Source organism: Hymenobacter psoromatis, assembly GCF_020012125.1.
GTDB classification, from domain to species: Bacteria; Bacteroidota; Bacteroidia; order Cytophagales; family Hymenobacteraceae; genus Hymenobacter; species Hymenobacter psoromatis.
The window spans coordinates 287,346-345,016 of sequence record NZ_JAIFAG010000001.1 but is presented as its reverse complement, the minus strand read 5'-3'; the positions used below and the strand labels follow the sequence as shown (position 1 = coordinate 345,016).

The 57,671-nt window shown below is 62.7% G+C and carries 46 protein-coding genes (2 of these 46 cut by a window edge); 22 read left to right on the top strand and 24 right to left on the bottom strand.

The genetic code is table 11. The annotated features are described in order from the left end of the window. Positions 1–734: the 5' portion of an amidase gene (locus LC531_RS01430; protein ID WP_223648546.1), read on the bottom strand. 901 nt of this gene lie to the left of the window's left edge; the window shows 734 of its 1,635 coding nt (coding positions 1–734); it begins with the start codon at positions 732–734; its stop codon lies off the left edge, out of view. Between the two features lie 191 nt (positions 735–925). Between LC531_RS01430 and LC531_RS01425 the strand changes: the two genes are divergently transcribed. Continuing rightward, positions 926–2,221 (top strand): hypothetical protein, encoded by a 1,296-nt coding sequence (locus LC531_RS01425; protein WP_223648545.1) that lies wholly within the window; start codon positions 926–928, stop codon positions 2,219–2,221. Positions 2,222–2,361: 140 nt separating this feature from the next. On the opposite strand, the gene LC531_RS01420 is transcribed toward LC531_RS01425, so the two are convergent. Next, positions 2,362–3,360: a hypothetical protein gene (locus LC531_RS01420; protein WP_223648544.1), complete on the bottom strand. Its 999-nt coding sequence runs from the start codon at positions 3,358–3,360 to the stop codon at positions 2,362–2,364. 101 nt (positions 3,361–3,461) lie between these two features. Between LC531_RS01420 and LC531_RS01415 the strand changes: the two genes are divergently transcribed. Further along, positions 3,462–4,046: a DinB family protein gene (locus tag LC531_RS01415; protein ID WP_223648543.1), complete on the top strand. Its 585-nt coding sequence runs from the start codon at positions 3,462–3,464 to the stop codon at positions 4,044–4,046. Positions 4,047–4,198: 152 nt separating this feature from the next. Here the strand turns inward: LC531_RS01415 and LC531_RS01410 are convergent, their stop codons facing one another. The 3 genes from LC531_RS01410 to LC531_RS01400 all read right to left on the bottom strand — a co-directional run bounded on the left by LC531_RS01410 (position 4,199) and on the right by LC531_RS01400 (position 8,179). Continuing rightward, positions 4,199–5,224 (bottom strand): M28 family peptidase, encoded by a 1,026-nt coding sequence (locus tag LC531_RS01410; RefSeq protein ID WP_223648542.1) that lies wholly within the window; start codon positions 5,222–5,224, stop codon positions 4,199–4,201. 44 nt (positions 5,225–5,268) lie between these two features. Next, positions 5,269–6,777: a cysteine--tRNA ligase gene (gene cysS / locus LC531_RS01405; RefSeq protein ID WP_223648541.1), complete on the bottom strand. Its 1,509-nt coding sequence runs from the start codon at positions 6,775–6,777 to the stop codon at positions 5,269–5,271. A 181-nt stretch (positions 6,778–6,958) separates the two neighbouring features. Further along, complete coding sequence (locus tag LC531_RS01400; RefSeq protein ID WP_223648540.1) at positions 6,959–8,179, bottom strand: endonuclease/exonuclease/phosphatase family protein; 1,221 nt, start codon at positions 8,177–8,179, stop codon at positions 6,959–6,961. A gap of 134 nt (positions 8,180–8,313) precedes the next feature. On the opposite strand from LC531_RS01400, the gene LC531_RS01395 reads away from it, so the two are divergent. After that, positions 8,314–12,009: a DUF7948 domain-containing protein gene (locus tag LC531_RS01395; RefSeq protein WP_223648539.1), complete on the top strand. Its 3,696-nt coding sequence runs from the start codon at positions 8,314–8,316 to the stop codon at positions 12,007–12,009. A gap of 109 nt (positions 12,010–12,118) precedes the next feature. Beyond that, complete coding sequence (locus LC531_RS01390; RefSeq protein WP_223648538.1) at positions 12,119–12,553, top strand: nucleoside deaminase; 435 nt, start codon at positions 12,119–12,121, stop codon at positions 12,551–12,553. A gap of 44 nt (positions 12,554–12,597) precedes the next feature. Here the strand turns inward: LC531_RS01390 and LC531_RS01385 are convergent, their stop codons facing one another. Continuing rightward, on the bottom strand, positions 12,598–14,148 hold the full coding sequence (locus LC531_RS01385; protein ID WP_223648537.1) for a murein hydrolase activator EnvC family protein: 1,551 nt from the start codon (positions 14,146–14,148) through the stop codon (positions 12,598–12,600). 406 nt (positions 14,149–14,554) lie between these two features. On the opposite strand from LC531_RS01385, the gene LC531_RS01380 reads away from it, so the two are divergent. Both LC531_RS01380 and LC531_RS01375 read left to right on the top strand, forming a co-directional pair. Next, a complete protein-coding gene (locus LC531_RS01380) occupies positions 14,555–15,127 on the top strand; it encodes a Riean_0653 family protein (RefSeq protein WP_223648536.1) in 573 nt (190 codons plus the stop codon). Between the two features lie 112 nt (positions 15,128–15,239). Further along, on the top strand, positions 15,240–15,815 hold the full coding sequence (locus tag LC531_RS01375) for a Riean_0653 family protein (protein WP_223648535.1): 576 nt from the start codon (positions 15,240–15,242) through the stop codon (positions 15,813–15,815). A gap of 59 nt (positions 15,816–15,874) precedes the next feature. On the opposite strand, the gene lolB1 is transcribed toward LC531_RS01375, so the two are convergent. The 4 genes from lolB1 to LC531_RS01355 form a co-directional block, all read right to left on the bottom strand. After that, positions 15,875–16,669 carry a lipoprotein insertase outer membrane protein LolB1 gene (lolB1, locus tag LC531_RS01370; RefSeq protein WP_223648534.1) on the bottom strand — a complete coding sequence of 265 codons (795 nt, stop codon included), beginning with the start codon at positions 16,667–16,669 and terminating at the stop codon, positions 15,875–15,877. After that, the gene (locus tag LC531_RS01365) at positions 16,662–18,479 is read right to left on the bottom strand and encodes a tetratricopeptide repeat protein (RefSeq protein WP_223648533.1); all 1,818 of its coding nucleotides are present in this window, start codon (positions 18,477–18,479) and stop codon (positions 16,662–16,664) included. The genes lolB1 and LC531_RS01365 overlap by 8 nt, the downstream gene beginning before the upstream one ends. A gap of 131 nt (positions 18,480–18,610) precedes the next feature. After that, positions 18,611–19,621 carry a sugar nucleotidyltransferase gene (locus tag LC531_RS01360; RefSeq protein WP_223648532.1) on the bottom strand — a complete coding sequence of 337 codons (1,011 nt, stop codon included), beginning with the start codon at positions 19,619–19,621 and terminating at the stop codon, positions 18,611–18,613. 140 nt (positions 19,622–19,761) lie between these two features. Next, positions 19,762–20,736 carry a threonine ammonia-lyase gene (locus tag LC531_RS01355; protein WP_223648531.1) on the bottom strand — a complete coding sequence of 325 codons (975 nt, stop codon included), beginning with the start codon at positions 20,734–20,736 and terminating at the stop codon, positions 19,762–19,764. A 163-nt stretch (positions 20,737–20,899) separates the two neighbouring features. Here LC531_RS01355 and LC531_RS01350 point away from each other — a divergent pair, with 163 nt between their 5' ends. After that, complete coding sequence (locus tag LC531_RS01350; protein WP_223648530.1) at positions 20,900–21,280, top strand: hypothetical protein; 381 nt, start codon at positions 20,900–20,902, stop codon at positions 21,278–21,280. A gap of 82 nt (positions 21,281–21,362) precedes the next feature. Here the strand turns inward: LC531_RS01350 and dut are convergent, their stop codons facing one another. The 3 genes from dut to LC531_RS01335 form a co-directional block, all read right to left on the bottom strand. Further along, entirely contained in the window at positions 21,363–21,800 is a 438-nt protein-coding gene (gene dut / locus LC531_RS01345; RefSeq protein WP_223648529.1) for a dUTP diphosphatase, read from the bottom strand. 66 nt (positions 21,801–21,866) lie between these two features. After that, positions 21,867–23,615 carry a M3 family oligoendopeptidase gene (locus tag LC531_RS01340; protein WP_223648528.1) on the bottom strand — a complete coding sequence of 583 codons (1,749 nt, stop codon included), beginning with the start codon at positions 23,613–23,615 and terminating at the stop codon, positions 21,867–21,869. 95 nt (positions 23,616–23,710) lie between these two features. Next, positions 23,711–24,808, bottom strand: coding sequence for a ferredoxin--NADP reductase (locus tag LC531_RS01335; RefSeq protein WP_223648527.1), 1,098 nt, complete (start codon positions 24,806–24,808; stop codon positions 23,711–23,713). Positions 24,809–24,921: 113 nt separating this feature from the next. Between LC531_RS01335 and LC531_RS01330 the strand changes: the two genes are divergently transcribed. Continuing rightward, complete coding sequence (locus LC531_RS01330) at positions 24,922–25,602, top strand: peptidoglycan DD-metalloendopeptidase family protein (protein ID WP_223648526.1); 681 nt, start codon at positions 24,922–24,924, stop codon at positions 25,600–25,602. Positions 25,603–25,757: 155 nt separating this feature from the next. On the opposite strand, the gene LC531_RS01325 is transcribed toward LC531_RS01330, so the two are convergent. Continuing rightward, entirely contained in the window at positions 25,758–26,747 is a 990-nt protein-coding gene (locus LC531_RS01325; RefSeq protein WP_223648525.1) for a polyprenyl synthetase family protein, read from the bottom strand. 58 nt (positions 26,748–26,805) lie between these two features. On the opposite strand from LC531_RS01325, the gene LC531_RS01320 reads away from it, so the two are divergent. Together LC531_RS01320 and folK are read left to right on the top strand one after the other, a co-directional pair. Next, entirely contained in the window at positions 26,806–27,666 is an 861-nt protein-coding gene (locus tag LC531_RS01320; protein ID WP_223648524.1) for an alpha/beta hydrolase family protein, read from the top strand. A 45-nt stretch (positions 27,667–27,711) separates the two neighbouring features. Further along, entirely contained in the window at positions 27,712–28,203 is a 492-nt protein-coding gene (gene folK, locus LC531_RS01315; RefSeq protein WP_223648523.1) for a 2-amino-4-hydroxy-6-hydroxymethyldihydropteridine diphosphokinase, read from the top strand. A 19-nt stretch (positions 28,204–28,222) separates the two neighbouring features. On the opposite strand, the gene fabD is transcribed toward folK, so the two are convergent. Both fabD and LC531_RS01305 read right to left on the bottom strand, forming a co-directional pair. Beyond that, positions 28,223–29,098, bottom strand: coding sequence for an ACP S-malonyltransferase (fabD, locus tag LC531_RS01310; RefSeq protein WP_223653828.1), 876 nt, complete (start codon positions 29,096–29,098; stop codon positions 28,223–28,225). 185 nt (positions 29,099–29,283) lie between these two features. Continuing rightward, positions 29,284–32,196, bottom strand: coding sequence for a T9SS type B sorting domain-containing protein (locus tag LC531_RS01305; protein ID WP_223648522.1), 2,913 nt, complete (start codon positions 32,194–32,196; stop codon positions 29,284–29,286). A 284-nt stretch (positions 32,197–32,480) separates the two neighbouring features. On the opposite strand from LC531_RS01305, the gene LC531_RS01300 reads away from it, so the two are divergent. The 3 genes from LC531_RS01300 (at position 32,481) to LC531_RS01290 (ending at position 36,168) form a co-directional block, all read left to right on the top strand. After that, positions 32,481–33,218 (top strand): succinate dehydrogenase cytochrome b subunit, encoded by a 738-nt coding sequence (locus tag LC531_RS01300; protein WP_223648521.1) that lies wholly within the window; start codon positions 32,481–32,483, stop codon positions 33,216–33,218. A gap of 147 nt (positions 33,219–33,365) precedes the next feature. Further along, positions 33,366–35,300 (top strand): fumarate reductase/succinate dehydrogenase flavoprotein subunit, encoded by a 1,935-nt coding sequence (locus LC531_RS01295; RefSeq protein WP_223648520.1) that lies wholly within the window; start codon positions 33,366–33,368, stop codon positions 35,298–35,300. 112 nt (positions 35,301–35,412) lie between these two features. Next, a complete protein-coding gene (locus tag LC531_RS01290) occupies positions 35,413–36,168 on the top strand; it encodes a succinate dehydrogenase/fumarate reductase iron-sulfur subunit (protein WP_223648519.1) in 756 nt (251 codons plus the stop codon). 126 nt (positions 36,169–36,294) lie between these two features. Here LC531_RS01290 and LC531_RS01285 read toward each other — a convergent pair whose 3' ends face one another. Together LC531_RS01285 and LC531_RS01280 are read right to left on the bottom strand one after the other, a co-directional pair. Continuing rightward, the gene (locus LC531_RS01285; RefSeq protein WP_223648518.1) at positions 36,295–37,527 is read right to left on the bottom strand and encodes an NADP-dependent isocitrate dehydrogenase; all 1,233 of its coding nucleotides are present in this window, start codon (positions 37,525–37,527) and stop codon (positions 36,295–36,297) included. A 195-nt stretch (positions 37,528–37,722) separates the two neighbouring features. Further along, complete coding sequence (locus tag LC531_RS01280) at positions 37,723–38,664, bottom strand: cation diffusion facilitator family transporter (protein WP_223648517.1); 942 nt, start codon at positions 38,662–38,664, stop codon at positions 37,723–37,725. Between the two features lie 92 nt (positions 38,665–38,756). On the opposite strand from LC531_RS01280, the gene LC531_RS01275 reads away from it, so the two are divergent. Beyond that, positions 38,757–39,788 (top strand): glycosyl hydrolase, encoded by a 1,032-nt coding sequence (locus LC531_RS01275; protein WP_223648516.1) that lies wholly within the window; start codon positions 38,757–38,759, stop codon positions 39,786–39,788. Positions 39,789–39,813: 25 nt separating this feature from the next. On the opposite strand, the gene LC531_RS01270 is transcribed toward LC531_RS01275, so the two are convergent. Next, positions 39,814–42,303, bottom strand: coding sequence for a glycoside hydrolase family 31 protein (locus tag LC531_RS01270; protein WP_223648515.1), 2,490 nt, complete (start codon positions 42,301–42,303; stop codon positions 39,814–39,816). Positions 42,304–42,538: 235 nt separating this feature from the next. Here LC531_RS01270 and LC531_RS01265 point away from each other — a divergent pair, with 235 nt between their 5' ends. The 3 genes from LC531_RS01265 to LC531_RS01255 all read left to right on the top strand — a co-directional run bounded on the left by LC531_RS01265 (position 42,539) and on the right by LC531_RS01255 (position 45,233). After that, positions 42,539–43,801, top strand: coding sequence for a glycosyltransferase family 4 protein (locus LC531_RS01265; protein ID WP_223648514.1), 1,263 nt, complete (start codon positions 42,539–42,541; stop codon positions 43,799–43,801). Between the two features lie 11 nt (positions 43,802–43,812). After that, positions 43,813–44,286, top strand: a complete 474-nt coding sequence (locus LC531_RS01260) for a YdeI/OmpD-associated family protein (protein WP_223648513.1) — start codon at positions 43,813–43,815, stop codon at positions 44,284–44,286. 209 nt (positions 44,287–44,495) lie between these two features. Then, on the top strand, positions 44,496–45,233 hold the full coding sequence (locus tag LC531_RS01255) for an SDR family oxidoreductase (protein ID WP_223648512.1): 738 nt from the start codon (positions 44,496–44,498) through the stop codon (positions 45,231–45,233). A gap of 63 nt (positions 45,234–45,296) precedes the next feature. Here LC531_RS01255 and LC531_RS01250 read toward each other — a convergent pair whose 3' ends face one another. After that, the gene (locus LC531_RS01250) at positions 45,297–47,360 is read right to left on the bottom strand and encodes an alpha amylase C-terminal domain-containing protein (RefSeq protein ID WP_223648511.1); all 2,064 of its coding nucleotides are present in this window, start codon (positions 47,358–47,360) and stop codon (positions 45,297–45,299) included. A gap of 77 nt (positions 47,361–47,437) precedes the next feature. Between LC531_RS01250 and ggt the strand changes: the two genes are divergently transcribed. Beyond that, positions 47,438–49,201 (top strand): gamma-glutamyltransferase, encoded by a 1,764-nt coding sequence (ggt, locus tag LC531_RS01245; RefSeq protein WP_223648510.1) that lies wholly within the window; start codon positions 47,438–47,440, stop codon positions 49,199–49,201. 122 nt (positions 49,202–49,323) lie between these two features. Here ggt and LC531_RS01240 read toward each other — a convergent pair whose 3' ends face one another. Together LC531_RS01240 and LC531_RS01235 are read right to left on the bottom strand one after the other, a co-directional pair. Continuing rightward, positions 49,324–51,360, bottom strand: coding sequence for an RICIN domain-containing protein (locus tag LC531_RS01240; protein ID WP_223648509.1), 2,037 nt, complete (start codon positions 51,358–51,360; stop codon positions 49,324–49,326). A 77-nt stretch (positions 51,361–51,437) separates the two neighbouring features. Further along, entirely contained in the window at positions 51,438–52,091 is a 654-nt protein-coding gene (locus LC531_RS01235; protein ID WP_223648508.1) for a hypothetical protein, read from the bottom strand. A 144-nt stretch (positions 52,092–52,235) separates the two neighbouring features. Here LC531_RS01235 and LC531_RS01230 point away from each other — a divergent pair, with 144 nt between their 5' ends. Further along, entirely contained in the window at positions 52,236–52,442 is a 207-nt protein-coding gene (locus LC531_RS01230) for a hypervirulence associated TUDOR domain-containing protein (RefSeq protein WP_223648507.1), read from the top strand. Between the two features lie 8 nt (positions 52,443–52,450). On the opposite strand, the gene LC531_RS01225 is transcribed toward LC531_RS01230, so the two are convergent. Both LC531_RS01225 and LC531_RS01220 read right to left on the bottom strand, forming a co-directional pair. Continuing rightward, positions 52,451–53,887 carry a glycosyl hydrolase family 79 C-terminal domain-containing protein gene (locus LC531_RS01225; protein ID WP_223648506.1) on the bottom strand — a complete coding sequence of 479 codons (1,437 nt, stop codon included), beginning with the start codon at positions 53,885–53,887 and terminating at the stop codon, positions 52,451–52,453. A 146-nt stretch (positions 53,888–54,033) separates the two neighbouring features. Further along, the gene (locus LC531_RS01220; RefSeq protein ID WP_223648505.1) at positions 54,034–55,614 is read right to left on the bottom strand and encodes an amino acid permease; all 1,581 of its coding nucleotides are present in this window, start codon (positions 55,612–55,614) and stop codon (positions 54,034–54,036) included. 233 nt (positions 55,615–55,847) lie between these two features. Between LC531_RS01220 and LC531_RS01215 the strand changes: the two genes are divergently transcribed. From LC531_RS01215 to LC531_RS01205, 3 genes are all read left to right on the top strand, one after another. Beyond that, the gene (locus LC531_RS01215; RefSeq protein WP_223648504.1) at positions 55,848–56,234 is read left to right on the top strand and encodes a hypothetical protein; all 387 of its coding nucleotides are present in this window, start codon (positions 55,848–55,850) and stop codon (positions 56,232–56,234) included. A 244-nt stretch (positions 56,235–56,478) separates the two neighbouring features. Continuing rightward, positions 56,479–56,907: a hypothetical protein gene (locus LC531_RS01210; protein ID WP_223648503.1), complete on the top strand. Its 429-nt coding sequence runs from the start codon at positions 56,479–56,481 to the stop codon at positions 56,905–56,907. A 185-nt stretch (positions 56,908–57,092) separates the two neighbouring features. Next, positions 57,093–57,671, top strand: partial view of an MBL fold metallo-hydrolase gene (locus LC531_RS01205; protein ID WP_223648502.1) — the start only. Its footprint extends 789 nt past the window's final position; 579 of the gene's 1,368 nt are visible here — the first part of the coding sequence; it begins with the start codon at positions 57,093–57,095; its stop codon lies off the right edge, out of view.

Below are 57,671 nucleotides of genomic sequence, written 5' to 3'. Positions count from 1 at the left end.
AGGCCCACCAGGCCGTTGCACGAGCTGGGCGATACAATGGAGCCGTTGGTTTCGGTGCCGACGGCCGCCGCGCACAGGCTGGCCGCCGCCGCTGCGCCCGAGCCGGCGCTGCTGCCGCTGGGCGTGCGGTCGATGACGTGCGGATTGTGCGTCTGGCCGCCGCGGCTGCTCCAGCCACTCACCGAGTGCGTGGAGCGGAAGTTGGCCCACTCGCTCAGATTCGTTTTACCCAGAATAATGGCCCCGGCCTGGCGCAGCTGCTTGGCCACGAAGGCATCCTGAGCGGCGTGATGGCCAGCCATCGCCAGCGCGCCAGCGGTGGTCTGCATCTTATCGCCGGTATCAATATTATCCTTAATTAAGACCGGAATGCCGTGCAGCGGACCGCGCAGCTTGCCGGCCTTGCGCTCCTTGTCCAGGCCGTCGGCGATAGTGAGCGCGTCGGGGTTCAGCTCGATGATGGCATTCAGACCGGGGCCACCTTTGTCAATGGCCGCGATGCGGGCCAGGTACTGCTGGCACAGGCTGCGGCTGGTGGCCTTGCCGCTGGCTAGCTGCGCTTGCAAGTCGCTGATGGTCAGTTCGCTCAGCGCGAAAGGACTAGGCGCGGGCGTGGCATCGGGCGTGGCGGGGGGGGTAGGGCTGGCCGGGGCGGCGGCAGAAGCAGCAAGCGGCAGCAGGGCCGAGGCCAAAGCAGCCTGCGTGCCATGCTGAAGGAATTGGCGGCGTTGCATCAAAGAAAGGTAAAGTTGACCGATAGGCAGAACGTGAACTGCGCCAAATGTAAGCCCGGCCCCGGCTCAGCCAAGGGGGGTAGGCCGCATTTTTTATCAGAAGCTGGGCCAGCCGAACACCAGCCGCGCCGGGGCGTATACTTAAGTCCTGCGCTTCTTTTCCCACCCTCCACCCTTTTAGCCCCCGCTCCATGCCTACCCTCAACGACCAGCCCAACGACATCGCCGGCAACCAGCCCAACCTGCCCGCCGACGAAACGACCAAGATGGGGGCCGACGCCCGCAATACCAACGCCAACAGCTCGTTGCAGCCCGCCACCCCGGCCATGCAGTCGGGCGAGTCGGTGCCTACCCCCCCGCCCGCCGCCGAAACCCTGGCCGCCAGCGCTGCCAAAGGCCCCGCCCTGCGCCCCGCCGACCCCAGCGTGGGCCCCGCCCCCACTGACCCTAAACAGCCCGACGCCTACGGCGGCAACTTCGGCAACGACGTGCAGAATGTGCTCAACGACCCGGCGCGGGCCAGCAACCAGCGCGCCGATGCTAACCGGGGCGAGCTGGGCGCGCAGGGCACGCTAGGTGGCACCCACGGCGGTTTTGGCAATCAGTACCGGGAGTTTGACACGGCCGCCGAGCGTCCCGCCGCCGAGGCCACTGAGGAAAAATACTACGGCCAGGGCGCGTCGGAACCCGGCTTGCAGCACAACGCCTACCGCGACTATGATGGCCGCGACGAGCGCTCCAGTCAGCAGGGCCACGCCGTGCGCGACACGCCCAAGCCGCCCACCATGGATTTTGGCGATAACATCACTGACCGCCTACCCCTCACCGATGGGCGCGGCAACACCCAGGATAACCGCAACCTGCCCGGCAAGTCGGGCGAAGTAGCAGCGTTCCAGAACGATAACGGCGCCCCCACCGTGGGCACGGCCTATGCCCCCGACTACGGCCACACCTCGGGGGTAGGGCTGCCTGCCGGCACGCCCGATAACCACGTGCCGGGCGGCCCCGGCGGCCGCAACCAGCAGGAAGACCAGCACTCCTCGCGTGGGGGCTACGACAACCAGGGTAGCCAGGGCGGCCGCAGCCACGACCAGCAGCCGGGTGGCCCCGCCCCCGCCGGCCAGGGTGCGCCCGCGCCCGTCAACGCCCCCGATGCGCCCCAAAACCCTGGCTATGGCTACGGCTACGCCCGCAGTGAGGAAGCCAAGCCCGGCAATCCTGCTACTGGCGACGCGCGCAATGGCTTCGGCCCCGGCGGCTCTAAAGAAGGTAATACCAGCCAGGGCTACGGCTCGAAGGGCGGCTCTTACGACGACCAGAACCCCGGCGCACGCGACCCCGAGTTTGACGAATATACCAAACAAGATAACGCCAAAAACTACGGCGACGAAGCCCAGGACAACTATCGCCCCACCGACGGCGACCAGCCCAAAGACGGTGACTACGGCCCCGCCCCCCGCCGCAACGAGGGTAGGGACAAAGAGTAATAACCAAGGAGTGAAAGAACGTCAGGCTGACGAAAGAAGCATCCCCACCGCGTTGCTAACCTCAAACGTTGGGAGTACTTGCGCGAGCAAGATGCTTCCTCCGTCAGCCTGACGTTCTTTCACTCCTTTTTTACTATTAATTACTTATGTATTTTCATATCAATGTCATACTGATAGCGGGGCGGACCACCGAGGGGCACGGCGAAGAAGGGTAGGGCCGTGTCGTACTGGTCCGTGACGTAAAACACCACGTCGTTGAAAGTCGTAGCCTTGCTCACTAGCCGAAAGTCTAACGACAAGCCGTATTCCCTGGTATCGATGGGCAGCACGCTGCTTACCCACTGGCCATCGCCGCTCACTGGGGCCTCGTGGCCATTTTTAGCAATGCTGAAAACCGTTAGCTTGGCCAGGTTATCGAGGTCGAAGTTACTCTGCTTAATACTTACAACATGCTCATTGGCAAAGGGATAGAGATGCACTGTGACGGGCCGCCCCGAGGGCGGCGCGGCCGGAATGCGGAAGCAGTACTCATAGGTAAATGCGTTACCGCCGGGGATTGGTACGTTCAGGTTGGGGCTACTGCTGAGGAAGAAGCGGTAGAGGTTACCATCGTTGCCGCTGAGCCCGCGCACCACTACTTTATAGACGTAGCCCTGGAACTGCGGCACCATTTCGCCTTCGAGCGGATTAAGTGGCCCAAAATTGAAATATTTCCCGTCATAGGTCGGCTCATCAGCAAAAATCTGTTGCTTGAGCAGGCGGCCGCTGGGCGGCACGGCCGGGTTGGCCGGGCGCGGGTCGGTAGCTCCTTTGCCCGAGTGGGTCCCTACCCCCCCGTAGAGGCTGAATTCGGTTCGGGTGTTGAACTGCCCCACTTTCGCATCGAGCTGGCCGCCACAATCGGGGTCAAATACCCTGATATAGAGGGGCCTACGCTCCTCAGCAGGTACCAGAAAGAAAAAAGTCTGCGTAAAGTCGTCGTCGCCGTTGCTGGTCGGGGCCTGCGCCCCGAACGTAACCAGGCTCTCGATTTTCTCGCCGGGGTTGGGCACGGCCTGCGCGGCCCCGCGCGAGGCGGCGCTCAACAGCAGCAAGAGCAGGCTCAGCAAACGAGTTTGGGCGTAAGCATGATTTTGCATAAATACAAGAAGAAAGTCGGCCCGACGTTTGGAATGTATGGTAGCCTGCGCCGTAATATTACAACCCAAACCTCCCGTGCTGTTTGCTGTTTTTTTCTTTTATGAGCACTTCTGCCCGCGACACCGACGAGTTTTTCGACCAGCTCACCAACGAGGTGTTGGCCTTGCGCGTGCTGTCGCACCGGCACCTGCGGCCCCTCTCCTCCGAGCAGCTCAACCGCCGCCCGGCCTACGATAAGTGGAGCGCGGCCCAGTGCCTGGAACACCTCAACATCGTGGGCGGCTACTATTTACCCAACCTTAAAACCACCCTGCGCCTGGCCCAGGCCAAAGGCTCGGCAGCCGGCAAGCAGGTACGCAGCGGCTGGTTGGGCCGCTATTTTACGAAAACCACCCGGCGCAAAAATGGCTTGGGCGAAGAGCTGCTGCGCCGCCCCAAAGAATTTGCCCCCACCGGCGTGCGCCTCACCGGCACGGTAGTCGAAGCCTTCAACCGTCAGCTCGATGAGCTACTACGCCTGCTGCTGCTGGCCCGCCAGGTCGATGCCGGCGAGGTGCGCATCCCCAATCCTCTTCACCCCTGGCTCCGCCTGCGCCTCACCGATGTGCTCGAAGCCCTCGTCACCCATATCCAGCGCTACGTGAAGCAGGCCGAGCAAGTGGCCGTAGCTACGGCCGGTAAATGAGTACTGGGTAATGGGGCAATAAGCAATAGCAGAACGTCAGCATGACGAAGGAAGCATTTCTACCGCGTAAGTAATTCCAACGTCAGGAGTTACTTACGCAGTAAAGATGCTTCTCTCGTCATGCTGACGTTCTGCTATTGCCCCATTACTTACTACTCCTCATACAACACCTGCAACACGGTCTGGCCCACGGCTTTGAGCGTTTTACGGTCGATGATACTCATGTTATCGGCAGTAGTATGGTGGTAGGGCGGAAAGAACTGGTCGCCGAAGGGCGGGTGGTCGTAGATGTCTACGGTGGGCACGCCTGCCTGGGTCGTGTACACGTGGTCGTCCAGAATAGCGCTGGTATCCTTGAACAGGAAGTAGTCGGAATAGCCCAGCTTAGCAGCCGTATTCCAGATTTTATCTACCACTGAGCGGGCGTTGTTCAGCGAGGTACCCTCGCGGGTGAAACGGCCATCTTTGGCCCCTACCATGTCGAAAAGGATACCGTACTCGGCCTTGTAGCCGGCGGGTACGAGGTGCTTGGCCCAATACTGCGAGCCCAGGCACCAAGAAGAATTTCCATCGGCCTCGCTGAGCTGGTCTTTTTTTTCAGTTTGGGTATCAGCCTCATAGCCCCAGTCCTCGGCATCCATCAGCATAATGTCTACCCCCACGTTGGGGGCCAGGCTGTCGGGTTGCAGGCTGAGGACGCGGGCGATTTCGAGGGCCGTAGCTACGGCACTGGCCCCGTCGCTGGCCCCGTCCATCGGCTTGTTTTTCTTGGCTCCCTTGTCGGCATCGGCGAAGGGCCGGGTGTCCCAGTGCGCAAACAGCGCCACGCGCCGCGCCGCCGTGGGCTGGTACTGCGCAATGATGTTGCGGCCCGAAATCTGGGTGCCGTCAAAGGTCATGGCTTGAAATGGCTGCTCGCGCACCGTCAGTCCGAAGCGCTTGAGGGTAGCCACCAGGTAATTGCCGCAGGCCACGTGCGCCTTTGAGTTAGGCACCCGCGGGCCGAACGCCACTTGCCGGGCCGTGTAGGCGTAGGCCGAGTCGGCATTGAAACTCGGCACTTTGAGCGCGTGGGCTGCGGGGATGCTGGTGGTTTCGGCGGGCTTTTCGGAGGGGCAGGCCGTGAGCAAGGTGAGCGCGGCGGCCAAGAGGCTCAGGCGGGGAAAGAGGTTTTTCACGCGGTAGCTGACAAGATTAAAACGCAGATTTTCAACAAACAACGCTACTCTTCACTGTACGCCCACTCGACGCCGGTCTTGGTGTCTTTAATCACGATGCCCTGCGTTTTGAGGGCGCTCCGAATCTGGTCTACCTTATCGTAGGCTTTTTCCAACTTGGCTTCCTGGTAAAAACCCAGAGCCAGGGTCAATAATTCTTCGGCGCTGGCGCGGGGCTCGTCGCGCAAGCCCAGGATGTCCACCACAACCGTGCGGTAGGTGGCGGCGGCGGCGGCCACGGCTTCGGGGCTCACTTCGGCCAGCGCGGCGGGGGTAGCAGCCAGCGTGTTGAAGCGCTTGAGCAGGTCGAACAACGCTGCCAGTGCCCGCGGCGTATTCAAGTCATCATCCAGAAATTCGAAGGGCTTAGCAGCCAAAGCATTTAGCTGCTGGCTGTTAGCTACTAGCTTCTGCTCGTCAATTTCTGCTTCTTCACTCTTCACTTTTAATTTTTCACTATCCAGCAGCCGCAGGCCGTTCATGAGCTTACGGTAGCCCTTGCGGGCAGCTTGCAGGGCGTCGTCGCTGAGGTCGATGGGCGAGCGATACTGGGCTTGCAGGAAGAAGAAGCGCAGCGTCATGGGCGAGTAGGCTTGCGAGAGCGCGTCGCTGCTACCCTGAAAGAACTCGTTGAGGGTGATGAAGTTGCCCAGCGACTTGCTCATCTTCTGGCCGTTCACGGTCAGCATATTATTGTGCAGCCAGAAGCGCGCGCCGGTGCCGGGCGTGGCACTGGCCTCGTTCTGCGCGATTTCGCATTCGTGATGCGGAAACATCAAATCCAGCCCGCCGCCGTGAATGTCGAACTCCGCCCCGAGGTACTTGCGGCTCATGGCCGAGCACTCCAGGTGCCAGCCGGGGAAGCCCTCGCCCCAGGGCGAAGGCCAGCGCATGAGGTGCTCGGGGGCCGCGCTTTTCCAGAGTGCGAAGTCGGTAGGGGCGCGCTTTTCCGCCTGCCCGGCCAGCTCGGCGCGGGTATTGGCCAATAATTCCTCCACCACCCGGCCCGAGAGGCGGCCATACTCGCCGCCCTCGGCGTTGTATTTCGGCACGTCGAAATATACCGAGCCGTTGACCTCATAGGCCAGGCCGCGCTGAATAATTTCCTCAATCAAAGCGATTTGCTCCGTGATGTGGCCGCTAGCCTGGGGCTCAATATCGGGGGGTAGGCAGCCCAGGGCGGCCATCGCCTGGCGGTAGCGCACGGTGTAGTGCTGGGCCACCTGCATGGGCTCCAGCTTTTGGGCGCGGGCGGCGCGGGCCAGCTTGTCTTCGCCCTCGTCGCCGTCGCCCACCAGGTGGCCCACGTCGGTGATATTGCGCACGTAGCGCACCTGAAAGCCCCGGTAGCGCAAATAGCGCGTGAGCACGTCAAACACAATGGGCCCGCGGGCGTTACCCAGGTGGGCATCGTTATACACAGTGGGCCCGCAGAGGTAGAGGCCCACTAGCGGCGGGTGCAGGGGCGCGAAAGATTCCTTTTTACGGGTCAGCGTGTTGTAAAGCGTCAGCATTTTTTCAAGTATCAGTCATCAATTATCAGGTATCAGGCTGGCTGATGGGTGATAAGCGGGCGGGGCCGGTAGGCAAAGGTCCGGCAAAGTTGGGCAAGTAGCGCGAAGTAGCGTGGACGCTGTGAGTCCGCGCGTGAGAACATTGTTCAATGCTACCATGCGCAGACTCGCAGCGTCCACGCTACTTCAATTGATACAGCCCTTCCACCGGAAAATGGTCAGAGTACGGAATCTCCTCATAAATGCGGCAGGCCAGCACTCGCCAGCGCGGGCCGGCAAATTGCTGGTCGATGCGCAACAGGGGGGGTAGGCGGCCGTGGTAGGTGTTGCCGGGCCCGCAGCCCACCGTGGCCCAGGCGTTTTGGAGTGGGCCGGCCAGGGCGTTGTAGGCGTAGGAATAGGGCAGGTCGTTGAGGTCGCCGGCCAGCAGCACGGGATAGGGCGAGCGGGCGATGTGGGCCAGCAGCGTATCGGCCTGCCAGGCGCGGGCGGCCGCGCCGCGCACGAAGCGCCCCAGCAGGCCCCTACCCTTGCGCTCCAGACCGGCCCGGCTGGAGCCGGCCGTCACAATGTCTTTTTCATCGAGGCTCATACTTTGAAGGTGGGCGTTGAAGACGCGCACCGTATCGTGCGGGCCGGGGCCGGCCACGTCCACCCACATGGCGTGGTTCTGGCTGAGCCGACCGAAGGCGATTTCACCCCGCCCCACGATAGGCAGCCGCGAGAAAATTGCCAACCCAAACTCGGCCCCGATGCTGTTGGTCAGGCTTTTAGAAACAAATACCTGCCGGCCGGCCTCTACCCCCAGCTTATCGGCCACCCGAAACAGGTTGCCGTCGGCCGCGCTGCCGGCGGGCTCCTGGTAAAATTCCTGGAGGCACAGCACGTCGGCGGGACTAGCCGCCAGCCAAGCCATAAACCGGGCCGGCGCAGCCGGGTCGGCCCGCCGCAGGTGCGCGTACACGTTGAAAATGCGCACGTTAGCGGAGAGCAGGCGGAGCGTTTGGATTGCTGGTTCCTGGTTACTGATTGCTGGTTTTTGGCGGTTGGCTGCCGGCGGTTGGTTGGTGCCGACCGGTAGTTGATTGTTACTTGTTACTTGCTGACTACTACTTGATAATAGATACTTATTAACTGATAACTGACCAAAGTGCAGGGGTAAGCCGCGCTGTACCTGAGGCCAGGCCAGGGCCAGGGCAGCCAGCGGCAGCAGCGCAATGCGGCGCTTTCGCAGCGCCCAGAACAGCGCTACTACAGCCGTGAGGGCCAGCCACAACGGCACCGTGAGGGCCAGCAACGGGGCCAGCGCCAGCTGCCCGCCCGGTACCCGCTCGGCCAGCGTGCTCAGCAGCAGGCCCAGCAGCACCAACCAGGTAAAACGATACGAAAACAAGCGACCCACGGCAGCCCGGCGGCGCGCCAACTGGCCCCCGGCCCCGCAAAACTACGGCCGCCCGCCCCGGCCGCGGCCGCCGGGTTGCGGCGCGGGCCGCCCCGGCTTAGCTTTACCAAAGTATTGTCCTGGTTCTGGCTTTTATGAAAATAATCTTTTACACTATCTGTTGCCTGCTCACGCTGCGCACCCAGGGTCAGCACCTGCCGGCGGGCCACCCCGCCGCCCCGCTGGGCCTTCCCGAAGCCCCGCCCAGCCTGGAGTTTGTTTCCAATAAAGGCCAGTGGCCCAGCGCCGTGCGCTACGCGGCAGCCGTGCCGGGCGGCCACCTGTGCCTGGAGCCGGGCGGCCTGCGCTACGTATTTATTGAGCCCATTGAGCACCCGCACATGGGGCCCGCCAACCACGCCCCGGCCGGCGCGCAAGCTAGCCGCGCGGCCCAGCCGGCGGCCGTGGCCCCGGCCCCCCTACCCCCCCCTACCGGCGCGGAGGCCGCCGCGCCCGTGCGCGGCCACCAGCTGCGAGTGCGCTTCGTGGGGGCCGATGAGGCTACCCCCCTGCTACCCGACCAACCCACCGGCGAGGTGCGCAACTACCTGCACGGCAACGACCCCGCCCAGTGGGCCCGCGCCGTGCCCGGCTACCGGCAGGTGCGCTACCAAGCACCCTGGCCGGGGGTAGCCGCCCGCTTTTATGAGAACGCGACCCAGCACTTGGAGTACGATTTTGAGGTGGCGGCCGGGGCCAATGCCGGGCGGGTGCAGCTGCGCTACGAGGGCGCTACCGGTCTCACCCTCAGCGGGGATGGCCTGCTGCACGTAGGCACATCGGTGGGCGAGCTAACGGAGCTGGCCCCGCACGCTTACCAGCTCGACCCGGCCACCGGGGCGCGCCAAGCGGTGGCCTGCCGCTACCGCCTGGCGGCGGCCGAGGGGCGGGTATCATTCGAGCTGGGGGCCTACGACCACGGCCGGCCGCTGGTGATTGACCCCACGGTGCTGTTCTCGACTTACTCCGGGGCGCGGGGTAGCAACTGGGGCTTCACGGCGACCTACGACGCGGCGGGCAACCTGTACTCGGGCGGCATTGTGCTGGATGATATGCTGGCCGTGGTGAGCTTTCCGAACACGACGGGTGCGTTTCAGACCACGTTTGGTGGGCTGATTGACATCGCGCTTATTAAGTATAACCCGGCCGTGAATGGCGCGGCTTCGCGGGTGTGGGCGACGTACCTGGGCGGCAACCGGGCCGATTTTCCGAGCAGTCTGGTGGTGAACGCGCAGAATGAGTTGCTGGTGCTGGGCAGCACGGCTTCCACCAATTTTCCGACCACCGACGGGGCGTTGCAGCGTGGCTTCGCGGGGGGAATTCCAGTGCAGCCTTTCGGCTATACACAACAGGATTTCTATACGGTTCCGGGCACCGACCTCGTGATTTCGCGCCTGAGCGCCGACGGTAGCTCACTGCGGGCCTCGACCTACCTGGGCGGCAGCGGCAACGACGGCATGGCGGCCTACGACCCCACTTCCAGCACCCGGCAGTTGCCCCAGAACTACGGCGACGCATTGCGCGGCGACATCCTGACCGATGCCCAGGGCAACGTGTACGTGGCCTCGGTGAGCGGCTCTGTCAATTTTCCGGTGACGAGCGGCAGCTTCGGCCCTAGTTCCCGTGGCGGCACCTGCGACGCGGTGGTGGTGAAGCTGCCGCCCGCGCTGGACCGCCTCACCTGGAGCGGCTACCTGGGCGGTACCGCCGCCGATGCCGCCTACTCGGTGCAGCTGGGCGCGGGCGGCGCGGTGTACGTGGCGGGCGGCACGCTCAGCAAAAACATGCCGGGCACAGTGGGCGGCTACCAGCCCAGCAACCAGGGCAGCGTGGATGGCTTCGTAGCCCGTATCGCGGCCGATGGCCACACCGTGGAGCGCGCTACCTACTTGGGAACCAGCGACTACGACCAGGCTTTTTTTGTGCAGCTAGGCTCCGATGGTGGAGTATACGTGCTGGGCCAGTCGCTGGGCGCGTGGCCGGTATCGGCGGGCGTGTACAGCAATGCGGGCAGCCGGCAGTTTATTCAAAAGCTGAGCTCCGATTTGGATAAGTCCTTAATCAGCACGGTGTTCGGCAGTGGGCGCGCTACGCTCGACATCTCGCCCACGGCCTTTTTGGTGGACCAGTGCGACCGGGTGTACGCCTGCGGCTGGGGTGGAGCGGTTAACCAGAATGTTTACGCCTACCGGGGCTTTAATGACCGCAACGGCTCGACCGACGGGATGCCCACCACCCCCAACGCCGTGCGCACCACGCCCGATACGCCCGGCTTCGGCTCCGATTTCTACCTGGCGCAGTTTGCGCCCGGTCTCACGGGCCTGAGCTACGCCACCTACTACGGTGACCCTACCCCCTATTCGGAGGGCGACCACGTGGACGGCGGCACCTCGCGCTTCGACCCGCGGGGCATCGTGTACGCGGCCGCCTGCTCGTGCTTTAACCATAACGGCTTTCCGGTGCCGCAAGGCGCGTTTTCGTTCTCCACCGTCAATGGCTCGAAGCCCATTCCGGGCTACGACGCACTCTGCAACAACGCGGCTTTCAAGCTGAATTTTGAACCTACCGTGGCTTCGGTGGGCCCCAGCCAGGCGCTGTGCGCCACCTCGCCCCCGCTGAAGCTGGGCGGCACGCCGGCCGGCGGCATTTGGGCCGGGCCGGGCGTATCGGGCTCGGTGGCAACGGGATTTCTCTTCACCCCTACCCTGGCCCTGGCTGGCAGCCAAGTGCTCACCTACACCGTGCCGGGGGCCACGCTGGCCTGCACCGCCACCGCCCAGCTGACCATAACGGTGGGTACCCAGCAGCAGGCCGTGGCCGCCGCCCTACCCACCGTGTGCGCCAACAACGGCCCGGTGCCGCTCACCGGCGGCTCGCCAGCGGGCGGTGTCTGGACCGGGCCGGGCGTGAGCAGCCCCGGCGCGGGCACCTACGTATTTACCCCTACCCCCGCCCTAGCCGGCTCCCAGGTGCTCACCTACACCCTGCCCGCGAGCCTGGCGTGCGGCACCCCCGGTAGCCAGGCCCGCGCCACCATTGAGGTGCTAGGCATTGCTACGCTGGCCGTAGCCCCCGACACGGTGCTTTGCCCCGGCAGCGCGCAGGCATTTCGGCTGCGGGCCACGCCGGCGGGCGGCACCTGGAGCGGACCGGGCGTGACGGCGGCGGGCCTATTTACACCGCCCGCCACGCCCGGCACGGCGGTACTCACTTACACTGTGAACGCGGGCACCGCCTGCCCGGTGGTGGCCACGCGCCGCGTGACGCTGCTGGCCGCGCCGGTGCTGGCCCCGGCGCTGGTAGCGGGCCCCTGCGTGCCCAGCGCGGTAGCCCCGGTGGTAGTACACTTTCGCCAGGATGCCGCCACCCTACCCCCCGACGCGGTGCTGACCTGGAGCTTCGGCGACGATAGTACGGCCGTGACCACGGGCCTCGACGTGACGCACACCTACCTCAAAGCCGGCACCTACCGGCCGCGCGTACGGCTGAACTTCAACCTGGGCCGCTGCGGGCAAGCGCTGGCCCTACCCCCGGTGGAAGTACAGGCGATGTTGATTCCTAACGTTTTCACCCCCAATGGCGACGGGCAGAACGACCGTTTCGCACCGCGCCTGGGCGGCTGCCCGCCCCGCTTGCAGGTATTTTCGCGCTGGGGCCAGCTGGTGTACGAAAACGCCGCCTACCAAAACATCTGGGACGCCGCGGGCGTGGCCGTTGGCGTTTACTACTACCTGCTCTCCCCGCCCGACGGCGCGGCCCCGATGAAGGGCTGGGTAGAGGTGGTGAGGTAAGTGGGTGATTTTACGTTTGTCCTTGCCGCGCTCCACTTCGTTGCGCTTGCAAGGACAAACGATTAATAATCAGCAAAAAACAACAATCAATCCCCAATAATTAAAAAATATGGACTATTTCATGCAGGCCGCCATTGACGAGGCGCGGCAGGGCCGCCGCGAGGGCGGCATTCCGATTGGCTCGGTGCTGCGGCGCGGCGAACAGATAGTGAGCCGGGGCCACAACCGGCGCGTGCAAGCGCAAGACCCCATCGCCCACGGCGAAATGGATGCCCTGCGCAACGCCGGTCGCCAGCGCACCTACCGCGACACCGTGCTCTACACCACCCTGATGCCCTGCTACATGTGCGCCGGCACTATCGTGCAGTTCAAAATTCCGAAAATAGTGGTGGGCGAGGCCCAGACCTTCGGCGAGTCGCTGGACTTTCTGCAAGCCCACGGCGTGGAGGTCGAAATCCTGAATTCGCCTGAGTGCGTGGAAATGATGCGCGAGTTTATCGCAGCCGAGCCGGCGCTGTGGAACGAGGATATTATGGAGCTGTAATAATAGTTTGTCCTTGCGAGCGCAGCGCGGCAAGGACAAATGGCTTACTTCCTCCCTAGCCAACTCTCCGGGTTGAGATTAGCCGAGTTGCGCCACACTTGGAACTGCACTTGCGAGGTGCCATCGGTGTCGAGCGCGGCCGTGCCGATGGCCTCGCGGGCGCTCACCTGCTGGCCCTCGTGCACGGTCACGCCGTGCAGCTTGGCATACACGGTGAAGTACTCGCCGTGCTGAATCATGACGATGGTGTTCATGCCCGGTACCTGAGCCACGGTCAGCACCCGGCCCGCGAATACGGCTCGCACCGCCTCACCCTCGTTGGTCTGAATGTCCACGCCCCGGTTATCGACCATAACGTGGCGCAGCACCGGGTGCGGGTGCCGCCCGAAGTGCTGGGCCACGAAGCCGCGGGCCACCGGCCAGGGCAACCGCCCCCGGTTGCCGGCAAAGTTGGACGAGAGCACGGCCGTTTCGGGCGTGAGGGCCACCCGACTGGCACGGCGGTCGGCGCGGGTTTCTTCGGGCGCGTCGCTTTCGGGGCTGGCGGTATCGTCGTCCTCTCTGGCGGCTGGCGGCGGGTTGTTGGCGGCTGGCCTTTCGCTGGCGCGGCGGGCAGCGGCGGCCGAGCGGGCGGCGCGGCGAGCCGCGGCGAGGCGGGCAGCCCGTGCGGCGCGGGCTATTTCCTCGCGCACGCGCTGGGCAATCAGCTCATCGAGGCGGGCCACGGCCTGCTGGCGCTGGGCCAGCTCCTGGCGCAGGCCCTGCTCCTGCTGGCTGAGCTGCTGCACCACCTCATCCTGCTCTACTTTGAGGCCTTGCAGGTTACGGCTTTCTACCAACTGGGTAGTGAGCAGGCTTTTTTGCTGTTTCCGTTGCTTGGTAAGGCCGTTCAACTCCTGGCCCAACTGCTGCTGGGTGCCCACGATGCGCCGGGCCTGCTGCTGGCGCTCCTCGGTGTACTGGCGCACGTAGCGCAGCCGCCGCACAAACTGGTTGAACGACTCCGAGGCGAACAAAAATAGCAGCTGGTTGTAGCCGCTGCTCGTTTTGGAGGCCAGGTACAGCAGCCGGCCGTACTCGGCCTTGAGGCGAGCCAGCTGCTCCTGGGTGCTCAGCACCTGCCGCACGGTTTGGTGCACGTTGGTTTCGATGCCGTGCAGCTGAGTCGAGATGTGCTGAATCTGGCCCTGCTTCACCGTCAGCTTCTCCTTGATGACGTTGAGCTGACCCAGCGTAGCCTGCTTTTTCTGGGTGGTCTGGGTCAATACCTTCCCAGCCTCCTGAATGCGGGCCAGGTTGGCCTGCCGCTCGCCCTCCAGCTGCGCCTTGCTCTTGCCGTGCGGGCGGGGGGTAGGGCGCGCCGACTTGTGCGCGACCCGCGACGGCTTAGCCGCGCGGGATGTTTTGGCCGCATGGCCCGCTTTCCTGGCCGGGCGATGCTGCGCCAGCGCCGGCCCCGCCAGCAGCCCCAGCAGCAGCCAGACCAGCCCCACGCGCCGCAGCAGAAAAGACAGAAAAAAGGTTACCACCAAAGACAGGATGCAGCGGGCAAGCCGCCGCCCCGCAAAATAACGCACGAATGCGGGGTAGACCATTGAACGACGCTCTGGCAAGGCCGTCAACCAACGGTTTTGCCGGTGGCTCGCCGCTCCCTTTTTACGGTAGACCCAACGTCCTTCAGCAGCGACCCGTCTTTCGGCCTCAGTGGGTTGCCAGAGCTATATTTTAGGTTTTCCACGGCCAAGGAAATCCGGTTTCTACTATCAGGTCCAGCACATTTAGGGTTGCGCTGGCTAAGAAGCCATTCCTACGTTTGCCGCTGCCAGTCATCTACCCGGCCGGGCATACTACGTGGCCTTTACTGCTTGGCTACCAGCCCGTGGCAACCGAGCCACTAAAATCAGCTGCGATTGAGGACATAAAAATTAAATACCTGGAATCAGTAGGAATTTTATTTTATTTTTTATACATTTCTTAAACTTTCAATCGCTCCCCTCAGCCATGCGCTTATTCCCTACCCCCCTGCTGCTAGCCGCCCTGCTGGGCCTGAGCCAGTGCAAGCATAAAAGTCCCGACCCTACCCCGCCGCCGCCGCCCGACCCGCTCACTGTCCTACCGCCCGAAACCCAGACCGGGGCCGGCACCTTTGGCTGCCTTATTAATGGCAAAGCTTTTACAGCTCCTTTCACAACATCTGCGCGAGGGGATTGGCAATCTACTATTCGTTTCGTTATAGGTAGCGACACAAACTTAAACGGACAATCAGCAGCAGAAAAGCTTACTGCACATATTATTTTAGAAGGGCAGTTGCAGAATAATCAAACGTTTGCACTTATTCCTTCCGCTAATCCACATACAATTTTCTCACCAGGCTATAATCAGTTTACAGGAGATGCAGTCGGTAAGATACAATGCTACTATTCTGGCAATTTCATTAAAACGGGTCAAGTAGAGCTAGTAAAATTCGACGGGGTAGCGCGCATTGTGGCGGGCAGCTTTGCCTTTACGCTATACGAGCCGGGTGGCTGCGATACGTTGCGCGTCACCAACGGGCGCTTTGATGTCAGGTTCTGATTCCCTTTCTCTTTTCACCCTTTTTATCTCCTCTTTTTTGAGCTTATGAATTACTAGCTACTTTTTTGTTTCATCTCAATCTATTTCGCCAACTCTGACATTCTTTTTTGCCATGCGCTTATTCCCTACCCCCCTGCTGCTGGCCGCCCTGCTGGGCCTAAGCCAGTGCAAGCATAAAAGTCCCGACCCAACCCCGCCGCCGCCGCCCGACCCGCTCGCCACCCTGCCGCCCGAAACCCAGACCGGAGCCGGCACTTTTGGCTGCTTGGTTGATGGAAAGCCTTATACTATAACAAACGCAATATCTACTTCTGGTGAGTGGATATTACCTACTAGACTATCTGTGGGTGCCAGCCTCTACCCAAATGGCGATAGAAGTGGTGATTTCCGCTCGATTACGATGGTACTGAATGGGCAATTATTAGCTCCACCCACGTTCATGTTTGCTATAGTACCTGCCACTAATCCTTCGATGGCCTTTACTACTGGGTCTAATCAATTTTATACATTTTCTGGTGGGCCTAGTTGTATATATGACGGTAATTTCATTAAAACGGGCCAAGTAGAATTGGTCAAGTTTGATGGGGTAGCGCGCATTGCGGCGGGTCGCTTTGCCTTTACGCTGTATGAGCCGGGTGGCTGCAATACGTTGCGCGTCACCAACGGGCGCTTTGACGTTAAGTTTTAATTCTTTATATCAGAGCAAGTTAACTCAAATAAAATTCGCACTAGTCCACAAGCCCTACCCTACTTCTTAATCTTGGTCTGCTTGGTATACCCCTTCGGCACGCTGAACGGGAAATCCAGATGGCCGGAGCCGACTTCTACTTTCTGGTAATTGAGGGTGGCCGAGGTGCTGGCTACCCCCTCCTGCTGGCCCAGCACGGTGGTGGTGAAGGCGAAGGGCAACTCCGTGCCAGTGGGCTTCTGGAAGTCGGAATAGCCCACGGTGAGGCTGCGCTTGGCGGCGGTTTCGCTCACTTTCAGCTGCTGAAGGCGGCCGTCGCCGCCGCTCACCAGCTGCTCCAGAATGAGGGCGGCCACTGGGTAGGTGACCGACTGGTTCTCACCTTCCTTTTTTACTATGGGCAGCGCGCCCTTAGGGGCTTCCTGGTAGTCGCCGAGCAGGATGTCCTGCATCTGCTGGTAGGTCACGGGCACCTTCAGCAGCTGGCTGAGGTAGGCATAGTCGCCGGCGAAGTACTCTTTCTTGAGGCGATTCACCACCCGCACCGAGTCGGGCGTGAGCAGGGCCCTTACCCCCTCAAAACCCAGCAACGAGCCCGAGAGCCAGATGGCCGAATCGCGCCGCACGCGCAGAGCAAAGTTGGCCGATTGCTCCGCGTCTTTAGTTTTGAGATGCACTTTGCCGCGGCCGCTCAGGTACTGAAAGTTGGTATTGGTGGCCTTCACGCCCGACGGCGTGGCAAGGGTGGCCGCCGCGGTAGAGGTGCCAGCCGTGAGCGAGCCCGACTTGGTGGAAACGGCGCGGTGGCAGCCCGCCAGGGCTAGCCCGGCCAGAAGCAGCGCAGATTTATTCATACAATTTTTGGTCTTTGAGTTTGCGGTCGAGCAGCGGCGAGGCCCCGGCCCCGGCTTTGCGGGCCCGCTGCCAGGCCGCTACGGCCCCGGCGTGGTCGCCGAGCTGCCACAGTACGTCGCCATAGTGCTCCAGGATACTTGCGTCCTTGCTGGTCTTGGCAGCTTTTTCCAGACTTGGGCGCGCGCCGGCGTAGTCTTTCTGCTTGTAGAGCACCCAGGCGTAGGTATCGAGGTAGGTATCGTTGTCGGGAAATTTAGCCACCGTGCGGCCCGCCATCTCCTTAGCCTTGTCGAGCTTTTCGCCCCGTAGGCTCAGGTAGTAGCTGTAGTTATTGAGCACGCCGTAGTTGTTGGGGTCAGCGGTGAGGGCCGCGTCGTAGGCGGCATCCGACTTGGCATACTCTTTCAATTCCTGGTAGGCATCGCCGAGCTGCGCGTCGAACTGGCTTTGCTGCTCCAGGTTGCCGGCGGCCAGGCGGCGGCCGTGCTCCAGGGCCTGCACGGCCTGCTGGGGCTGCTTGTTGAGCAGGCGCCCTACCCCATTGTAAAACCACAGCGGGGCCTGGTTGGGAAATAATTCGAGGGCCCGGTCGCTGTGCACGAGCAGCGAGTCGGTCTGGCTCAGCTCGGCATCGAGTAGCACCACCTGCTGCCAGGTTTGAAACTTCGACTTATCAAATTGCAGGGCTTTGAGGTAGGTGTTGCGGGCTTCCTTTTTGTGGCCGGTTTGCAGTTGCACGTCGGCGGCCACGTTGTAGGCCTTGGCCTCGCGGGGATGGTTGCGGATGGTCGCAATGGCCAGGTCGTGGGCGAGAGGCGCGATTTTGGGGTCGGGCAGCTGCTTGAGGTAGCCCACCAGAATACGCACCTCCTGGTCCACGTCGAGCGCCGGGCTGTCGAAGGCCAGGCGCAGCTGCTTTTCTACCTCAGCGGGCTGGTTTTGCTGGCGATACACGTCGGCCAGTATCAGGCGGGCCTGGGGGTTGCCGGGGTCGAGGTGCAACGCCTGCTCGGCCACCCGAATGGCATCGGACAGGCGGTTATTGGCGGCATACATCTCGGCCTGGGCCAGCACGAAGCGCGGCTCGCTGGGGTTGGCCGCAATAAGGGTTTCGCCCTCCTTAAGCGCCAACGGCAGGTTGTTCTGGCGCAGGTATATCTGCTGCTTTTTAAAGGCAATCTCGTCGAGGCTGCCGAACTGCTGCTGGGCTTTGTCGAGGGTCGCCAGGGCTTCGGGCAGCTTGTTTTGGGCCAGGTACAGGTCGGCAAGCTGGAAGAGGTAGGAGCCCGAGTTGGGCACCTGCTGCACCAGGCTGGCGTAGGTGGCGGTGGCGGCCTCGTACTGCTTCTGGCTGGCCTGCGTCTGGGCCAGCAGCAGATAGTAATACGGGTTTTTCGCGTCGAGCTTCACGGCGGCCTCGGCGTAGCCGGTGGCATCGCGCAGGTTACCGCTCAGCAAGTTAGCCTCGGCCAGCTTGTAATTAACGGCCGCGTTGTCGGGCATCAGGGTGTAGGCTTTCAGCAGCCGCTCCAGAGCCTTGGGGTAGTCTTCCAAGATGACATACTTCACACCGTCGGTGTAGAGCGCTTCGCTCAGCTCGCGCTCTTTGGGCGAAAGCGGTGGGCGGGCGGCCACCTTTTTAGCTTCGATTTCCACGCGCTGGGCCAGCTCGCGCCGCTCCTTACGCGTGAGCTTGGCGGGGGTCACTTCGGGGGGCGTCCTACCCTCCATGCCCGGCTCAATGCCCTGCGCCCAGCCGGGCCCAGCCAGGGCCCCTACCATTAGCAAACTACCAATAAATGAGCGCATAAGTATAAATCGCATAACGTCACTAACTAATCAACCTACTCTACCCGCGAATGTACGGAGCCGCCGCACGAAAACGGCGCGGCCCCCACCGGGAGCCGCGCCGCTCAGTAACGCGCCAGCACGTCAACTTATCACACGCGCAGGGTATTAAAATCACCCACGCTCAGGTCGGCGGGCTTGCCCGTCACGCTGGCGCTGTTGCCAATCATGGAATTGGCCACGTTGGCGTGGCGCACGGTGGCCTCGCTTTGCACGATGGAGTTGGCCAGGCGCGAGTCTTCGACTACCGCCTTGGCGCTCAGCGACACGTGCGGGCCCACTACCGAATTAGTAATCACTGCGTTTTCGCCAATGTAGACCGGCTCGATAATTACCGAGTTGGTGATTTTGGCCGAGTCGGCTACCAGCTTTTCACCACGCTCCTTCAGGTATTCGAGGTAGCGCTGGTTGGTATGCACGGTCGCATCCTTGTTGCCGCAGTCGAGCCACTCCGTGACCTGGCCGGGCACGAAGACAGTGCCCTTGTTTTTCATGTTTTCCAAGGCGTTGGTGAGCTGGTACTCGCCCTTGTCTTTGATGTCGTTGTCGAGCAGGTATTGCAGCTCGCGTTTCAAATATTCGCCATCCTGGAAGTAATAGATACCAATAATGGCCAGGTCCGAGACGAAGGTTTCGGGCTTCTCCACGAACTCCGTAATCTGGCCCTGCTCGTTGAGCTTCACCACGCCGAAGGGCCGGGGGTCGTCCACTTTCTGCACCCAAATAGTACCGGGCACCGAGCTATCGAGCTTGAAATCAGCCTTAAATAGCGTATCGGCGAAGGCCACTACCAGCGGGCCGTGCAGCGAATCCTGGGCGCACAAAATGGCGTGGGCGGTGCCCAGCGCCTCGTCCTGGTAGTAGATGCTGCACTTGGCCCCCACCGATTCGGCGATGGCTTTCAGGCTTTTTTCCACGGCGGCCCCGAAGCGGCCAATGATGAAGGCAACCTCATCCACCGGCTCGTTGCAGACGCGCACAATGTCTTCGACCAGGCGCTGCACAATGGGTTTGCCGGCAATTGGAATCAGGGGTTTGGGTACGGTGAGCGTATGCGGGCGCATCCGCTTACCCATGCCCGCCATCGGGACGATGATTTTCATATGTGAAATTGGGTGGAAGGTGTTTTCTTTTCAGAAAGTACTTAATGTAGTCTTACTCTCTTTAGGCCGAATCGGTTGGCTGGTCTGGTCGGGCAAAGATGCAATTGAACTTCGCCCCATCCCTACCCCGGCTTAAATTTTTAGGTGGCTAACAACTCCGCCAGCGTGGCCGGGTCGGCGTTGCCGCCCGTGAGCACGAGTACCGTGTGCTGGCTGGGGGGTAGGGCAGCGCGGTGGCGCAGCAGCGCGGCCAGCGGCAGGGCGGCGGTAGGCTCCACTACCAGGCGGGCTTCCAGGAGTAGGCGGCGGGCGGCGGCGCGCAGCTCGGCCTCGCTCACGGTCACGATGTCGTCGGCGTACTGGCGTAGGTGAGCCAGCGTCAGCTCGCTCACGGCCAGGGTACGCACGCCGTCGGCCAGCGTGCGGTTGGTGTCGGCGGCGGGCCACTCCACTACCCGGCCGCTGCGCCACGATGCCTGGGCATCGGCGGCCAGCTCGGGCTCCACGCCGATAATTTTCACGCTGGGCTTCAGCAGCTTGAGGGCGGCGGCTACCCCGCCCAGCAGGCCGCCGCCGCCCACGGGCGTCAGCACCAAGTCCACGGCCGGCAGGTCCTCGAATATTTCCAGGCCCACGGTGCCCTGGCCGGCTATCACGTAAGCATCGTCGAAGGGCGGCACCAGCACGGGCGGCGCGGCGGCCCCGGCCAGCAGGCGAGCGGCCACGGCCTCGCGCTTTTCGTGGGCCGGGTCGTAGAGCACCACTTCGGCCCCTAGGGCGCGGGTAGCGTCAATTTTGACCCGTGGCGCGTTGGTGGGCATCACGATGGTGGCGCGCAGGCCCAGCTGCCGCGCCGCGAAGGCCACGCCCTGCGCGTGGTTGCCGCTGCTGTAGGCCAGCACGCCGCGCGCCCGCTCGGCCGCGGTGAGGGCCATGAGGCGGTTGCCGGCCCCGCGAATCTTGAACGAGCCGATGAGTTGCAGGCTTTCAGGCTTCAGGTACACCTGCTCGCCGCCCAGCTCGGGCAGGTCGAAGGGCAGCAGGGGCGTGCGCCGGGCCAGGCCGCGCAGCCGCTGCTGCGCCTGGTGCAGGTCAGCGAGGGTAATAAGATTCATTGTAGCAAGCTGAAGCTGGTCGTTGTAGGGAGGCCGGGGGGTAGGGACGACTCTGCCCCTACCCCCGGCCGCAAAGGTGCTACCGCTTCTGCTTAAACGCGCCGTGCGCCATAACCGCCCGCCGGCCAACCGCGTTAGGGGAGTGGCATCTTACTTTTGCGTCATGAACTTTATCTCCGAAATCGAATCCAGCGTTCAGGCCCTGTACGCCACCGTCAATAACGGCTTTGTGCAAGACCCCGCCACGGGCCAGCAGCAAGTGAGCCACTGGCACGAGCTGCTAAGTGGCAGCGACAACGCGGCCGTGCGCCTCGTTGTCGCCGAACTCGACCTGCTCAACGGCCACATTCAGCGCAACGACCCCGGCGCAATGGGCGCATCGTTCCAAAAGCTGGCCGACCTCACCGCTCGCGCCGCCCTACCTATCCACAGCTTCGAAGGCACCGGCGACAAAATTCGTGAGCTGAGCCAGAAGCTTAACACTGCCGGCGGCAATCTGCAAATTATCGCCCGCCAGCGCGCCGCCGGCACGGTAGCGCATTAATCTAGAGATTAGCGTTTAGGGATTAGGGTTGTGCTACTTACTCGTTGAACGACACTAATCACTAAACGTTAATCACTACTCTTTATAAGCCCGTGCTTCCGTAGCCGCCGGTGCCGCGGGCGGTTTCGGTGAGGGTCTCGGCGGGCTGCCACGCAATGGTTTCGTGACGGGCCACTACCAGCTGGGCAATGCGCTCGCCGTCGCGCACGGTAAACTCCTCGTTGGAAAGGTTGACTAGCAGCACACTAATCTCGCCCCGGTAGTCGGCATCGATGGTACCGGGACTATTCACGATGCCGATGCCGTGCTTATAAGCCAAGCCGCTGCGTGGGCGCACCTGCGCCTCGTAGCCGGGGGGTAGGGCCAGGCTAAGGCCGGTAGGAACCAGCGCCCGTTCCAGCGGCCCTAATTGCACAGAGCCGCCCGGCAAATTGGCCCGCAAGTCGAGGCCGGCGGCGTGCGCAGTTTGGTATTCCGGCAGCGGGTGCCGGGAGGAATTGAGAACGGGAATGGTGAGCATAAGTGGTAATAAAGGTCATTGTCCTTGCGAGCGCAGCGCGGCAAGGACAATAACCTTTTGTTGAAACTACAAGCTGGCCATTTCCTCGCGCACAAAGTCGGCTAACTGCCGCAGGTACTCGGTGCTGAAGTCGAAGCGAATACCAGCGGCTGCGTACACTTCACCGATGGGCACGGTGTAGCCCAGGGCCAGCGCCCGCTGGTAGCCAGCCAGCGCGGCGGCGGGGTCTTGCCGGAAATTGCGCCACACGGCGATGGCCCCGAGCTGCGCCATCGCGTACTCGACATAGTAAAACGGCACCTCGTAGAGGTGCAGCTGCTTTTGCCAGAGGGTAGGGCGAAACTGCTCCAGGCCACTCCAGCTCACGCTGCGCTGGTTGAACTCCGCAAAAATCTCGGTCCACCGCTGGTGGCGCTCGGCTTCGGTATGGGCCGGGTGCTCGTATACCCAATGCTGAAACTTATCGATGGTGGCTACCCAGGGGAAGGTTTCGAGCACGCCTTCAAGATGCGTTTTCTTGGCCCGGCGCAGGTTGGCGGGGTCTTCAAAATACACGTCCCAATGGTCCATGCTCATCAGCTCCATGCTCATCGAAGCCAGCTCGGCCACCTCGCTCGGCGGGTGCTTGTCAGCGGAGAGGGGTAGGCGGCGGGTGAGAAACGAGTGCACGGCGTGGCCGCCCTCGTGCACCATCGTCACCACATCGCGCAACGACGAGGTGGCATTCATAAAAATAAATGGCACGCCGGTTTCGTCCAGCGGGTAATTATAGCCGCCGGGGGCTTTGCCCTTGCGGCTTTCCAGGTCGAGGTGGCCCATTTGGCGCATCGTGCGCAGGCAATCGCCCAGGAAAGGGTCGAGGCGCTCAAACACGGTCACGGTTTTTTCGAGCAGCTCGGCCCCGGTCTGGAACGGGTGTAGCGGCGGCTGGCCGCTGGGGTCCACGTCGAGGTCCCAGGGCCGGAGCGTTAGCAGCTGCAAGTCGCGGCGGCGCGCCTCGTCAAACTCACTGATGAGCGGTACCACCGTGGCCGCGATGGCCGCGTGGAAGTCAAAGCAGTCTTCGGTAGTATAGTCGAAGCGGCCCAGCGCGGCAAACATGTAGTCGCGGAAGTTAGCGAAGCCCGCGTTCAGCGCCACCTGGTGGCGCAGGCCCACTAGCTCGGTAAAGAGGTGGTCCAGCGGCTGGCTATCGCGCAGGCGGCGGTCCTGAATGGCGCGCCAGGCTTGTTCGCGCACCGGCCGGCTCAGGCTCTTGAGGCGGTCGGCGGCGCGGGGCAGCGTCAGCTCCTCGCCGTCGAGGGTCACGGTCATGGCTCCCGCGGTGGCGGCGTACTGCTGCTGCTTGGTCGAAATCTCGGTTTTGAGGGTAATATTTTCCTCCCGGTAAATCTCCGAAGCCCGGCGCACCGAGCGTAGAAATACGCCGTAGCGCGCCTGGCTCAGCGCGGGCAGGTGGGGGCTGGCGAGCAGCTTTTCGTTGAGGGCATGGTCGTAGGGCGCGATGCGGGGCTCTACCTCCTGCACAAAAAACTGAAACGCCTCGGCCCGGCCCTCGTCCTGGGTGTCGCAGGTCATGCGGATGTAGCGCCAAGCCAGGTCCTCGCTGAGCACCGATTCCAGCTCCGAGCGGTCGAGCAGCCAGCGTTCCAGCGTACCCGCATCAGCCACAGCACGGTGCTCTAATTCCTGAAAAAAAGGCTCCAACGCCGCCCAGTCGGTCACCTCAAATTCCTCGGGCAGGTAGTGGCGGGGCGGGCGGGCGGTGTCGGTGGCCAGCGAAGCAGCTGGAATGTCAAGCTCAGAAATCACCATAATAAGCAAATTACGTAACTAGAGACAAGCAGTCCGAATAATTTGTTAGGAAGTTATTTAACCCGCGCTTTATTACTTATAATCAGCGCTGATTATCAGCCAATTTCAATTACCACGTCGGCCGTCAGCGGGTGGGCCACGCAGGTCAGAATATAGCCTTTAGCCAGTTCGGCATCAGACAGCCCCTCGCGCTCGTCGAGGTGCACCTTGCCGCTGAGGCACTTGCCGCGGCAGGCCGTGCACACGCCGGCTTGGCACGAATAGGGCAGGTCGATATCCTGGTCCAGCGCCGCGTCGAGAATGGTCGTTTTGGCGGGCACTACCAGCTTGTATTCGCTCCCTTCGTACTGAATGGTAACGGTGCGCTCGGTCACGGGGCCGTCGTTGGGGCCAGCCAGCGAGTCACCGTGCGCGTCGCCGGCCTCGGCCGCATCGGCGGCAGCCACGAAGCTCTCGCGGCGGATGCGACTGGCGGGCACTTGCAGCAATTCCAGGGCGGCCTGGGCCTCGGCCATCAGGCCCTCGGGGCCGCAGAAGTAGTACTCCGCCTGCGGGGCCGGAAACTGGTGACGCTGCTCCAGCACGCGCAAAATAGTGGTGCGGTTGAGGCGGCCGGTGTGCTGGTGCGGGCTAGTAGGGTGCAGCGGCTGGCTATACACGTGCTCCACTTGCAGGCGGCCCCAGCTGCTAGCTTCGAGCTGCGCCAGCTGGTCTTTAAAAATAACCGAGTTCTCGTTACGGTTGCCATAAATAAGCAGCACGTGGCTCTGTGGCTCCTTGGCCAGCACGGCCTTGAGCATACTCATGAGCGGCGTGATGCCCGAGCCGGCCCCGATAAGCACCAGCGAGCGCGCCGCCTTGGGGCTGGGCTGCACCACAAAGTTGCCGAGGGGGGGTAGGGCTTCGTACTGCTGCCCTACCCGCACGTTATCAAGTAGATAATTACTGACCAGACCGTTCGTCACGCGCTTCACGGTCACGGACAGGCGGGGGGCATCGGCAGAGGTGCTGCTGAGCGAGTAGGCGCGGCGCTCGGGCCGGCCACCAGCCGTGCCGCAGGGCACGAGCAGGGTCAGAAACTGGCCAGGCTGACTGGGAACAGTCTGGCCATCAGGCCGCTGCAAGTGAATGGTAACGGTATCCGGGGTTTCCGGGGTGAGGGCAACGACGGTGAGCGTCAGATACGACGACATAGGGCAACGATAAGTAAGCGGACAAATTTACGGCGGGCGTGGCGGGTGAAGTTTACGTAACCGGTTTGGAGGGGGGTAGGGTTTTAGCCTGCCGGCCCTAGCTTCGCCCGCCGATGGCTTCCCTACCCCCCCTACTGGCCCGGCACCGGCCCACTTTCGCCCCCATTCTACCCTCCTGCTCACTGGCCGGCCCCGGCGTGGCTCGCCTCGATTTTACCGCCGCCAACCCGCGCCTCAGCCACCCCGAGCGCCTGCGCGACACAGCCGTTTTTGATGCGCTGGTGCGCGATATGCTCACCGAGCAGCAAGCCACCATTGGCATCGGCGGCTATCTCGAAAACCGCGTCATCTACCGCCGCAGCCCGCACTTTGACGACGTGACCGCGCCGCGCTCGCTGCACCTGGGCGTCGACGTGTGGGTGCCGGCCGGCACGCCCGTGGCTACCCCGCTGCCCGCCGTGGTGCATAGCCTGGCCGATAATACTAATTTCGGCGACTACGGCCCGACCGTCATCTTACAGCATGATTTGGAAGGCGTTACCTTCTTTAGCCTCTACGGCCACCTCACCCGCACCGACCTGCCGGGGCTGGCCGCCGGGCAGGCGCTGGCCGCCGGGCAGGTATTTGCCCACGTCGGCCCCTACCCCGAAAACGGCGACTGGCCGCCGCACCTGCACTGCCAGCTCATCGCCGATATGCAGGGCCGATGGGGCGATTTTCCGGGGGTAGCCCCGGCCAGCGAGCGGGATTATTGGGCGGAGCTGTGCCCAGACGCGATGCTGATTCTTGGATAAAATCGTCTGTCCTTGCGCGCATGTTGCGCATCAAACAAGGACGCGGCAATCGTACTCGAACGACACCCGCATTGCTTGTTCTGCTACCATTTGGATGCGATTGCTTCGTCCTTGCTTGATGCGCAACATGCGCGCAAGGACAGACGAAGCGGAGGCTACTTCTCTCTTTCTATGGTGTAGTTAATCAACATTTCCAGCGAGTTGCGCGCCTCCGATGCTGGGAATTCGCGCAGGATTACCAGGGCCTCGTCGCGGTAGCGCTCCATCGTCTGGATGGCGTAGGTGAGGCCGCCCGACTGCTTCACGAAGTCGATGACCTGCTGCACGCGGTCGCGGTGGCCGGCGTTATTTTTCACGTTGTAGATAACGCGGCGCTTATCAAGCCAGCTGGCCTGCTGCAAGGCGTAGATGAGGGGTAGGGTCATCTTTTTTTCCTTGATGTCGATGCCCACCGGCTTGCCGATTTCGGCCGTGCCGTAGTCAAAAAGGTCGTCTTTTATTTGAAACGCCATGCCCACTTTCTCGCCAAAGAGCCGGGCGCGCTCGATGGTGGCCTTGTCGGCACCAGCCGCCGCCGCGCCCACGGCCGTGCAGGAGGCGATGAGCGAGGCCGTTTTTTGGCGAATAATGTCGAAATAAACCTCTTCCGTAATGTCGAGGCGGCGGGCTTTCTCAATTTGCAGTAGCTCGCCTTCGCTCAGCTCTTTCACAGCGTTGCTCACAATTTTGAGCAGGTCAAAGTCGTCGTTTTCGAGGGATAATAAGAGGCCACGGCTCAAGAGATAGTCGCCTACGAGCACGGCTATCTTATTCTTCCAGAGCGCGTTGATGGAAAAAAAGCCCCGGCGGTAGTTACTCTCGTCCACCACGTCGTCGTGCACCAGGGTGGCGGTGTGCAGCAGCTCGATGAGGGCCGCGCCGCGGGAAACGGCTTCGGGCAGCGGGGCGGTGGGGTCGGCGGCGGTGGCGCGGGCGGTCAGGAACACGAACATGGGCCGCACCTGCTTGCCCTTGCGGCGCACGATGTAGCCCATTATCTTGTCGAGCAGCAACACCTTGGTTCGCATCGACTGCCGAAATTTTACTTCAAACTCGGCCATTTCGACCGCGATGGGAGCCTGAATCTGGTCGAGCGGATTTGCCATGCGGAGGCAATATTACGGCCAGCAGCGCGGATTACGCCGTCTGCGCTACCTTCGCCCCATGCTCCGTACCGTCGAGTTCACGCTAGTTGGCCGCGCCCACGGCCGCCCTTTTGCCGCCGATGCCACCTACCAGTCCACCGGGCAGCCGCAGCCTATTATCGTGTTCGTGCACGGCTTTAAGGGGTTCAAGGATTGGGGCCATTTTGGGCTGCTGGCCCGGTTTTTTGCCGAAAAAGGCTTCGTATTCATCAAGCTCAACCTCTCGCATAATGGTGTGGTGGTGGGTGGTACCGGCGATTTGGAAGACCTGGAAGCCTTCGGCCAGAATAACTTCAGCCTGGAGCTGGACGACCTGGGCCAGCTGCTGGACGCGCTGCACACACCGGGGGCTACCCCCCTGCCCGCCGCTGGCCTCGACCTGCGCCGCCTCTACCTGGTGGGCCACAGCCGCGGTGGCGCGCTCGTGCTGCTCAAGGCTGCCGAAGACCCGCGCGTGGCGGCCGTGGCTACCTGGGCCGCCGTGGCCGACCTGCACCCCCGCTGGCCCGCCGACGTGGTGGCGCAATGGCAGCGCGAGGGCGTACTCTACGTGCCCAACGCCCGCACCGGCCAGCAAATGCCGCTGTACTACCAGCTGGCCGAAAATTTCTTCGCCCACCGGGCCCGGCTCGATTTGCCGGCCCTGGTGCCGGGCCTGCGCCAGCCGCTGCTGCTCATTCACGGCGACGAGGACGAGACGGTGCCGCTGGCGGCCGTGTACCAACTGCACGCCGGCCAGCCCGCTGCCGAAGTGCTAGTGGTGCCGGGGGCGGGCCACATGTTTGGCGGCGCGCACCCGTGGGCCGGCCCGGCCCTACCCCCCCCGGCGCAGCTCATCGCCGAGCGCACCTCCGCTTTCTTCGAAGAAATGTGGAATTAGCTTTGAAGCGAAGGAAATTCCTCATTCCAAATACTAAATTTCCACTTGACTACTCTGGCTTACCTGCTGCTGGGCAGCAATCTGGGCGACCGCGCCGCCCGCCTGGCGCGAGCCCGCACCGACCTGGCCGGCGCGGCCGGGCATGTGGTAGCCGCCTCGGCCCTCTATGAAACCGCCGCCTGGGGCGTGGAGGACCAGCCCGATTTTCTAAACCAGGTAGTGGCCCTCGAAACCTCGCTGGATGCCCCGGCCCTACTGGCGGCCTGCCAGGCCGCCGAGCTGCGGCAGGGCCGCGAGCGGCGCGTGCGCTGGGGAGCCCGCACCCTGGACGTGGACGTGCTGCTTTTTGGGTCGGAAATAATCACTATCCCCACGCTCACCGTGCCGCACCCGGCACTGCCCTTTCGACGCTTTGCCCTCGTGCCGCTAGCCGAGCTGGCTCCGCAGCTGGTGCACCCGCAGCTGAGCCGCACCGTGGCCGAGCTGCTGGCGGAGTGCCCGGACGAGCTGAAGGTCAATAAGATGGAAGGTAGTTAGCTAGGCCAGCTACCCCTTTTTATTCCAGAATGGCCGCGGGCTCAATCTTCTTGACCAAGCCCTGCAATACCTTGCCGGGGCCACATTCCACAAAGTGCGTCGCGCCGTCGGCAAACATGGCCCGCACGCTTTGCGTCCAGCGGACGGGAGCCGTGAGCTGAGCCAGCAGGTTGGCTTTGATTTTAGCCGGGTCGCGGTGGGGAGCGGCGTCCACGTTCTGGTACACGGGGCAGCGGGCGGGCCGGAAGGCCGTGCGCTCGATGGCCTCGGCCAGGGCTGCCTGGGCCGACTGCATCAAGGGTGAGTGGAAGGCCCCGCCCACCGGCAGGGGTAGGGCGCGCTTGGCCCCAGCGGCTTTCAGCACCTCGCAGGCTTTGGTGATGCCGGCCACCGTGCCCGAAATGACGAGCTGGCCGGGGCAGTTGTAGTTGGCGGCCACTACCACGTCGCCGCCGGCCGTTACCTGGGCGCAGCCTTGCTCCACGGCCTCATCGGGCAGGCCCAGGATGGCGGCCATCGTGCCGGGCTGCTCCTGGCAGGCGGCCTGCATGGCCTGGGCGCGGCGTGCTACCAGGGGTAGGGCATCGGCGAAAGAAAGCACGCCCGCCGCCACCAGCGCCGAAAACTCGCCCAACGAGTGGCCGGCCACCATCGCGGGCAGCCCACCCGACCGGGCCACGAACTGCGCCACCGAATGCACGAACACGGCGGGCTGAGTAACGTCGGTGCGGCGCAAATCTTCTTCGCTACCCTCGAACATTAACTTAGTGAGGTCAAACCTCAGCAGGTCGTTGGCCTGATTGAGCAGGGCGCGGGCGGCTTCGCTCTGCGCGTATAGCTCGCGGGCCATGCCCGGAAACTGCGAGCCCTGGCCGGGAAAGAGTACGGCCGTCAGGCCAGCGTTGGAAGGAGTCAAAATCGTTCTGTGTTAGTGGTTCCTTGTTTCTCGTTGTCTCTCAGACGAGAAATCAGAAACCAGGAACCCGTTATCCGGGCAAAATAAAGACAAAAAAGCCGCCCCGATGAGGAGCGGCTTTTTAAAAGACAAACTGAAAACAATAGGCGGAAGCCTACCCTACTTTACCTGACAACCTCTACCCAGCCCTTGTAGGTGCGCTTGGTTTTGGCGGCATCGGCAAACTGCACTTCGGCCAGGTAGTAGTAAACGCCGTTGGAAACCAGGCCGCTACTGGTGCTTTCGCCGGCCACGCCGCCACCCGTCCAGTTGATGTAGGGGTCGGCGCTGCTCTCGTACACCTTTACGCCCCAGCGGTTGAAAATCTGGATGTGCGTCGTGGTAATCGGGCTGCTCGTTTTGGGGCGGAACACCTCATTCACCCCATCGCCGTTGGGCGTAAAGATGTTGGGGAGCAGGAAGAACACGCAGTCGTTCTGGCACGCGATGTTGCTGAGGCCGCTGCGCTGGCCGCTAGCTGCCACGGCCTGCACCTGGTAGCAGCTGGTAGGCTGGGGCAAGTTGCGGTCGCTGTACGTGAGCTGGGTCGTAGAGTCAATCAGCACGAAGGGCCCCGCCTGGGTGGTCCCGCGGAACAAGCGGTAATACACCGCGTTGGTGGCGCAGCCGGCGGGCGTGTTGCCCACGGTCCAGCGCAGGTTATTCTGGTATAGCTGGCCGGGGGCGGGGTAGGACGGCAGATTGGCCAGGCTGTCGCAGTTGAGCGGCTGCACGCTCAGCACCGGCGTGCAGGGCACTTCTTGCAGCGTGGTGCACACTTGCTGACTGTTGTTCAGCAGGTTGAGCAGGTATGGGACGCCTGCATACTGCCCGGTCGTCTGCACGTAGTAGCAGTACTGCTGGCCGGCTACTACGGCGCGGTCCACGTAGGTACCGCTGGTAGCGCTCGGCGTTACGGTCGCAATCTGGTTGAAGGTGCCGGTGGGCGTATCCTGGCGGTAGATGCGCGAGGGCTGCTGGCTGTTATCCCAGGGCACGGTGTAGGCCCAGTTCACGGTGATGGTCTTGGCAATGCCGTCGGGCACGAGGCTGGCGCGCACGCTGGTGGCGGTCGGCGAGGTTTCGCTCTTCTCCACCGCCGTGCCGGTGCTGCGGTCGGTGTTGAAGAAGGCCAGCGTGTAGGTATACTGGCTGGCCGTGGTATTCAGGCCCCGGTCCACGTAGGTGGTATCGGTGAGGTTGGTCAGCGTGGCCACCAGGGCGGGCGCGCCGGCTCCAATGCTGCGGCTGAGGCGGTAGCCATAGGGCGCGCCAAACGTGCCGGCGTTGTCGGCGCGCGGCTGGGTCCACTTCACCGTAATCTGGCCGGTGGTGGCGTCGGTCGTGTTCACGTCCACATTGGTGAGCACTGCCGAGCGCCCGCTAAAGGTCAGGCACGCCTCGTTCGAGACGATGCTGGCCCCGCCCGAAGGCAGCGGAAACATCGCGTACACGCGGTAGCTGTAAGCTTTGCCCCGCGTCAGGCCCTTGCCCGCGTTATCGTCGGTGAAGGTGGTAGCCGTGGGCGGCACCGAGCCCACCTGCACGTAGCCCGAGCCGGCGGGTAAGCCCGTATCACAGGGGCCGGGCGTGTAGTTGTAGCAGCCCTCGCGCCGGAAAATCAGCAGGTTTTTGGCATTCTGGCAGCTGTAGCGGTCCCAGGTCACGAGGCTCACGAGGCCCGCTGAGCTGCTGGCGGCCACGGCGCGCACGTTTTGCGGCGGCGGCCCTACCACCGTAATGCGCACCGTTTTCTCATCAATGAGAATCGGCGTTGTCACGTTGGGGTTGGGCGGACTATCCTGCGCCTTAAACACCACCAAATAGGGCTGGTTCGACACCCGGCTGCAATCGGGCGTCCAGGTAAAGGTGCCGGTCGAAGTGGTGCTTGTCGTGTTCTTCACGAAGGCGGCCGGGTTGGAAGCCGTGGGTGGCAGTACGCCGCTGTAGGCAAACAGCGTGATGGGGGTAGGGGCCGCCGCGCCAGGGGCCGAGCCGTCGGTAGCCGAGATGCGCAGCGTCACGGGTTGGTTGGCCACCACGCACACGTCGGGCGGCGCCGTGAGCATGGGCGGCAGATTATCGGTGGGCGACACGATAATCTGCATGTCGCGGATAACTGAGCCAATCTGCCGGAAGCCATTGGCCGTGCGCCGCCACTCCTCCACTGTGAAGGCAATATTGTAGATGCCCGCCCGCGCCGGGGCGTTCCAGGTAATCTGGCCAGTATGCACGTCCTGCACCAGAATGGCATTCTTGGTGGGGTCGCCGGCCGGTACGCCGGTATAAGGCACCTGCTTGGCACCGGGTGCGAGCGCTTGATTATCAGGATACGTGTAGTTACTACAGTCTACCGGAACGGCTACGTTCTTATTGCTCTTAGCAGCGGGTGCGCCACCTAATACTTGTTGGCAGGTGCGTAGCTTGAAGGATAGCGAGTCGCCATCAGCATCATACGCCGCGGGGTTATGCAAAAACACCTGCTCTGTAGCGGCCTTATCCAATGCCGGAGCCAAAAGCACGGGCGAATGGTTTAGTCCATACGCCGAATTAATGGTTACATCTGATTGGACATAGAAAGACGTGTTAACCGAATTGGCCATATTCACAATGTTTGCATTGCGGTTTTCGCCAATAAAGCTTACATGGTATAAACCTGCTCCTGAAAAAAAGTGGTCAAACTCAAAGAGATATACGTCGGTGTCAACTGTCGAACGCGCAACGTCCGTCCTGCGGGTCATCAAGGGCTGGCCGGAAGCATCTTTATCCCCACCGTTTAGCGTCGTACCATCACCAAAAAATATGTTTGTATCTGCAAGTGTTTGGTCGATACCGTTCTTATCCCGGTAAATCGTCAGCCTGAAAAGGATATGATTCGGGTTACCCGTGATACTGTCCACCTTGGATTGAATATCGCCGGCGCGGATGTGCGTGGCCTGGGCTACCTCGGGTCGCAACCAGCCCAGCCCGACCAGCAACAGGGCCAGCAGCCAAGTGGCGCGCCGGCTATTCTTGGCAAAAGATAAAAAAAAGCGCATAATCTACCAGCGTTGAAAATTGATTTTGCTACCCCCTGCCCAAAGCTCCCCAAATAGCCTGTCGTATCACCCAACTTTTTTCGGACCCCTTTGGTTGAGGAAGGTACGTAGCAAATCGGCTAACGGCGTTTTTGCTGGATTGATTCACGGGGTAGGCCAAGGGATTTTAGGCTTGGTTTTAATCCTTCTAAATAGCACTCATTCACTTGCCCGGCTTGGGGCAGAGCCGGTAGCGGCCCTACCTTTGGGCAGCACAAACGGTCACTTTTTCGACTGAAAACTTTATGAATTGGTTTACAAAAACCTTCACCAGCAGCATCGGGCGCAAGATTGTTATGTCGCTCACCGGGCTGTTTCTCTGCACGTTCCTGGTGGTGCACCTCATCGGCAACTTCCAGCTCTTCAAGAATGACGACGGGGTAGCGTTTAATGTGTACTCCCATTTTATGGGGCACAACCCGGTTATCCGCACCATCGAGTGGGGCTTGGTGCTAGGCTTCGGCTTCCACATCTACGAAGCCGTGATGCTGTCCTTGCGCAACAAGAGCGCCCGCGCCCACGGCTACGTGCAGTGGCAGGCCAAGCAAAATTCGGAGTGGACCTCGCGCAACATGGGCATTCTGGGCTCCATCATCCTGGTATTTTTGATTGTGCATCTGTACAATTTCTTCTGGCGCGCCCGCTTCGGCACCCTCGACCCGGACATCAACCGCAACGATGATTTGTACAAGCTCGTGGTGTCGTCGTTTCACCAGTGGTGGTACGTTATTCTCTACGTGGCAGCGCAGGCCAGCCTGGGCTACCACCTCTGGCACGGCTTCCGCTCGGGCTTCCAAACGCTGGGCCTGAACCACCGCAAGTATATGCCATTAATTAAAAACTTTGGCTATGCGTTCGCTGTCCTTGTGTCAGCCGGTTTTGCTTCGATGCCGCTCTACTTTCTCTTCTTTACCAACGAGAAAGGTGCGCTCATTACCAGTGCGCCGGCCATCCTGCACCACCTGACTGTAGCCTTTCAGTAATCGACTGCTTTTGATGTGCTACTTGCTTGCGGCGCTGACCAGCAGCGGGAAAAATCATTCCGGTAACTGTTTCAACGTCAGAAATCCTTTTCGCTTCAGCGCATCGCCATTCAAGTAGCACCTCAACTAATTAGCCCAGCAACAACTATGGTTTTGAATTCCAAAGCGCCCGAAGGCCCCCTGGCTGAGAAATGGGACAAGCATAAGTTCAACGTCAAGCTCGTGAACCCCGCCAACAAGCGGAAATACGACGTGATTGTGGTGGGCACCGGGCTGGCGGGCGCGGCGGCGGCGGCCTCGCTGGCTGAGTTGGGCTACAATGTGAAAGCCTTTACTTACCACGACTCGCCGCGCCGGGCGCACTCCATCGCGGCGCAGGGCGGCATCAACGCGGCTAAGAACTATCAGAACGACGGCGACTCGGTGTTCCGGCTGTTCTACGATACTATTAAGGGGGGCGACTACCGCTCGCGCGAAGCCAATGTGTACCGCCTGGCCCAGGTGTCGGTCAGCATTATCGACCAGTGCGTGGCCCAGGGCGTGCCTTTCGCCCGTGAATACGGCGGGCTGTTGGCCAACCGTTCCTTCGGGGGCGCGCAGGTAAGCCGCACGTTCTACGCCCGCGGCCAGACCGGGCAGCAGTTGCTGTTAGGAGCCTACTCAGCTTTGAGCCGCCAGATTGCCTACGGCAAAGTGAAGATGTACACCCGCTCGGAATTGCTCGACGTGGTGGTAGTAGATGGCCAGGCTCGCGGCATCGTGACGCGCAACCTCATCACGGGCGAAGTGCAGACCCACGCGGGTCACGCTGTGGTGCTGGCTACCGGCGGCTACGGTAACGTGTTTTACCTGAGTACTAACGCGATGTACTGCAACGCCACGGCGGCGTGGCGCGCCCACAAGAAGGGCGCATACTTCGCTAATCCGTGCTTCACCCAGATTCACCCTACCTGCATCCCGGTATCGGGTGACTACCAGTCGAAGCTGACGCTGATGTCGGAGTCGCTGCGCAACGACGGCCGGGTGTGGGTGCCCAAAACCAAGGAAATGGCCGAGCGCGTGCGCAAGGACGAAGTCAAGCCCCAGGACGTGCAGGAAGATGACCGCGACTATTTCTTGGAGCGCAAGTACCCGGCGTTTGGCAACCTCGTGCCGCGCGACGTAGCCTCGCGCAATGCCAAGCAGATGTGCGACGAAGGGAAGGGGGTAGGCTCGACGGGCCTGGCCGTATACCTCGACTTCGCCGATGTAATCAAGCGCACCAGCGCCGAGGCGGTGAGTCAGAAATATGGTAACCTCTTCGAGATGTACGAGAAGATTACCGACGAGAACCCCTACGAGCGGCCCATGCGCATTTACCCCGCCGTGCACTACACAATGGGCGGCCTGTGGGTAGACTACAATCTACAAACCACCATTCCGGGCCTCTATGCGGCCGGCGAGTGCAATTTCTCAGACCACGGCGCGAACCGCCTGGGTGCTTCGGCGCTCATGCAGGGCTTGGCTGATGGCTACTTCGTTATCCCATACACCATTGGTGACCAACTGGCTGCTACCCCCCCCAAGCCGGTTACCACCGACCACCCGGCCTTCGCCGAGGCCAAGGCGGGCGTGCAGGCCCGCGTGGAGCAGCTGCTCAGCATCAAGGGCAACCGCACGCCGGATGAGTTTCACAAAAAACTCGGCCACCTTATGTGGGAATATTGCGGCATGGCCCGCAACGCCGAGGGCCTGCGCTACGCTAAGGCCGAAATTGCCAAGCTGCGCAAGGAGTTCTGGCAGGATGTGAAGGTGGTGGGCACCGGCGAGGAAATGAACCAGGCGCTGGAAAAAGCCAGCCGCGTGGCCGATTTCATCGAGCTAGGCGAGCTCATGGTAGACGATGCCCTGGACCGCAACGAAAGCTGCGGCGGCCACTTCCGCGAGGAATACGCTACGGAGGAAGGCGAGGCCCTGCGCCGCGACGACGAGTACGCCTACGTGGCAGCTTGGGAATATATGGGCGAAAACCAGCCCGAGCGCCTCAACAAGGAAGAACTGGTGTTTGAGAACGTGAAGCTCACCCAGCGCAGCTATAAATAATTTAACTGAGAATTACGAATTGGCTTTGGTAATCCGCTTGTCAACTCACAATTTTTAATTCATAGTTTTTGACTCAAAGAAAATGGCCGGAAGTAACCCCAATGCTAAACCCATGAACCTCAAGCTTCGCGTGTGGCGCCAGCCTAATCGCCAAACGGAGGGCCGGGTAGTGGACTACGACGTGAAAGGCATTTCGCCCGATATGTCGTTTCTGGAAATGCTCGATGTGCTCAACGAGGACCTGCTGCACCAGGGGCAGGACCCGGTGGCCTTCGACCACGACTGCCGCGAGGGCATCTGCGGCTCGTGCGCTCTGTTCATCAACGGCCGCTCGCACGGCCCCGAAAAGGGCACCACGACCTGCCAGCTGCACATGCGCAAGTTTTCGGACGGCGACACGATTACCGTGGAACCTTGGCGCGCCAACGCTTTCCCGGTCAATAAGGACCTGAGCGTGGACCGCTCGGCGTTCGACCGCATTATTCAGGCGGGTGGCTATGTGAGCGTGAATACCGGCGGCGCGCCCGACGGCAACGAGATTCCAATTCCGAAGGATATTGCTGACCGCGCCTTTGAGGCGGCCACCTGCATTGGCTGCGGCGCGTGCGTGGCGGCCTGCAAAAACGCTTCGGCCATGTTGTTCGTCTCGGCCAAGGTGTCGCAGCTTTCGCTGTTGCCCCAGGGCCAGGTAGAGGCGCAAACCCGCGTCGAGAATATGGTAGCCCAAATGGATATCGAAGGCTTCGGGGCCTGCTCCAACATCGGCTCGTGCGCGGCCGAGTGCCCGGTGGGCATTTCGCTGGAAAATATCGCGATTTTGAATCGCGAGTACCTGACTGCTAAAGCGACCTCGAATAGTCTGGCGTAGTTGTAAGCAACATAATCAAAAAAACTCCGGGCCTAGGCCCGGAGTTTTTTTTGTATCCCTATCCAAACGCCAAACGGCCCCGGCAATACTAATTACCGAGGCCGTTTTTTGGCAGACGAGGTGGGCCTACTTACTCAGCTTCTTTTTCAGATTCTCGTTCAGCGCTTCCAGGAATTCCTCGGTGTAGAGGTAGTCGCGGCCGTGCTGCACCTTGTTGCCGTGGATGCACACGGCGAGGTCCTTGGTCATTTTACCGCTTTCCACGGTTTCGACGCATACGGCTTCGAGGGCGTGGCAGAAGTCGATTAGCTCCTGGTTGTTGTCGAGTTTGCCGCGGAATTCCAGGCCGCGCGTCCAGGCGAAGATGCTGGCGATGGGATTGGTGCTGGTGGGCTTGCCGTTCTGGTGGTCGCGGTAGTGGCGCGTCACGGTGCCGTGGGCGGCTTCGGACTCCATCACGGTGCCATCGGGCGTCACCAGTACCGAGGTCATCAGGCCCAGCGAGCCGAAGCCCTGGGCCACGGTGTCGCTCTGCACATCGCCGTCGTAGTTTTTGCAGGCCCACACGAAGTTACCGTGCCATTTCAGGGCCGAGGCCACCATGTCGTCAATCAGCCGGTGCTCATATGTGATGCCGGCGGCCTGGAACTTCGCCGTGTAGTCCTGCTCGTAAATCTCCTGAAAAATATCCTTAAAGCGGCCATCATACTTCTTCAGGATGGTGTTTTTGGTGCTCAGGTACAGCGGCCAGCCTTTGCTCAGGGCCTGGTTGAAGCAGGCGTGCGCGAAGCCGCGAATACTTTCGTCGGTGTTGTACATGGCCAGCGCTACGCCGTCGCTTTTGAAATTGAATACCTCAAACGACTGCACCTCGCCGCCGTCTTCGGGCGTGAAGGTGACGGTGAGCTTGCCCTTGCCTTTGGTCAGGAAGTCGGTGGCGCGGTATTGGTCACCGAAGGCGTGGCGGCCGATGCAGATGGGCGCGGTCCAGTTGGGCACCAGGCGCGGCACGTTGCTCATCACGATGGGCTCGCGGAACACCGTGCCATCTAGGATATTGCGAATAGTACCGTTGGGCGACTTCCACATCTGCTTCAGACCAAATTCCTGCACGCGCTCCTCGTCGGGGGTGATGGTGGCGCACTTGATACCCACGCCGTACTCCCGGATGGCGTGGGCCGAATCGATAGTTACCTGGTCGTTGGTGGCATCGCGGTGCTCGATACCCAAGTCGTAGTACTTGATGTCGAGGTTGAGGTAGGGCGTGATGAGCTTATCCTTGATAAACTTCCAGATGATGCGCGTCATTTCGTCGCCATCCAGCTCGACTACGGGGTTTGCAACCTTAATTTTGGTCATGTTGGGGGTGGGCTTATGAGAGTTACTACTTGGCCCCACGCGGGGCGCGGCCATTGCCGGGGTCAATATTAAGCACGGCTTTCCGTCTGGCAGTACCTGCGACCAAGGCGTGAAGACACAACTAACTAACCAGAACGTCATGCAGACCGCAGGGAAGCATGACGTTCTGGTTGGCGATAGCCGACAATTGCCAGCCTACCCCCCCGGCGCGGCCGAGCCATCAGCCTCACCCAGCGCCGTGGGCTGAATGAAAACGTGCCGCACGTCGGGATAGGCTGCCTGGATGGCCGCCCGCAGCCGCGCCACCACCTGGGTAAGCTGCACGGCCGGTAGGTCGGGCGCGAACTCGACGGGTAGCACCAGTAGAATTTCGTGGGGGCTGAGGTAGGATGTGAGCGGCGGGGCCGCGCGCATAATCGCGGCCTCGGCGCGGGCCAGGACGGCTACCTGGTGCAGCAGCACGGTCTCGGCGGGTTCACCCAGCAGCAGGCTCTTGGTTTCGCGCAGCAGCAGCACGGCCACCACCAGTAGCAGCAGGCCAATGAGCAGCGAGGCTACCCCATCCAGCTCGGGCATTTGCAGCCAATGACTGAGAAAAACGCCCAAAAAGGCGATGAGCAGCCCCAGCAAATCGGAGGCATCCTCGAAGAGCACGACGAAAACCGATGGGTCTTTGCTAGCCCGAAACGCGGCCCAGAAGGACTGCCGGCCGCGCTGCTTATTAAACGTGCGGCGCGCTACCAGAAACGACAGGCCGTCGAAGATGAAGGCCAGGCTCAGCACCACGTAGTTCCAGGTGGGGCTGCCGAGCGGCTCGGGGTGCCGCAGGTGCTCGATGCCCTCGTAGATGGACAGCCCACCGCCCACGCTGAAGATGAACACCGACACCATAAACGACCAGAAATACAGCTCTTTACCATAGCCAAAAGGCCGCCGCGCATCGGCCGGCTGCTGGCTGCGGCGCAGGCCCAGCAGCAACAGCCACTCGTTGGCCGTGTCCACGAGCGAATGGATGCCTTCCGAGAGCATCGCCGACGAGCCCGTGACCCACGCCGCCCCAAACTTGATGGCCGCGATACCCAGGTTGGCGGCCAGCGCAGCCACAATAGCGGTTTTGGATTCGGACTGGTCGGGCACGAGGGGGGTAGGGCTAGAAAAAGTTAGTGCTGCTACTACGCTTGGGCCGCCCCGGCGGGCTACTATTGCACTAAATTCTTCCTTCTCAGCCGATGCGTCCTCTCTGTTTCCTTTTCCTGTGCCTGCTGGGCCTGAGCGCACCACTCGCGCTCGTGGCCGGGCCGCCCAAGCCGCGCCCCATCAACCCGCACGCCACGCCCGAGGCGCGCCGGCTGCTCGCGTATCTGTACGGCCTGCGGGGCAAGCACACCTTATCGGGGATGCACAACGTGCTGGGGCTAATGTCGGCAACTACCGATTCGGTGCAGCGCCTCACGGGCGAGTACCCGGCCATCTGGGGCGGCGACTTCGGCTTCGCCGACTCGACCCACGACATCGATAACATCAAGTATCGGCCGCTCTTGGTGGCTGAAATCAAGAAGCAGCACCAGCGCGGGGCCATTATCGTGCTCAGCTATCACCAGGCCAACCCGGCGCTGGGCGAGCCTACCCCCTTTGAGGGCGGCATCCTCAGCAAGCTCACCGATGCCCAGTGGCAGGAGCTGCTAACGCCGGGCACGCCCCTTTACCAGAAGTGGGCCGCCCAGATGGACCTGCTGGCCGGCTACCTGCAGCAGCTGCAAGCCGCCAGGATTCCCATCATTTTCCGGCCCTACCACGAAATGAACGGTGGCTGGTTCTGGTGGGGCGGCCGGCCGGGGCCGCAGGGCGCGGCTGCGCTCTGGAACCAGCTCTATAAATACTACACCCAGCACCACCACCTCAATAACATCCTCTGGGCCTGGACGCCCGACAAGCCCACGCCGGGCGTCGAGACGTTTTTTCCCGGCCGCGACAAAGTGGATTTGCTGGGCACGGACATCTACCCGCGCAAAGACAGCGCCGCCGCGGTGTATCCGCAGCGCTGGTACGCGGCCATGCAGCAGCTGGCCGGCGGCAAGCCACTGGGCTTATCCGAGCAAAGCGTGCTCCCTACCCCCGCCCAACTGGCGCAACAGCCCTACGTCTGGTTTATGTCGTGGGGCAAGATGCTGTTTAACGCTAATAGCGCGGCGGAAATCAAGCGCGTGTATGCCGACCCGCGGGTGCTGAATGCGGGGGACGTGACGAAGGGGCTCAAATGAGCGGGCCGGGAGGTGAAGTGCCCGCCTACGTAGCCTGCACCTCACCTACCGCCATAGCCAATTCAACTCTAACCTCTCCAAACCCTACCCCCACCACGGCGGCTAGCGCGGCCCCAGTAGTTTCGGTGGCCGGATACTCACCCAACTCAACCGACTGGCCATCAGCCATTAGACTTTGAATAGCGCTAGGCATCCCGTGCAGTACCACACGGTAGGTGGCGTAGCTGGGCTGGTAGTCGCCTTCGCTGGTCTGCGTTAGCAAGAGCGAGGTTTCGTCGCCCGTCACAGTGAAGCGGCGGGTGGTTTGCTGGCCTTCCTGGTAGCCGTAGCCCTCGCCGCCGTCGTCGTAGAGGACGCTCTCGGCGGTGCCGTTTTTGTAGTATACGTGCAGGGTGAGCTGCTCCACCACTTTTTCGCCCACGTACTGCATAATGGGCTGCATCGGCACCACGGCCCCGGCCCGCACGAAGAGCGGAATGCGGGTGAGGTCGGCCGAGGCCCAGGTTTCGGCCCCGCCGGCGCGGCGCTCGTCGGTCCAGTAGTAGTACCAGTCGCCGCGGGGCAAATACATCCAGCGGCCATCCACGCCGGGCTGGGTGATGGGGCAGATGAGCAGGTTGTCGCCGAGGGCAAATTCGGCCATGCGCAGGTAGGTTTCGGGGTCGTTCTGGTCCAGGAAGGTGAGCGGGCGCAGCATAGGCGTGCCGTGGGTGCTATACTGCCAGAAGGCGGTGTACACGTAGGGCAGCAGCTGGTAGCGCAGCTCGATAAAGTGCCGCGCCAGGCTCGTGTACGGCTCCCCGAAGCTCCAGGGCTCCTGGTCGCCGTGGTCGCCGGAGCTGTGCACCCGGAAGAACGGGTGGAAGGCCCCCAGTGCCATCCAGCGGGCAAACAGCTCCCCGTCGGGCTTGTCGATGAAGCCGCCGATGTCGGAACCGATGAAGCTGAAGCCGCTGATGCTCAGGCGCTGACACTGAATATTGGCCAGCCACAGGTGCTCCCAGCTGGCAATGTTGTCGCCGGTCCAGCCCGAGGAGTAGCGCTGGCCGCCCGCGTAGGTGCTGCGCGTGATGGTAAAGGGCCGGTTGGGGTAGCTAAAGCGCGCCACGCCCGCGTTGGTGGCGCGGGCCATCTGCATGCCGTAGATATTGTGCGCCTTGCGGTGCGAAGTTGGCTGGCCCTCGTAGCCGAAGCGCACATCGTCGGGGAAGGTGCCGCGCTCAAACACGGCGGGCTCGTTCATGTCGTTCCACACGCCCCGCACGCCCACGTCCTTTATCAAGCCCTCAAACAAGCCCGCCCACCACTCGCGCACCTCCGGCCGGGTGTAGTCGGGGAAGTGGCACAGGCCCGGCCATACCGAGCCGCGCATGAGCGGCCCATCGGCGCGGCGGCAGAAATAATCGTTTTCCAGCCCTTCCTGATACACCGGGTAGGCGGGGTCAATCTTGATGCCGGGGTCGATGATAACCACCGTTTTAAACCCATCTTCGGCCAGCTCCTGCACCAACTTCCTGGGCTCGGGGAAGTGCTGCGGGTGCCAGGTAAAGCAGCGGTAGCCGTCCATGTAGTCAATGTCGAGGTAAATCGCATCGCACGGAATCTGGCGCTCGCGCAGGCCGCGCGTCACCTCGCGCACGTTGCTCTCGGGGAAGTAGCTCCACTTGCACTGCTGGTAGCCCAGCGTCCAGAGGGGGGGTAGGGCGGGCGGGCCGGTCAGGCAGGTATATTCTTCCGTGACTTCGAGCAGGGTAGGGCCGTAGAGAAAGTAGTAATTCATCTCGCCGCCATCGGCCCAAAAGCTGGTAACATCGGCCCGCTCGGCGGCAAAGTCGAAGAAGGCTTTAAACGAATTATCGAAGAAAACCCCGTGCGCCGTGCGCTGGTGCAGCACCTGAAAAAAGGGAATATTCTTGTACAGCGGGTCGGTGCCCTTCACGTAGCCATAGGTATCGGAGCCCCAGTTGAGGAAGCGCTGGCCGCGCAGGTTCATGTTGGCGGGCTTGTCGCCGAGGCCGTAGTAGCACACGCCGCTGGGCACCTGGTGGCTCATTTTCACCACGTCGTTGCCGGTTTCGTCGTCGTGCTGCCAGTGAAAGCCCTTCTCATCGGCGCTCAGGATATTGCCCGAGCGGTCGAGCACCCGCGTACGCAGCGAGTCTTTCCACACAATGCAGATGAGCCGGGCCGTAGTGAGGCGGTAGTGGTCGTCTTTCTCCTTAAATTCCAGAAAACCAGGTGCCGCCGGGCGCAGCGCCTGCTCGGTAGCCAGGTCGGGCAGGGCGTAGCTAAAATCGGGCTCGGCAGGACTGCCGGGCGTGAGGTAGCGAAAGCGCAGCACCTTGTCGGAGAGCGCGTGCAGCAGCAGGCGGGTGCCGTTTTCGGTGGTGAAGGTGAAGAGGTAGTCGTTGGTTTGGGCAGCGTGCCGCACGGGGCCGGGTAGCTGTTCCTGGCCGCTTTGCGCCGCCAGGTCGTTGACCATGTAGTTGTTGTCCTGAACGGAATTGGTAACCATATAAGATAAGGTAGAAGACGCGGCGCGGGGAAGGCTAACGGAGGAGGTAAAAAAATACCGGCCGGGGCCGGTTAGCGTAGCTTTAAGCTCGCAAGTTACGTTTTAAGCATGGGCCCCGGCGCAAACGAAGTGCCGAAAACGTAGGCGCGGTTCCCTGGGTTACGTTTATTTTTTATAGCCTCAACCGTGGGGCAGGCGGTAGTAGCCCCGTACTTCGCAGCGTTAACTTTTGCCGATGTCTTCGCCCACCGCCGCTTCCGCCCTTCCCCTTGCCGTGCTGGTGCTGGCCTGGGACGAAACTACGCCGGCCGTGCGCGCCCTCATCGCAGCCACCCAGGCCTCCGCCCCGGCCCTCGCTTCCATCCTGGTGATGGTACCCAAGGCCGAGCCCTCCGGCACCCTGAGCGCCGAAGAATACCTGCCCCTACCCCCCGCTACGGTGGCAACCGCGCCCGAACTGCCCGCCGCGCTGCCAGCCGCGGCCCCGGAGCCCGTACTGGTCGCGGGCGCGCCGCAGATGCCGCCAGTAGCTGCTGGGATGCACCTCGCGCCTCCCCTACCCCCCCTGCCAGCGGCCACCTTATCCAAGCCCTGGGCGGCGGTGCGCGTGCTGCGCCTCAGCAGCCACCCCCTGCCCGAGCTGGCGCGGCGGGCGGGCCAGCTCCTGCCGGCTCCTGCCTGGGCCGGCCCGCCCGCCGCGCCCGCCGCCCCTTACCAAGGAGCTACCCCCTCGCCCACCCGCAAAGCCGCCACCAGGCTGCCAGCGCTTGGCTCGCCGCTTCCGGTACCCGCCGCGCCAGCTAAGGGCGCCGCCAAGGATGCTTTGCTACCCGTTTACGAGCCCACCGAGCCGCTTGCCCTGGCCCCTGATGCCGAGGCTGACTGGCCAGCCACGACCGTTGCCGATGAGCTGCGGCAGTTTGAGCTGGCCGCAGCCAGCCCGGCGCAGGCCGAGCTCCCTGCCTCGCCCGAGCCGGCGGGCTGGCCCGAGGCGCTGGCGGCCCTGGGCCAGCCGGTGGCCTTATCGGAAGCCGGACTCCCTACCCCCTCGCCCCCGGCCGGCGCACTACGGGCCGCTTCGCTATACGACGCGCCCAATCTGAATTTTCAGGTCATTCAGTACGCCCGATTTGCGGTGCCGGTGGCGCTGGCTGAAGCTCCGTACGCGGTGATTTACGCGCCGGCGTGGCCTACCTGGCTGGCCGCCCAGGAGCTGCGCCAGCGCACCGGCCAGCCGCTGGTGCTGCACGTAGCCACGCTGGCCGCACTCACCGGCGACTCGCTCGAAACGGCTACTGGCTGGGAGGCGGAGCTACAGCGCCAGGCGTTGCGCCGCGCCGACGTTATTCTGACCGAAACTCCCGCCCTGGCCCAGCGCCTGTGCCACGAGCTGAACTTGCCCGGCACCCGCGTGCACACCGTGCCGGCGGCCGACACCCAAGCCATCGCGCTGGCTTTGCAGGCGGCCCGGCCCCGCCCGGTGGCCGAACCGGCGTAATTTTGCGAGCGATGACGGAATTTGAACAGGAATTTGAAGCGACGCTGGAGGCCGACCCGCGCACGGGCGACGTGTTTGTGGTCGTGCCCTTCGCAGTAGCTGGGGTATATGGTACCCAGGAGGAGTTGCCGGTGCAAACGGCCATCGACGGTTTTCCCTACCAGGGCGAGCTACTGCCCCTGGGCGATGGCTACCACGGGCTGACTATTCCGCGGGCGGTGCGCCGCGCCGTGGGCAAAACCGTGGGCGACGTGCTGCGCGTGCAGCTAAGCCACGACCTGAGCGAGCGCGTGGTGACCATGCCCGACGACCTGGCCGCGGCCCTGGCCGAGAATGCCGCCGCGTTGGCTTTCTTCAAAAAGCTCGACCAGCCCGAGCAGCGCGCCTACGTGCGCTACCTCAAAGGAGCCAAAAACCCTGAAGCCCGCGCCAAGCGCCTTACCGAGACGGTGTACCGGCTCAGCGTCGGGCGCAAGCGGGAGTAGCGCCTGACGAGTTCTGGCGTTTTTTTGCCCGCGGAAGACGCGGAGGGTTGCGCGGAAGACGCGGAAGCAGGCGGCGTGGGCGCAGCGCTCAAATCGGGCTTCGCGCCAGGTTCTGCAACGATTACCCGTTACGGTGCGTAGCGAGTGCGGACTTTTGCCCTACCCCCACGCCCGTCGGTGGGCGCTGCCATTTTTTTCTTTCCTGATTTATGAACCTCACCCAGCAAACTATGCTGCTTACCGGCGGCGGCTCGGGCATTGGCCTGGCCCTGGCCGAGCACCTGCACGCGGCCGGCAATACCATCCTTATCTGTGGGCGCGATGCCGCCAAGCTGCAAGCTGCCGCCGAGCGCCTGCCCGGCCTGCGCACGCTGGTCTGCGACGTGGCTCAGGCCGCCGAGCGCCAGCGCCTGTTCGAGTGGGCCACTACCGAGTGCCCCGAGCTGAGCGTGCTGCTCAACAACGCGGGCATTCAGCGGACGGTGAACGTGGTGGAAACCACCGAAAGCTGGGCCGATACGGCCGCCGAAATCGCCATCAACCTGGAGGCTCCCATTCATTTGACGCTGCTGTTTATCGGGTATTGGCACGCGCGGCAGGCGGCGGCCCCGGTTATCATCAACGTGTCGTCGGGGCTGGGCTTCGTGCCGATGGCGCGGGTGCCCGTGTATAGTGCCACGAAGGCGGCGCTACACTCCTTTACGCAGTCGCTGCGTCAGCAGCTGGCCGGCTCCCCGGCCCAGGTTATCGAGATTATTCCGCCAGCCGTGCACACCGAACTGGGCGGCACTGACCACTCGTTTGGCGTGCCGCTGGCCGAATATGCCGCTGACGTGATGCAGCAGCTGGCGGCCGGCCACCCGGAAATCGCCTACGGCTTTTCGGCCAAAGCCAGCCAGGCTTCCCGGTCCGAGCTGGATGCGATGTTTAAGCAGATGAATGGATAATAGCCTAATGGGCAAGGAGTAATGGCACTTGCCATTACTCCTTGCCCATTAGGCTATTATCTCCTACCCCCTCACCAGCACCAGGGCCGTGCGGCTGGGCACGTAGAGGCGCAGGCGCGGCGCTTCGGCCGTGCCACCGCCGCCAAAGGTGTCGTAAATCACCTTCTCGTCGAGCCGGGCAAAACCGCCGAATTCCGGGCGGTCGGTGCTGAGCAGCAGGCGGTAGCGGCCCGTAGCCGGCACCGGAATACTATAGTCGAAGAAGCTGCTGCTCACGTTGAAGCTGAACACGAATACCAGCCCGGCGCGCTCAAAGGTGAGGACGCGGTTCTCGTAATCGAGGTTGAGCAGCGTGGCGGGGCCTTTGGTGAGTAGCTGGCGCTCGCGGGCCAGTTGCAGCATAGCTTGGTCAAAGGTCCCGAGCTGATGGAAGCGCAGGTCAGGGTTGTCGGCCAGGCTCCACTGGCGGCGGGCGTAGTGGTAGCTCCAGTCGTTGCCAGCCCGCGGAAAATCGACCCATTCGGGGTGGCCAAACTCATTGCCCATGAAGGTGAGGTAGGCCTCGCCGCCCGCGCTGAGGGTAATGAGCCGGATGAGCTTGTGCAGCGCCGTGGCGCGGGCCACCTGCGGGTCGCCATCGAGCACCCCCATATTGGTGTAGATGGTCGAGTCGTAGAGCCAGTGGCTGAGGGTTTTATCACCCACCAACGCCTGGTCGTGACTTTCGGCGTAGGCCACGGTTTTTTCGCCTGCCCGGCGGTTGGTGAGCTGGTGCCACAGCTCGCCGAGGTCCCAGTCTTCGTCGCGCTTATGCTTGAGGTTTTTAATCCAGAAATCGGGCAGGCCCATTGCTAAGCGGTAGTCGAACCCTACCCCTCCCTCGGCGATGGGGCGGCACAGGCCGGGCAGGCCACTCATATCTTCGGCAATGAGCAGGGCCGATTTCTTCACCTCGCGCACCAGCGTACTGGCCAGCATTAGGTACAGGATAGCATCGTCGTCGGCATCGGGGCCGAAGTAGCTGTCGTAGCCCCCAAAGGCGTGGCCCTCGCCGTGGTGATGGTAGAGCATCGAGGTCACGCCATCGAACCGAAAGCCATCAAAGTGAAACTCTTCCAGCCAGTAGCGCAGGTTGCTGAGCAGAAATTGTTGCACCTCAGGCCGACCGTAGTCGAACAGCTTGCTGTCCCAGCCGGGGTGATTACCGCGCGCGCCTTTATGGAAATAAAGGTTGCCCGAGCCATCAAAATCGGCCAGGCCCTCGGCCTCGTTCTTCACGGCGTGCGAGTGCACCAGGTCGAGCAGCACCGCGAGGCCGCGCTTGTGAGCCTCATTAATGAGGTATTTCAGGTCATCGGGCGTGCCGAAGCGCGAGCTGGGCGCGAAGAAATTGGCTACGTGGTAGCCAAACGAGCCGTAGTACGGGTGCTCCAAAATGGCCATCAGCTGAATGGTGTTGTAGCCATCAGCCTGAATACGCGGCAGAATGTAGTCGGCAAACTCGCGGTAGGTGCCGACCCTCCCCTGCTCCTGCGCCATGCCCACGTGCGCCTCATAGATGAGCGGCTGGCCCTTGGTGGCGTTGGCGATGCGAAAGGTCTGGTCGGTCCACTTAAACGGGTTTTCGGGCACCCAGACTTGGGCCGAATAGTCCTTGGTCACCTCGTCCTGCACGGCGCGGCGCAGGTAGGCGGGTAGGCGGTCCTTGCTCTGGCCGTGGGCCACCACGTGTAGCTTATAGCGCGTGCCGGCGGCGGGCCGGCGGCCGTTTTCATCGTCCGCAATAAAGCCTTCCCACACGCCCGTCGCCTCGTCTTTTTGTAAATAATCAGCCTCGCGGTTCCAGAAATTGAAGTCGCCAACCAGACTCACGGCCTCCGCGCTGGGCGCCCACTCGCGCACCACGTAGCCACGGCGGCGCGCATCGTAGTGCAGGCCCAGCCGCTGGTGGGCGGTAGCAAACTTGCTCAGCGAACCATACTCTTTGGTAATGGCAGCCAGGCGGTCAGCCAAACGCTGCTGGCGGGCCAGCAGGATGGGTTCGTAGGGCTGGAGCCAGGAATCTTCCTGCGTGAGGGCCAGTGTAGGGGCGGCAACGGCGGCGGTCAGGGTGTCGTCAGTAGGCATGGCGGGCGGGCAAGGTTCAGTAGTGCAAAGTAGGCATAAAGGGCCGACAACCGCGCCCGGCTGCCTACTTTGCGGCCATGCAATCGCTCCTCCGCTTTTCGGCCCTCTCTTTACTACTGGCCGCGCTGGCCGGCCCGGCCCTGGGCCAGACGGCCGCGCCCGCTCGCCGCGCCCGCCCTACCCCCCCCACCCTGGCCGACCAGCTGCCGCCGGCCGCCGCGCCGGTGCTGGTGCGCCACGCGCTGGTGGTATCGGCGCACCCGGTGGCGTCGGGGGTAGGGCGCGACATTATGGAGCAGGGCGGCAACGCCTACGACGCGGCCGTGGCCGTGCAGTTTGCGCTGGCTGTGGTGCTGCCGGTGGCCGGCAACGTGGGCGGCGGCGGCTTCATCGTGTACCGCGACCACGCCGGCCCGGCCGGCACCCTCGACTTCCGCGAAACCGCGCCGGCCGCCGCCAGCCGTGATATGTACCTGGATGCCAGCGGCAACGTGGTACCGGGCCTGAGCACCTACGGCGCGCTTTCGACCGGCACGCCCGGCACCGTGGCCGGCATGGCGGCCCTGCACCAGAAGCTGGGCAAGCTGCCCTGGGCGCGGCTCGTGGCCCCGGCCGTGCGGCTGGCTATGCGGGGGGTAGCCCTCACGGCCAAGGAAGCCGCCGGCCTCAACCGCACGCAGGAGAGCTTTATCAAGTACAACCCCGGCGCGCCCCCGGCCTTCGTGCGCCCTACCCCCTGGCAAACCGGCGACACCCTGAAGCAGCCCGAGCTGGCGGCCGTACTCCAGCGCATTCAGGACCAGGGCCGGGCGGGCTTCTACCAGGGCGCGACCGCCGCGCTGCTGCTGGCTCAGATGCAAAAAAATGGCGGCCTCCTCACCCAAAAAGACCTCGACACTTACCAGCCCAAATGGCGCGACCCGCTGCGCGGCACCTACCGGGGCTACGAGGTCCTCACGATGCCGCCGCCCAGCAGTGGGGGGGTAGCGGTGCTGCAAATCCTGCACATGCTGGAGCCGCATAACCTGGCTAAGCTCGGCTACCACACGCCGGCCGCGGTGGCGCTCATCACGGAGGCCGAGCGCCGCGCTTTTGCCGACCGCGCCACCTACCTCGGCGACCCTGATTTTGGCAAAGTGCCGGTAGCGGCGCTGTTAGCTAAAGACTACAATAAGCAGCGCTTCAGCACCTTACGGGCCGATGGCCGGGCCACGCCCAGCGCCGATATCACGGCCGGGCCCGGCCTACCGCGCTACGAAAGCGACCAGACTACTCACTACGACATCGTGGATGCCCAGGGCAACGCCGTGAGCTGCACCACCACTCTCAACGGCGCTTATGGCAGCAAAGTAGTAGTAGCCGGCGCGGGCTTTCTGCTTAATAATGAGATGGATGACTTCAGCGCGAAAGCCGGCGTGCCCAATATGTACGGCCTGGTGGGCGGCACCGCCAACGCCATTGCGCCCGGCAAGCGGATGCTCAGCAGCATGACGCCCACCATCCTGACCAAAGGCGGCAAGCTGGCGCTCGTCACCGGCTCGCCGGGGGGTAGCACCATCATTACCACCGTGTTGCAGAGCATCCTGGCCGTGGTAGACTACGGGGGTAATGCTGAGCAAACCGCCGCCGCCCCGCGCCTGCATCACCAGTGGCTCCCCGACCAGCTCGACGTGGAAGCCGGGGCCCTCACGCCCGCCGCGGAGAAAACGTTGCAGGAAAAAGGTTTCAACCCCCAGCCGCGCACGGCCTGGGGCCGCCTCGACCTCATCCGCGTGCGGCCCGATGGCCAGTTGGAGGGCGGGGCCGACCCGCGCGGGGATGATAAGGCGGTAGGGTTTTAGGAATTAAAAAAGAACGTCATGCTGCGCTTGTCGAAGTATCTCTACCCCTTCGTTGAGTTACTAACTCTGGCGGCGTGGCAGAGATACTTCGACAAGCGCAGCATGACGTTCTTTTTTGATAATTACTTCGTTATCACCAATTCCACGCGGCGGTTAAGCTTGCGGGTTTCCTCGCGGTCATTGCTGAATTTGGGCTTCCCACCGCCGTAGCCGATGGTGCTGATGCGGCGGGCAGCAACGCCCTTATCCACGAGGTAGCGCTTAATGGCGGCCACGCGGTCCTCACTGAGCTTGACGTTCAGGGCGGGTGGGCCCACGTTATCGGTGTGGCCTTCGAGGCGGATTTCGAGCTGCGGGTTTTCTTTCAGCGACTCGGCCAGCTTATTGAGGGTAGTAAACGACGAGCCCAACAGCTTGGCCTGGGCCTGCACGAAGAGCAAATCGGGCAGGTCGAGGCGGGTACCGGCGGTGGCGGGCGTCAGGCGCGGCTCGTAACGGCGCGATTCGCCGGCTTTCACCGCGAAGGTGTCCACGCGGGTGAGCAGGCCGGCGGTGGTCACCACGCGGTAGCGGCCGGGGGCCAAAGACATTTGGAAGCCCACCTGGTCGGCGCGGGCGGTGCTGCGGAAGTCAATCGGCCCGCCAATCATCAGGGCCTGCACCTCGGCCCCGCCCGCAATGGGCTGGCCGGTGCGCCCGTCCAGCACCCGGCCCGTGACGAGGGCGCGGGGCTGGCTCAGCGGGTCGGCCGCGGCAGCGACGAGGGCGGTCGAGTCCACAACCGGCGGCGGGCCGGGCATCGTGCGAAACAGCTTCTTGGGGTTCGTGTCCTTGTCGCCGGACGAGGAAAAATACGCCGTGCTATCGGCCCCGAGGGCAAAAAAAGCATCGTAGCCCGGCCCGTTGAAGCGCGGGCCCAGGTTCTGGGGCGGGCTCCACTTTATCCAGGAATCATCGAGGCGCTGGCTCACGAAAATATCGGCCGAACCGTAGCCCTGATGGCCGTAGGAGCTGAAATACAGCGTCTTGCCATCAACAGCCAGCCAGGGCGCGAACTCGTAGCCGGGCGAGTTGATGACTTCGCCCAGGCTCTGGGGCGTGGTGTAGCCGCCCGCGCCGTCGGCCCGGCTCAGGTAGAGGTCGTTCGCACCTTCGGAGTCGCCCCGGTCTATCGAGAGCAGCAGAATCTTGGCGTCGGGCGTCATAAAGTACCCCGTAGCCGGACTGATGGTCTGGAAGTTAGCAATGCGCAACGGCGTGGGCCGGCCGTTGCTGCTCAGGGGCAAAAGCGACACGCCCAGGTCGCGCAGCGGCGACACGTCGTAGGTGCCGCGCAGCAGCAGGGTAGGGCCAGCGGGACCGTTCACCACGGCTTGCACCGCGTTGTTCTGGGGCGTGTTGAGGCCGGGGGGGCTACCTGGCCGCACGGGCGCGCCCCAGGTGCGGCCGTGGTCGGCGCTCTCGCTCCGCCAGATGTCGCCGGTTTCGGCCGCGCCTTCGGTATTGCCGACGAAGTTCGTGCGGTTGAAATACAAGCCCCGGCCATCGGGAGTAGGCACGGGCTGTAGCTGGCTGCCGCCCGCCGCATTGAGGGCAGTCAGCGGTTCGGGCGCGGTGAAGTAGGGCGGCCCGGTCGCCAGCCGCAGCTGCAGTTGAAACAGCCGCCACTGCTGCGTGCTGCGGCCGATGCCGCGCGCTGCTACCACGGCCGTACCGTTGAAGCGGTTGTTGGTTTCCACGGTCGCTACCCGGCCATCGAGGCGATTTTCCAACTGAAACGACCCCGGCCGGCCCACCGGCATCAGCCGCCACTGCTGGCCCAGCCCACCCGCAAAGGGCCGCTGCACGAGCGGCGTCGTGGCGTTGGCTTCCGCGTTGGCTGAAACCTCGAGCGTGAGGCACTGGGTACTATTCTTGTTTTCGAGGCGGTAGTATTCGCCACCTTCCCGAATCGGCACGAGGTGCCACTGCTGGCTGGCAGCGTGGGTAAATTCCCACTGCACGGCCGGCGCGCCGCTGGTAGTGGCGGCCCGCGCCACGTCGATGCCGCGCCCGCTGCCCCGGTTAATAATGCCGTATAAAGCGCGGCTATCAGGCTCGATAGTAGCCTGCGCCGCCGCCGAAAATGCCAGTAAACACAGGAAAAGTGCTTTAATCATACGGGCAAAGGTCGGAAAAACCAGGCATTTGAGCCGCCTACCCCCTGAGTGCGGGCAAAGACGGCCCGCTAGGTGCGCTAGCGGCTGGCCGTGCCGCGAATCATGATGGTGCCGGGCGGATAGTTGGTTGGCGGAATTTCAACCAGCAAAATATTCAACTCGGCGGACTCGCCCTTATGCGCTGCGGGCCGCACTTCCAGCTTGGCAATGCAGCTAGTCGCTACCCGCAACGACGCATCGGGTAGAAGCTGTCCATCCACCGCGAACCGCACCGGGCCGTGCAGGTGCGCTTGGTGTTTCAAACTGGCTAGTGACCGGGAAGGCACCCGCATGCTTTTTTTTAGAAAAATCTCTATCATGCCGTTGTTCGGGGTAGTGCGCCAGTTAGCCGGCATTTTATCATCCTTATAAACGATGATATTCGCTATGTCCCGTGGGTAAATATTAAGCAGCGCACCGTTGATGACAATTTTTGAATTGATTAAAAATAACGGCCACGGAATACGGGGCTGTGACTGCGCTGCTGCTGAAAAATTCGCCGCCTGAGTTGCCGCGGTGCGTCTTGGCTCAATCAACACCCCTAGGCCCGTGACCTTAATGGGCACAACTGCCGGTGCATCAATGGGTGCGAGCGGAGCTACCGGCGCGCGTTGCGCCCGGCCTTGCCGCACCAATAGGCTAGCGGCTGCAATCAGCGCGATGGTGAAGCAAGACAGCTGCATAGCGAACAAAAATAGTGAATTGCCTGATTAACGAACTGCCTACTCGAAAGTTATTAAGGCTTCGGCCGCCGCGCAAAACCCACACGAAAGCTTTGGAGTAAAAAAGCCGCGGCGGACTGCTCTTCATTCCCTCCTTTTCCCTACCCCCTCCCCATGCGCAAAGGCACCAAAGTAAGCTGGAAATACGGCACCGGCACGGCCACCGGCAAGATTGAAAGCATTCACAAAGAGCACACTACCCGTAAAATAAAGGGCAGCGACATTACCCGCAACGGTACGGCCGACGACCCGGCGCTGCTCATCGTGCAGGAAAACGGCGACAAGGTGCTCAAGCTGCAAAGTGAGGTAAGACCGGCGTAGCTACCAGGCTACTTGCACGTGAAAACCACGGCGCTGGCCGCTGGCACGTTCACCACGAAGCTGCTGCCGCTGGTGCCGTAGCTGGTGCTGGCGGGGCTGAAGGTGCCATCGGCCGCCACGGCCTGGCCGCCCAGGGTGATGCCGTCGGTGGCATCGAGGCTGGCCCCGGTGAGGCGCTGCATGGCCACGGCGCTCACCGCCTGGCCCGCCGCCACAATGAGGCTAACCGGCGTGTTGCTTTCCAGGTTGAATACCGTAACCGTCTGGCTGCCATCGGCTCCCAGGCTAGCGAAGGCCTGCACGTTGAGGGGGGTAGGGCTCAGGTCCACGGGCTCGTAGCGGCCCTGGCTGCCGGCTTTGAACAGCAGTATGCCGTAATAAAGCGGCCGGGCCACGAACAGCCCGTTCACTTGCGCGATGGGGGTGTAGGCCCCGTTACCGCCGCCGTGGAAGTTGACGCCCGCCGCGTTTTGGGCGGCCAGCTGCCACATCAGGCGCGCGCCCCACAGGCCGGCGGCCAGCGTATTGCTGACGCCCGCCTTGCCCCCGCCGTAGATGGAGTTGGTTTCGGCCACGCGGTAGGGCAGGTTGGCGGTCTGCGCCAGGGCGCTCGTGGTAGCGCTCATAGTTGCGTCGCGGGCGGGCGAGCCGATGAGGGTAGTAATGGTAATGCTGGGGTCGGAGCCCGGCCCCGTTTCGTAAAAGTGGGTGGTAAGCAGGCTAACCTTACCCGCCGTCTTGGCCGCAAACGTGCTGACCCAGCTGCCGCTGAGGTCGGTGGCCGGCCCGCTGAAGGCCAGGCCCGGCAGCAACGCATGGATGGCCGCGTAATAAGCGTTGAAATCGGCCACGTAGTCGCCGGGGGTATAGCCGGCCGGCCGAATGCCGTTGGAGTGGTAGTCATTGGGTTCGTTGCCCACCTCGCAGCCCACCAGCCGGGGGCCGAGGGCCTGGCTCACGTAGCGGATTTCGGCCGTAGCGCGCGGGATGTCGCGGGCCGCCAGGTTTACTCCGAACAGCACCGGCATAGTCAGCTTCTGCACGAAGGCGGCAAAGCGGTCAATATCGGTCGTCGTGATGGTATCGGCAGGCGTGGCGGTGCGGCGCGCCTGGCCGCTCCAGGCGGTGTGGTCCACGCTGTTGGCCCCGATGCGCAGCAGCCCCGGCCCCAGGCCGTTGATAAGGTTGATAAAGACCGGATTGCTGACGTTGAAGTACGCCGGGTTGGTAATGCTCCCCATTTCATAGCTCAGGCCGGCAAAATCGGCGGGCAGCTGCCGGCCGGGCTGGCCGGGGTGCAGCGCCAGCGTGAGGGCCGTGCCCTGGGCGGGGGGTAGGGCGGGCAACGTGGCGGCGGCCGGCGGCACCGGGGGGGTAGCGTCTTTTTTACAGTTCACGCTGCCAATGCTCAGCAGCAGCGGTAAGGCTACTGATTTCCAACGCATAGTATCCGGGCCAAATGGTTTGCCTGGGCAAGATGCGCTGTGTCTTGTGTGGCCACCGTGAAGCCGACGGGGACGGCCAGCCAAAAGCCTCTCACCGGGAGGCGAGAGGCTTTTGGTAGTCGAAAAAATCGTTTGCTTGCTGGCCGCTACAAATTGTGTGAATCGGGCTTGATGAAAGCTTCCTTTTCCATCTCCTCGGGCACTACCACAATGCCTTTTTGCAGCATTGAGTGGCGCCTGCCGTAGAGGAAATATACGCCGAAGCCCAGCAGCATCCAGGCAAAAGCTACTTGCAGCGTAAAGGGGTCGAGGCCCACAATCAGCAGCGTGCACACCAAAGCCCCCATGATGGGTACCAGCGGGAAGCTTGGCGAGGAGAGCGGCGAGCGAAATGGCCGGGGCTGGTCGGGGTCCGACTTGCGCATAATCCATACGCCCAGGCTCACCAGCACGAAAGCCAGCAGCGTGCCAAACGAGGTGAGGTCGCCGGCCAGCGAGCCGGGCACGAACGCCGCAAATAAGCCCACGAACACCATCAGCATGAGGTTGGACTTGTAGGGTGTGCTGAAGCGCGGGTGCAGCTCGGAAAAGGCTTTGGGCATGAGACCGTCCTTAGCCATCGAGAAAAAAACGCGGCTCTGACCCATGAGCATTACCAGAATTACCGACGTGAAGCCCAGTAGGATACCCATCGTAACGGCCGTAGCCAGCCAGCCGTAGCCGGGCATGTGCGCCCGGATGGCATAGGCCACCGAAGCCTCGCCGCCCAGGGCCGGGTCAGCAAACTCGCGCCAGCTGGCTACACCCGTTAGTACGTGCCCAAACAATATATACAAAACGGTGCAAATGGCCAGCGAGCCCAGAATGCCGATGGGCATGTCGCGCTTGGGGTTGCGGGCTTCCTGCGCGGCCGTGCTCACGGCGTCGAAGCCAATGAAGGCGAAGAACACAATGCCCGCGCCGCCGATAATACCGCCCAGGCCATGCTTAAAAAACCCGCCGTAGGTGCGTACTACCTCGCCGGCAGCGTTTTTCACCACGGCGTCGGCCGGAATGAGGTAGGGCGTATGATTGACGGGGTTGATGAACTGCCAGCCCACCGCGATAAACACGATAACGATGAGCACCTTCAGTACCACGATAACGGCGTTGAAAAGCGCCGACTCCTGAGTACCTTTTACCAGCAACAAGCTCAGGGCCACGATGATGAGCAGCGCCGGCAGGTTGATGAAGCCATGCTCGGACACGCCATTAATCATGGCGTGCTCGAAGGGCGAGTGGCTTAAACCATAGGGTATACTAGTATGAAAGACCTCCAGCAGCTTGTTTAAGTACTCGCTCCAGGCGATGGACACGGTGGCCGCGCCCAAGGCGTATTCCATGATGAGGGCCCAGCCGATAATCCAGGCCACGAACTCACCCATCGTGGTGTAGGCGTAGGTATAGGCCGAGCCGGCGATGGGAATCATGGCCGCGAACTCGGCGTAGCACAAGCCCGCGAACACGCAGCCGAATGCCGCCAGGATGAAGGCCAGCGTGACACCTGGCCCGGCGGCTTGGGCGGCGGCGGCGGCGGTGCGCACAAACAGGCCGGCCCCGATGATAGCCCCCACGCCCAGCGCCACGAGATTGCCCGCGCCCAGCGTGCGTTGCAGGGTGCCGTGCCCGGTTGAGTTAGCTTCGCCCAGAAGTTGGGCAAGTGGTTTTTTGGCAAAAATACTAGCCATGCAAAAAGGGGTAAAGAACGAAAGGGTAGGAAATAGGAACTGTTTTTTTGCGTTGGGGTAAGGCCAGGCAATAGGCCAGCCGGGCCGAAAATACGCGAAACTTCCCGACTGACGCACTTTCGGGTTTGGCAAGGGCTTTGCGCACGGCCGCGCCGGGCCGGGCCTACCCCCCTTGCGGGGCCCCAGGCCCGCTGGGGCTACCTTTTTAGTTTATTCATTATCAGCAATTCTTTATGAAAAAAACCTCCCTGTTCTTCCTCCTGCTCAGCCTGGCCGCCGCCAGCGCCCACGCCCAAACCAGCGGGGCCACTATCCCCGCCGCCCGCGCCGCCCTGCAACAGGCCACCACCCAGGCCCAGCGCCTGGCCCAGGAGTTGAGCCTCTCGGCCGACCAGCATGCCCGCCTGCGCCAAGTGTTGCTGCTGACCCGCCAGCACATGGACGCCGACCGCGCCGCCCACCACGACGACCCCGCCGCCCTGCAAACCGCCATGACCGTTGACCGGGCCAAATCGGAAGAGCTGATTCGCGGCGTGCTCACGCCCGCGCAATACGTGCGCTATCAGCAGCTGAAGGCCGCCCGCATCGGCCAGCTGCACACCACGGTGCACACGAATTAGTAGAGCCGCGACCCTTCGCGTCTCTCAGCGTTCGCATCGTTCAACGAAGAGAGCTGCGAAGGGTCGCGGCTCTACGCTAATCTCATCGATAAAAAAGCCCTCTCCGGCGATGGAAGAGGGCTTTTTTGGGTTCGGCCAGGGCTTTGGCGCGCTCCTTGATTTCATGCTGGCAACCCGGAGTTTACGCGGCCGCGCCTCCTACTTTTCTCTCTTTTTTTCTGCTTAAAACCCCCGCTTGTTTCTTATGAAAAAGCCCCTGCTTCTGCTGGCCACTCTGGCCTTTGCCACCGCCAGCTTCGCCCAGACTACCCCCACGCCCGCCGCCCAAGCCGCCCCGGCTCCCCACAGCCAGCACCACAAGCACCCTAAAACGCCCGCGCAGCGCGCTGACCACGGCACGGCCATGCTGACTAAAAAGCTAGGCCTTACGGCCGCCCAGCAGCCGCAGGTGCACCAAATCCTGCTGACTCAGGCTCAGGAAGGCCAGGCCCTGCGGGCGCAATATCCGGCCAAGGAGCAGCGCCCGGCCCGCCACCAGGCCATGCAGGCCAGCCGCGCTAAGTATCAGCAGCAGCTGCAAGCCGTGCTCAGCGCCGACCAGAGCCGCCAACTCGCCGCCCTGCGCGAGGCGCACCACCACCGGGGCGAGCGCGGCGGCAAGCTGAAAGGTTAATTACGCGGTCCCTACCCCCCTCTTTAAACCCTGGCCCCGCGGCCGGGGTTTTTTGGTGCCCGGCGCGGCGAACCGGCCCCAAGCGGAGGCGAGGATGTTGGGCCGGCTCGTTATATTTGACCTTATCACCTACCCCGGCTGCCCGATAATCAGGCGCTTAGCTCCTCGGCGGCCACCTTGTTCCAATGCCCCTACCCAGTAGTAGCACCCCCGCGGTGCAAATTCAACAGTTTTACGATAAGGGCCTGGCCCACGCTTCCTACGCCGTGCGGGCGGGCCGCCAGATGGCCGTCATCGACCCCGGCCGCGACCCGCAGCCCTACTATGACTTTGCCGACGAGCACGATGCCGAGATTGTGGCCGTACTGGAAACGCATCCGCACGCCGATTTTGTGAGTAGCCACCTCGAAATTGCGCAGGAAACCGGCGCTACTATCTATTGCAGCAAGCTTACGGAGGCGCGCTACCCCCACAAAAGCTTCGATGATGGCGACCGCCTCAAGCTCGGCACCGTGGAGCTGCACGCGCTGAATACGCCCGGCCACTCGCCCGACAGCATTAGCATTCTGCTGCTCGATGACCTAGCCCAGACCCGCGCCGTGTTCACGGGCGACACGCTGTTCGTGGGCGACGTGGGCCGGCCCGACCTGCGCGAGGCCGAGGCAGTTGGCGGCCACACCCGCGAGGCCCTGGCCGCCCAGCTCTACCGCAGCCTGCGCCAGAAGCTGATGGCCCTACCCCCCACTACCAAGGTGTACCCGGCC

Coding starts and splice junctions, on each gene's coding strand:
- LC531_RS01395 (WP_223648539.1), top strand. CDS start 8,314: ATGAAAATAATCTTTTACACTATCTGTTGCCTGCTCACGCTGCGCACC.
- LC531_RS01210 (WP_223648503.1), top strand. CDS start 56,479: ATGAAAAAGCCCCTGCTTCTGCTGGCCACTCTGGCCTTTGCCACCGCC.
- LC531_RS01260 (WP_223648513.1), top strand. CDS start 43,813: ATGACGGAATTTGAACAGGAATTTGAAGCGACGCTGGAGGCCGACCCG.
- LC531_RS01220 (WP_223648505.1), bottom strand. CDS start 55,614: ATGGCTAGTATTTTTGCCAAAAAACCACTTGCCCAACTTCTGGGCGAA.
- LC531_RS01380 (WP_223648536.1), top strand. CDS start 14,555: ATGCGCTTATTCCCTACCCCCCTGCTGCTAGCCGCCCTGCTGGGCCTG.
- LC531_RS01325 (WP_223648525.1), bottom strand. CDS start 26,747: ATGGCAAATCCGCTCGACCAGATTCAGGCTCCCATCGCGGTCGAAATG.
- LC531_RS01415 (WP_223648543.1), top strand. CDS start 3,462: ATGAGCACTTCTGCCCGCGACACCGACGAGTTTTTCGACCAGCTCACC.
- LC531_RS01335 (WP_223648527.1), bottom strand. CDS start 24,808: ATGTCGTCGTATCTGACGCTCACCGTCGTTGCCCTCACCCCGGAAACC.
- LC531_RS01225 (WP_223648506.1), bottom strand. CDS start 53,887: ATGCGTTGGAAATCAGTAGCCTTACCGCTGCTGCTGAGCATTGGCAGC.
- LC531_RS01250 (WP_223648511.1), bottom strand. CDS start 47,360: ATGCCTACTGACGACACCCTGACCGCCGCCGTTGCCGCCCCTACACTG.
- LC531_RS01295 (WP_223648520.1), top strand. CDS start 33,366: ATGGTTTTGAATTCCAAAGCGCCCGAAGGCCCCCTGGCTGAGAAATGG.
- lolB1 (WP_223648534.1), bottom strand. CDS start 16,669: ATGAATAAATCTGCGCTGCTTCTGGCCGGGCTAGCCCTGGCGGGCTGC.
- LC531_RS01305 (WP_223648522.1), bottom strand. CDS start 32,196: ATGCGCTTTTTTTTATCTTTTGCCAAGAATAGCCGGCGCGCCACTTGG.
- LC531_RS01265 (WP_223648514.1), top strand. CDS start 42,539: ATGTCTTCGCCCACCGCCGCTTCCGCCCTTCCCCTTGCCGTGCTGGTG.
- LC531_RS01420 (WP_223648544.1), bottom strand. CDS start 3,360: ATGCAAAATCATGCTTACGCCCAAACTCGTTTGCTGAGCCTGCTCTTG.
- LC531_RS01330 (WP_223648526.1), top strand. CDS start 24,922: ATGGCTTCCCTACCCCCCCTACTGGCCCGGCACCGGCCCACTTTCGCC.
- LC531_RS01215 (WP_223648504.1), top strand. CDS start 55,848: ATGAAAAAAACCTCCCTGTTCTTCCTCCTGCTCAGCCTGGCCGCCGCC.
- LC531_RS01290 (WP_223648519.1), top strand. CDS start 35,413: ATGAACCTCAAGCTTCGCGTGTGGCGCCAGCCTAATCGCCAAACGGAG.
- LC531_RS01385 (WP_223648537.1), bottom strand. CDS start 14,148: ATGGTCTACCCCGCATTCGTGCGTTATTTTGCGGGGCGGCGGCTTGCC.
- LC531_RS01240 (WP_223648509.1), bottom strand. CDS start 51,360: ATGATTAAAGCACTTTTCCTGTGTTTACTGGCATTTTCGGCGGCGGCG.
- ggt (WP_223648510.1), top strand. CDS start 47,438: ATGCAATCGCTCCTCCGCTTTTCGGCCCTCTCTTTACTACTGGCCGCG.
- LC531_RS01230 (WP_223648507.1), top strand. CDS start 52,236: ATGCGCAAAGGCACCAAAGTAAGCTGGAAATACGGCACCGGCACGGCC.
- LC531_RS01390 (WP_223648538.1), top strand. CDS start 12,119: ATGGACTATTTCATGCAGGCCGCCATTGACGAGGCGCGGCAGGGCCGC.
- LC531_RS01375 (WP_223648535.1), top strand. CDS start 15,240: ATGCGCTTATTCCCTACCCCCCTGCTGCTGGCCGCCCTGCTGGGCCTA.
- LC531_RS01360 (WP_223648532.1), bottom strand. CDS start 19,621: ATGAAAATCATCGTCCCGATGGCGGGCATGGGTAAGCGGATGCGCCCG.
- LC531_RS01340 (WP_223648528.1), bottom strand. CDS start 23,615: ATGGTGATTTCTGAGCTTGACATTCCAGCTGCTTCGCTGGCCACCGAC.
- dut (WP_223648529.1), bottom strand. CDS start 21,800: ATGCTCACCATTCCCGTTCTCAATTCCTCCCGGCACCCGCTGCCGGAA.
- LC531_RS01355 (WP_223648531.1), bottom strand. CDS start 20,736: ATGAATCTTATTACCCTCGCTGACCTGCACCAGGCGCAGCAGCGGCTG.
- LC531_RS01275 (WP_223648516.1), top strand. CDS start 38,757: ATGCGTCCTCTCTGTTTCCTTTTCCTGTGCCTGCTGGGCCTGAGCGCA.
- LC531_RS01320 (WP_223648524.1), top strand. CDS start 26,806: ATGCTCCGTACCGTCGAGTTCACGCTAGTTGGCCGCGCCCACGGCCGC.
- LC531_RS01270 (WP_223648515.1), bottom strand. CDS start 42,303: ATGGTTACCAATTCCGTTCAGGACAACAACTACATGGTCAACGACCTG.
- LC531_RS01350 (WP_223648530.1), top strand. CDS start 20,900: ATGAACTTTATCTCCGAAATCGAATCCAGCGTTCAGGCCCTGTACGCC.
- LC531_RS01365 (WP_223648533.1), bottom strand. CDS start 18,479: ATGCGCTCATTTATTGGTAGTTTGCTAATGGTAGGGGCCCTGGCTGGG.
- LC531_RS01255 (WP_223648512.1), top strand. CDS start 44,496: ATGAACCTCACCCAGCAAACTATGCTGCTTACCGGCGGCGGCTCGGGC.
- LC531_RS01425 (WP_223648545.1), top strand. CDS start 926: ATGCCTACCCTCAACGACCAGCCCAACGACATCGCCGGCAACCAGCCC.
- cysS (WP_223648541.1), bottom strand. CDS start 6,777: ATGCTGACGCTTTACAACACGCTGACCCGTAAAAAGGAATCTTTCGCG.
- LC531_RS01300 (WP_223648521.1), top strand. CDS start 32,481: ATGAATTGGTTTACAAAAACCTTCACCAGCAGCATCGGGCGCAAGATT.
- LC531_RS01285 (WP_223648518.1), bottom strand. CDS start 37,527: ATGACCAAAATTAAGGTTGCAAACCCCGTAGTCGAGCTGGATGGCGAC.